The organism is Mesorhizobium sp. C372A (assembly GCF_030323245.1).
Taxonomy (GTDB): Bacteria; Pseudomonadota; Alphaproteobacteria; order Rhizobiales; family Rhizobiaceae; genus Mesorhizobium.
Map to the genome: position 1 here is coordinate 3,293,593 of NZ_CP100475.1, position 56,556 is coordinate 3,350,148.

The following is a 56,556-nucleotide window of genomic DNA, read 5'->3' on the forward strand; positions in this document are numbered from 1 at the left end:
GTCGAAAGGCAGATCGTTCGTCTGCTCCGACGGCGTGCGCGCATACGTTTCGGTGTCGGCCGTTTCAGGCGCATTGAACTCGGCCTTGGCATAGGCGGTGGCCTGTTTTGCCGGCTGAAGATTCATGGTCTTCAGCAACTGCCCGGTTGCCGCCAGCAGCCGGTACTGCGCGAAAAGCGACGCGTAGGATGCGGTGTCGGCAAGCGTAGCTGTGTTGAACCGCGTGTTCTGCGCGTCGAGCACGTCGAGCAGCGAGCGCTGTCCGACCTTGAACTGCTCGCGATAGGACGCCACCAGCCTTTCGTTGGCGGCAGCCTGAAGCTTCAATGTCTTTGCCAGATCGGCCTGCCGGAAGCGGCGATCCCATGACGTACGGACGGCTTCCTCGATCTCGCGCAGAACCTGGTGCAGCACAAGGCGCTGCTCGCTGGTGCGGCGGACCTGCTCTTGCTCGTTGGCTTTGTCGATGCCGCCGCGATAGAGGTTCCAGCGCAGCACCAGCCGCGCCTGCAGGTCGCTAGCGTCGCCATCGTCGCCGTCGATGTCATAGCCGCCGCGGGCGCGGCCTTCGGCGATGACGGAGGGCCCGAATTTCGCCCGCGCCGCATCCACCAGGGAGGCGGCGGCGTCGATATCGCTGTTGGCCATGTGGACGCGCGGATTGTTCTGTCGCGCCAGCCCTAGCGCGTCGTCGAGCGACCTTGGCAGCGCGCTCGAGACATCGCCTGGCCTTGACGCGTTGGTCAGCGGCTTACCGACCGTCTTGAAGAACCGTATCTTGGAAGCCTCCAGTTCTTCGGTCGCCTCCTGCATACGTGCCTTGGCAGCGAACAGCCGCTCCTCGGCCTGCTGGCGATCAGCCTCGTTCAACGCGCCGCCTGCAATACCTTGCCGGATGTCGCCGAGGATTGCCTGGTGAAAGCCCAGATTCTTCTTCGCTTCCGAAACGATCGAAGCCTGCAGCATGTATTCGAGATAGTCCTGGACGACAGACAGTCCAATGAATTCAGACCGTTCCAGCACCCGGAACGATGCGCCGTCGACCCGCGACGCCTGACGGTTCAGTTCCGCCCGCCTTGCGCCGCTGTCATAAAGCGTCTGCGTGACAACGACATCGGCTTCCGCCGGATAGAGCGCGTCATCCTCTATGGACAGCGAACGCCGGGAGGAATTGTCGAGACGACGAACCCCCGCCGACGCCTCGACATCGACGCTGGGAAGATAAAGTCCCTTCGCTTGGCGTAGCTCGAATTCGATTGCTTCGCGGTTTTCGATCGCTTGGCCAATTTCGGGGTTGGACTCCACCGCAACCGCCATCGCCTCCTGGAGAGTGAGCGCGTGAGCATTCCCACAACTCAATATGGCGACCGTCGTCAGCAGGCCGAGGCGCTTGCCTATCGCCGACATAGTTGTCGTATTCATTTCACCCCACCCCAACGTTCCCCTGCGCCATTATTGCCAGGCGTTACAACTCAACCGTGATTGTTCACAAATTTGCAAAATATGGGAGCACTTATTGATTTAGTGACCGCTAAAACGCTAAATTCAAGCAAAATTCTATAGAATGTCGCAAAAATGGCACATAAAATACCCACTGCGGTTTTTGAGTAACAGCCGTCCGAGTTTGAACAGGCAAGCGAAACCGCTCCGGGAAGGAGGACCGCAAGGCCACCTTACGACCTATTTGCTCCTGATAGCTTGACTATTTCTGGGTGTATTTTTCAGCGAGGTGACCGACAACATCTTGGTTGGCGGCTACAATCGGCAGGACAATCTTAGCCCGCTTGCCAGAGCCTGGAACCGACACCCCGGTCTTTCTTCGACCTGAAGCGTGGGCATAAATCCCTGAGCCGGCGAATAAAGGCCGACAACTGCTTCACTGGCCAGCGTGCCAGCATAGGGCTCATATGACGGCCGATCAACGACTCGGTCAACCGAAGAGGTGACGGTACTTTTTGAGGCGGTTCTGTAGGCCATCGAATGCCGCAAGGTCCAAAAATCGCTCCATTGAACCCGATAGCTGGTGAAACCTCAAAATAGTTCTTGCGGCGATTTTCCGTTAAAATCAAAAGCGCAATTTTTTTGACGGTTAGTGTCCGCCTTTTCGCAGCTCAGAAAAAAATCTGACTGGAATTGAGTCATACGCTGTTTAAACAATGCGGAACGAAGTGGTCGGTTGCGCCACCACTTTGCGGGACGACATACGAGAGTTGCAGGACGAGCGCGGTCAAACATCGAGGGCCGCCGGCTCGTTAGATACCACTACTCGTTCCTCCGCGCCATTCCAACAGGCTGAACTTCGAGGCAAGTGAGCCGGTCCTGGTCCGGCGCCTCGACTCGTAAATCCATTCCACCGATCACAACTGCCTGCAAGCTGCCGCTTGTTTGTTACTTCCCAAGTCTCATCGGCCACATCGAGGCGCTAGACCGTCAGCTGGTCGCGCGCTGTTGCCACAGCTGCCGATCTGCAACCGTCCCCATTTCCGCCGTTCTGGACCCTGTCTCCCAACGTTTGCAAAACGAGGTCAGCTATGGTCGGCAGTTTGGGGTCGCGGGAGCATACGGGATGATACGGGACCTTTCAGATTTTGGCCCACCAAAATCCAGCAAAATCAACAATTTCCGTTCGCCCTCCGGGCCCACCAATAACTCACGGCTTACGCCGAACTCTTTGTTTTGTGATCGCATCCGCGAAAAAGCACTCTACCGTCAAAGCTTTTCCCCACCTCTCGATAATTTCGCAAGCTGCCGCTGGCTATCGGCGGATCGTTGATGCGCAACTGTGACGGCGGTCGTTACCGTGGCTCGAGTGTCAGCAGATGTGGTAAGGCTGATTGTCGACGAGTAGCAGAGGGGTCCAGCAACAATGACTTTGAGACGAACCAGAGCTTACGGCGGATCCGGCTTGGTTCTGGCGGTTTGCACTGTATTGGCTTGGCAAAACGCCACCGCCGCTCAGGATTGCTACGCAGCCGCGACGCCTGGCGTCAATTGGCAGGAGTGTGACAAAAAGCTTCTCATCCTGGAAGGACAGGACCTGAGCGGGGCAAACCTGTTCGGTGTTGATTTCACTTCGACCGACCTCAGGAACAGCAATCTCCTTGCGGCAAATTTTGAGAAGGCAACGCTTGTGCGCGCTTCCCTGGCCGGCTCGACCGCCAAAGGCGCCCGGTTCGACAAAATCGAGGCGTACAGGACCGACTTCAGCCAGATGGACGCGCAGGGCGCTGTGTTTACGGGCGCGGAAGTGCAGCGCTCGAATTTCCAGAACGCCAATCTGGTCAATGTTGATTTCACAAAGGCGGAATTGGGGCGTGCACAGTTCCATGACGCCGATATCAGCGGCAGCCACTTTTCGTTTGCCAATCTCGCGCGGGCGGATTTCCGAGGAGCGAAGTTCACCGCACCGATAGACTTTGACGGCGCTTTTTTCTTTCTGACCCGTATCGAGGGCCTCGATCTATCCAATTCGGCGGGTCTGTCCCAGTGGCAGCTCAACATGGCTTGTGGAGACGCCCGGACCGAGTTGCCTTCTGGCATGACGAGGCCAGAAGATTGGCCCTGTCAATTCCAGCAGGAATAGCCCGCCCGTCCGCTTCCCGCCCAAAGGCTGCCGGGCGGCAAAGCGCCTCAATTCAGTCCTCGGCCGCGGGTCAAAGCACGACACTGCGGGACATTTCCGGCAATCTCATTTACCGGCGAACGACAACGACCAAATGGAGGACGGATGCCCAAGGTCAAAGGTGATACCGCTCTGGACAAGGAGCGCGCCAAAACAGAGAAGCTCCTCAAAAAGGTTGGATACACAGCCTTGAAGGAGGCCGGTGTGGTATCCAAGCGACCCGACCTCCCAAATCTAAAGATTGAAAAGCGAGGGAAGTAGCGCGGACACTCCCATGCTGACCTGACCGAAGGCACGCCCAAAATGTAGACGTCTGCTTTGCCTTCTCAAGCTAGGAGTGTGCAGGCGGCGCTTGCGACAACCACAAGGCGGACTGCTGGGGCCGGAAGAAGCTGTCGTATTTCCGCCCCGGTGCGATCCGATACTTCACAACTTTTTCACTTTCCAATTGGGGGGCCATAGCAAATGAACGAAGAGACCGGCGTTCAGAAGTTGGTGCGCACGCTGCGTGCTCGAGCACCTGATGACGCAGCTGAATTGCTCGCTAGAGAGTCTCCCGAGTTCATCCGCGACACACTAAAGCTGTTGCCGGACGGGCACGCCCGTAAGGTGGCCGAGCATTTGCCACTGCATATGCGGCCCATCAGCTCTCATGACGGTGAGATGGGTTTCGCGATCCCCGAGTCGCTCGTCGACGTGATGGACCCGATCCCCGCCAGCGTTCCTGTCGGGACGACGGTTGCTGCCGCGGTGGAAGCTGTCAGAGGCGCCCAGGTGCCGACCGAGCTCACTTATCTCTACGTCACGGACGAGGGCAATAGACTGGTTGGCCTAGCGGTCCTGCGCGATCTGATGCTGAGCGAACCCGACGCGATTGTCGATCACATCATGCTGCCCAGGCCGTTCGCTCTTGATGTCGGTCTCTCTTTGAGTAACGCATGCAAGGCGGCGGTACGGCGTCACTATCCTGTCTATCCGGTGGTGGATGCGGAGAACCGGCTGCTCGGGCAGGTTCGCGGCTGGCGATTGTTCGAGCAGCAAATCATCGAGATTTCCGCCCAGTCTGGCCAGATGGTAGGCCTCCAGAAGGAGGAGCGCTCTTTTACGCCGCTGTTTTCAGCCTTCCTGAAGCGTCATCCGTGGCTGCAGTTGAATCTCCTGACGGCCTTCATGGCCGCATTCGTGGTCAGTTCGTTCACAGGCACGATCGAGAAGATCGTCGCTCTGGCGGCGTTTCTCCCGGTCTTGGCCGGGCAGAGCGGAAACACCGGCTGCCAGGCACTGGCTATGACGCTGCGTGGCCTTGCCCTGGGGGATGTGGACAAACGACCGAAGCTGCACTTGGTGATGAGAGAGGGCGCGCTCGCGGCCGCCAACGGCGTGCTCGTCGGCGTTGTTGCGGCTGCGGCGATGTGGTTCTATGCCTCGAGGCAACCGGCGTCGGCGGCGCAGGCGCCGATGCTGGCACTTGTGATCCTGCTTGCCATGTCCGGATCGTGCCTCATGTCCGGCATCTCCGGCGTGCTGATCCCGTTGGGCCTGCGCCGGGTAGGCGCCGATCCGGCGGTCGCCTCGGCGATCTTCCTCACCACCGTGACCGATATTGTAGGCATGGGCCTGATGCTGGGGCTGGCCACCATGCTCGTGCTGTAGCAAGCTGCGTGCGGTGACGCGTCCCTGGGCGTTGAGGCAATGAGCTGACCTCGCGTTCAAAGAAATTGCAAGACCCGGGCCGAATCGCACACGCCTCGTGAGAAGCACCTCCGCCAGCTCTCCGTCCCTTGCGAAACGCGACGGAAGGCCTTTGGAGAAGCCGTGGGTGACCTTGAAGCCTGGTGACCAGATACGCAGGATCGCCCATCCAATATTAATCTTGTCGGCTGTGCGATCCACTACTGATGAGATTTGATTTTGTTAAGCCTTGGGCCAAATACTTCAATCACGTGCAGCAATGTTGAGAAGAGTTTTTGACAATCAGCGCAGCCGAAATAGGAATAAACCCGATATCTTGTTGCGCAGCTGCAACAGCTGCTGAGGACTCGCATAAGTCCGGCGACCGTTCAGTCGCCTTTTTCTTGCAGTCGTGCTAAATCCCTCGCACTAGTCGGGTTTGGGGTGGGTTCTCGGCATGCAATCTTCGTTTCGAACGATCTTCGGCTTCGCCGCAGCGCTGCTTTGTGCCGGCGTGTTGCCGGCCGGCGCACAAGGTCTTTTTGGGGCCTATGACGATGCGTTTGCGGCCCGCATCGCCAGTCCGGCCGACAATGGAACGCTCGCCCAATTCGTCACGGTTGCGGTCAACGCTGGGCAATACGATCAGGCGATCTCCTCGATCGAGCAGTATCTGATCCAGTACCCCCGCGATGCGCGCGCCCGGCTTGCGGCCAGCCGGTTGTATTACCATGTCGGGTCCTATGAATTGGCCCGGCGGCAGGTGCAGTACGGCATCGAAGTCGGGGGTCTGACCGCAAGTGAGCAACAGGAAGCTGTTCGCCTGCTCGCCCGCATCGAGCGCGCGTTGCGTGGCGTCACCTGGGAACTCGCCCTGACCGGCGGCGTATTCAGCGCATTCACCGATTTTGAGCCAGGCGGGGCGCAAGACGACGACAGCTTCGTCTCGCCTTACGGGCAGGCGGAAGGTTTTGTGCGGTGGGACCTCGGCACGCCAAGTGCCGACGCGCTCGTTCTTTCGGGGTCGTTGACCGCGACTGAGCGTCTTTTCACGGAAGACCTGTCGGTTCCGGGTGGCGAGAAGACTTTTATCCACGGCAACGCAGCGATTACCTGGGACAAGGGACTGCCCAACAGCGGGATCGATTCGCTGCGCCTGCTGCTTTCCGCGTTTACCGTTACGGATCGTTTCGACAGCGACATTTACGAAACCGGCATCGGCCTCAGTGGACGTTTCGTCGTTCGCCCGACGGTCGAGACGACGCTCTTCGCCGGTGGCGGCTACATCGATCTAAGCGCCTCGCAAGGCATTTTCGCGGATAGCAGGGTCTTCTATGAGGCAGGCGGCAGCTACCGCTTCCTCAATGGCCAGGCGCTCGGCTTGCGCTTTGTCGGCTCGAATGACTTCGCTTCCGGATCGGGCGAAATCAGCCGCAGCTATACGGGCGAGGTCCGCTATGGCGGCCTGTTGATGAACGTACCGGATTTTTTCGCATGGTCGCACCAGATCGCCTTATCGGCCGGCCACAGCGACACTCCCGATCTGTCCGTCGGCATCGGCACAAATATCAAGAGCGACTTCTGGCGCATTGCCTCGGAAAGCGATTTTCAGCTGACGGAAGCGCAGAAGATCAGCGTCGATCTCGCCTACCGCAAAACCAACTTCGCCCTCGCCAACCGCGACCGAAAATCGTTCGAAATGCTCATGAGCTATACGTTGACGCTCAATTGAAAGAGGCCGCGATGAGGTATCATCAGATCGTCGTTTTTATCGCCTGCCTCGCCTTCGCGGCACCATCCGCTGCTGAGACGGTCGGGTCGATGACGGCCTATCAGACCATCATCGTCCGCAATAACGGCGGGACGATGAACGTTGGCGCCGGCGTCGAACTCGGCGACCAGTTGCGCAGCAATCCCACCGGTCTCGGAATGCTGGTGTTCCGGGATGAATCGAGCGCCAAGATTGGTCCAAACACCAGCCTGACGATCGATGAGTTCGTCTACAATCCGGGCTCCGGGTCGGGAAAGATCGACATCGGGATGAACAGCGGCCTGGCCCGTTTTTATGGCGGCCAGGTTTCGAAAGGGGGCGTCATGCAGGTTGCGACGCCGCACATGGTGCTCGGAGCGAGAGGCGGCATCATCGAAGTGCTGGTGGCAGCCGGCCAGACCGTCGGCATATTGCGCGCCGGCCGTATGACCTGCACGATCAATGGCAAACGGCTGGTCATCACGAACCCGGGCTACGCCTGCACGTCGGACGATGGCAAGCTTCTGGCCGGCTACGGCGGCATCGACGCCTTCCCGATCTTGGACAGTATCGACCGGATAGCGGGAACTGGCCTGCCGGGCGCACCGGGTCCTGGGTTGGACGTAAGCGCAATTTGTGCGTCCGCTCTAGGCTCCTCGCTCAAAGTCTGCGGGTCCAGGGACGGCGCACTGCCAGGAGTGGTCATGGAATTCCCTGACAGCCCAACGCCACCTGCGGGCAGCGGGGGGCGGCGGGGCGAGTGTGAGGGTGAGGGTTGCTGCTACTACTACAACTGCGATTAGGCCTGGCTGCACGAGATGAGCCACTCGGTCGGTAGGCGCTGGGCTGATTGGCGGCAAGCCGGCAGGCGCAAAATATCCGGCCTTGTGGTCGTGCTCCTGCTGCTCGCTTGCCATTTGGCTTTTGACGGGCCGTTGTCGCGCCTGCGTGAGCGGACGTACGACTTCTATCAGTTTCTCGCCCCACGTCAGGCGACGAGCAATCCTGTCGTGATCGTCTCGATAGACGACGCCAGCCTCAAGGCACATGGGCGATGGCCCTGGAACCGTGGCCTCTTGGCCGATCTGGTCGATGGCATCACGCAATCCGGTGCGGCGGTGGTCGGGCTTGCGCTGGTACTCCCCGAGGCTGACACCTCGCCTGAGGGCATCGCCGGAGACAAGCGCCTGGCAGCGGCGCTGTCCAAAAGTCGAACGGCGCTTGCCGTCAGCCTGGGCAATGAAGCGACGGTATCAGAAGCAGAACCCAAAGCCGGCTGGTCGATCGTCGGGCAAGTGCCCGATACACTCCCCGGCTTCACCGGTCTTACCGGCTCGCTTGCCGAATTCTCGAACGCCGCCGCAGGCCTCGGCGTGATTCGCACCTTGCCCGATCCCGACGGCGTACTGCGCCATGTGCCGCTGCTCTGGCTTCGCAATACCCCTCAACGCGCGCAGCTGTGGCCGTCTTTCGCACTCGAGCTCCTGCGCCTTTACGCTGGACAGGACGGTTACACAGCCCGGATGAATGCAGCCGGGTTCGACGCACTCAGGATGGCAGGCGCCATTGTGCCGCTCGAGCCGGAGGGGAGCATCCGCCTCTGGGAAACCGCCACGGACACGCCTCGCCTGTCTGCCAGCACTATCCTTTCGGGCCATGGCGATCCGCGGCTGCGGGACGCCATCGCCATTGTCGACCTGTCGGCTGTGGGCCTGACGCAGTACCTGCCCACGCCGACGAGTCCAGCGCGACCAGGAGCGGAGATCCACGCCGATGCGATCGGCCAGATGCTTGCCGGGCGCTTCCTGGCAGAGCCAGCGCACGCGCGTATGCTCGAGCGGCTCTGGTTTCTCCTCAGTGCCGTCGTTTTCATCGGGCTTTCTGGAGTGCTCGCCGGGCGTGTCGTGCTTGGCGCCATCTCCCTGGCGCTGCTGGCCGTCACGCCGTTCGTGTTCGGCGCTCTCGAGTACAGCCTGCAGGGTGCACTCTATGACCCGCTGCAGCCGGCGCTTGCAACCATCATGGTTGCGGGCTTCGAAGGCTATGTCCTCTACAGGCGCAGCGAGCAGCGCCGGTCCACCCTGACGCGACAGTTCTCCCAATATCTGTCGCCCTCCGTGGTGCAGCGCCTCGCAAGCTCGGACACCGAGGCAATCCTGTCCGGCGAGAAGCGCGAGATCACAATTTTGATCAGCGACATACGTGGCTTCACGACCATGAGCGAACAGCTCGACACCCAAGAGATCGCCAAGGTGGTCAACCATTTCCTCGGCATTGCGACCGATGAGATCCTCAAGCGCGACGGCACCATCGACAAGTTCATGGGCGATGCGGTGCTGGCCTTCTGGAACGCACCGCTAGATCAACCCGATCATCGTGAGCGTGCGCTCGACGCGGGCCTGGCCCTTATCGAGCGGGTGAGGCGCGAAGACGCCGCCTTCACCGCGGATGGCCATCGCTCCATCGAAATCGGCGTCGCCATCGAGACCGGCATCTGCTCGGTAGGCAATTTCGGCTCCGAACGGCGCTTCGATTACACCGCGATCGGCTCCCCCGTGAACCGCGCGGCACGGCTCGAATCGACGACCAAGAAGCTGGGCATCCCCCTGGTGCTTGGACCCGGCTTTGCGGCAGGAGCATCGATGCCGGTCGTCCAGGCGGGCGCCTTTGAGCTCCAGGGTTTCAAGGGCGAGGTCCCGGTTTTCACCGTTCCGGAGATGCAAGCTGCTCAACAAGGTATGAGCCGCGAACTAGAGAGCCAACGTGGTGAGCAATCTGGCGCCCCCGCCATGGTGGTTGGTTCGCCGCCATCCGTGCAAATGGCGCCGCTTGATGTTGCACCCCGAACCCGAAGCACGCGCTGATCGGCCAACGGGTCGCAGGATGCGATTGTCACGGGCACCGACGGACATCTTGTTTCGGCGACATCGAGGGATGCGACGGCTTGCGTCACTCGTCCTTGAAAGTCACCTTCATATGTTTGTGCACCATTGAGGCGAGGTCCTCGGCATCCCAGTTCGTTAGCCTGATGCAGCCGTGAGAGAAGGTCTTCCCGATCTTGCCGGGTTCGGGCGTGCCGTGAATGCCGTAGCTTTCGATGGAGAGGTCGATCCAGATTGATCCCACGGGATTGTTAGGGCCGGCAGCAATGGTGAAGGGCCGCTTGGTTTTGACTCCCTTGAATGCAAAATCGGGATCGTAGTGATAGGTCGGGTTGTGCACCACCCTTTGGATCTCTGCCTGCCCACTTGGTGCCGGCTTCTCGTCGCTCCCGATCGAGGCAGGGTAGACGGCAAGCGCTTTATTGGAGGGGTCGAGCACGCGCACCTGATGAGCGCCTTTGTCGACTTCGACGCCGGCAATGGTGGCGGGAGGTTCACCCCGGCCAACATCTGGTACCAGCAGCGTGGTTCCAGCTTTCCTGAATCCGGTGCCTGGGTTTAGCCTCCTGAGCAATGGTTCGCTCACATGGAAGCGCTCCGCCAGCTTCTCGATCGAGTCGTGATAGCCAAGCCTTCTCAGGCGAGCCATCCTCACCATGCGCCCCGGAATGCGTTTGGTGAAGGGGCCGCGTACATCTTTGCGGGTCAGTTCATAGGTGATCAGAGCTGGGCTGGTGGAGGTTGCCATCAGCTTGTCCCAAGTCGCCTGGGTGAGCTTGCCATCTGGCGCCAGTCCGTTCGACGCCTGGAAGGCCTTGACCGCCTTGGCGAAGTTCTCTCCAAGGCGGCCGTCGATGAGCCCCGGTGAGAAGCGCGCACGATCCAAAAAAATTTGCGCCTTCAGCACGGCAGGATCGAGCCCTTTCGGATCGCCGGCGGAGAATTGCGCCTGATTTACCGCGGCTAGGTCCAGCTTGGCCGCCTCCGTCCCGCCGCATGCGAAGGCGAGTGCAATGGCGAGGAGGAGAAGGAGCCTGATCATCGATTTCACTCCTTACGTTAAATCGCACCTGATCTGCTTCTATGACGCGCTGTGGCAGATCTGGTTCCATTCGCCGGTAGGGGATCATAGGCAACCAGCCTTACGCTGCCGACCGGTCCGAGACGTTTGATGCCCATGCCTTGCCCCTCACGAGAGGCGTTGCTGGCCGCGCAGATCGGCAGTGTAAAAATGGTCTGGCCATGTTGACGTGAGCTTCTACCTTCAAACTGCCCACTACCTGGACCGGCAGTCAAATGGTCTCAGGGCAGCAAGTGAGGAGATGCGCTGGGAACCGGCTTATCGGGCGGGTATTCTATTGATCTTCGGTATCGATAGATCCATGTTCCGTCGTCACTGTGATCGCGTTGTCGCCCGCGATTGCTCTAGCGTATTCGAAGCGCTCCAACTTCTGTTCTGCCGATAGGCCTTTGAACATCGCGGTGGCCGAGTTCGTGATTTTGAAGTCGCCGCAACTCGGACAGCGAAACTCCCGGATGTCACCAACTGTCTCCGAATTAACGAGCGCCTGCTCATCTGTAATCGGGCAAATTGCGGCCATCCAAGCCATCGTGGTCCTCCGTCCTAAGGCCGTCCCCGATTACCCAAAAGGCATCGTCGAGTGCAAAATCCATTTCTGCCGACGCTCACCCCACCTGGAGTACTCCACCGAGTAGATTGCGCTCTCCACTCTCCAACCCGGAATGTGGATTAAAGCCAGTTCCTCGGCGAGCGATTTGCTGGTGAGCGGTAGGCGCTCTCGCTCTGGAGCCTCTCCCAAACGATCGGAGATGTTCATGTAGCGTCGGGCAGGACCGAAGGGCCGGAACGTGGCGTTTTCATCTCTTCGGCAATCACCAGTAGCGCCTCCAGAGCGACGGCGATCCCCGACATCACCGTACTTATGTCTGCGCTGCCGCCGAGCGTCGAAAGTTCGGCCGCTCGCGTTTGCATGCTTTGGCTCAGCTCTTGTAACTTCAGGCGCAGCTCGTCATCCATGGTATGTTCTCCAAGCTTGACGCTGGAGAAACGCGCCTGCTTACTACCCGTTCCGCCGGTGGCCGCAGAGAACCAGAGACACCGCAGATGCTACAACTTGCGCTGTGGCGGCGCTTAGGATGGGCGGTGGATTGAGCCTCAGCGAATGACCGTCGGCAAATAGCGGATGCTTCAGTCTCGAAAAGGTGCTGGACGGCTCGATATGCACCGCCCCTTGGCCCTGGGTGCTGGTCCCATGCACAGTAAGGCCGTGCAAGTGCGCGCGGCCTCTGGGCTCAACATTCCAGTCGTCATGGTCCAAAGTTGTCCCAAGGTGGGTTCTCACCAAAGTGGGCGGCGAGAAGCGTCACGAAGCTTTGAACTTTGGCGGAAAGATGCCTTCTTGACGGGTACATCGCGTAGATCGACCGGCTTACCGGCTTGAACTGGGGCATCACTGTCTCCAGTTGGCTCGAACGAATGGCATCTCCAACAAGGAAAGTGGGGCAAAGTACTATGCCTGCTCCACCCAGCGCCGCATCGCGCAGGAGCTGCCCGTTCGTTGCCGTCATCCGTGCAGTGATTTTTACCGCCACTTCCCCCTTTGGTCCGTCGAACCGCCATTTTCCGCGGCTGGCGCGCAACGCGTAGTCCAGACAATCATGGTCGTGGAGATCCGACGGCTTTGTGGGACGCCCGCGTCTGTCCAGATAATCGCGCGAAGCGCAGACCACCTCGCGTGAAGGCGCGATTCGGCGAGCAACCAGATTGGAAACCGTGAGTGGAGCGATGCGTACCGCGACATCCAGGCCCTCTTCCACGATGTCAACCACACGGTCGTCCAACACCAACTCAACCGACACCTCCGGGTAGACCGCGAGATATTCTGCAACGACTCTCCCAAGGTGCATCGCGCCGAAGGAGATCGGCGCGCTGACACGCAGTGAGCCGGTGGGACGTGTCTTGCTCTCGGCCGCGCTCGTACGAACTTCCTCGACATCCTCGATTATGCGCAGACTGCGCTCGTAGACGGAGGCGCCGAGCTCTGTCAGGCTTATGCGCCGGGTCGTCCGGTTGAGAAGGCGTGCGCCAAGCCACTCTTCCAGCATCTGGACATGTTTGCTCACGGCCGCTGGCGATAGTCGCATCCGCGTGGCCGCTCCAGCGAAGCTGCCTTCACCGACGACGTTGGCAAACACGGTCATGCTGGTCAGCCGGTCCAACTGCAATCACCTCTTTCATTCACGTTTCGTGAATTCACCATCCATATCTCCCTCGATTATCAATCCGCAGTGGACAGATTATCTGAAACCAGGCCGGGATCAATTGCCCGATCCGTCTCTCTAACGTTTGCCCGAAACGTTGGCGTCGAGTGCCTTCTCGCGGGCTGGAGGTGATCATGTCTCTGACCAAAGCAGCCCTTCGGGAGAAACAGGGAGCCACTTTTCGCATGTGGCTCTCCGTGCTCACTATATCGCTGGGTATTTTTTCGATGATCACTGCGGAGCAACTCCCTGTGGGGCTGATTCCGGCAATTTCTTCCGAGTTGAATGTCTCTATTGGGAGTGGCGGTCTCACGGTGACGATACCCGGCGTAATTGCGGCGTTCGCTTCTATCGGTTTGCCGTTGGCAGTGGGGAGGCTCGACCGGCGTATTCTGATGGCGGGCCTGCTCGCGGTAATGGCTGCGGCGAGCGTGATTTCAGCGCTCGCAACGAACTTTCCCGTTCTGCTCGCGTCCAGGCTGCTCGTTGGGATCACCATCGGTGGCTTTTGGGCGATAGCCGGAAGCATCGCAGTACGCCTTGTTCCTGGACCGTCCGTGCCGCGCGCCATGACTACTGTCTTCGGCGGTGTAAGTGCCGCTGCGGTGCTGGGCGTGCCGGCCGGCACGATCATCGGTGATCTAGTCGGCTGGCGCGGCGCCTTCTGGTCTCTCGCCGGCCTGAGCTTTGCCATACTGCTCGCCGCCCTGCTTGTGCTTCCGAAGCTCGAGGCGGCGCAGCCTGTGGAGGTGAAAGCCCTGCGTGCGCAATTGCGCAATCCCGCCCTCCTGTCGGGCGTGGTTGCGACCGCACTGCTGGTGGCTGCCCACTACGGTGCCTACACCTTCGTGAGCCCGGTGTTGCTGGAGGTCTCGGGCGTCACTGCAGGGAGCATAGGCTGGCTACTGTTGGGGTATGGCATTCTCGGAATGATTGGCAACGCCGTCGCAGGCGTCTGGGCCGCAAAATCCGTCGGTCGCACATTGGCCTGCGTCGTCATTGGGCTCGGCGCCACGCTGGCTCTTTTCCCGTTGCTCGGGGTCACGCCGCTCACAGGAACCATCCTGCTGCTGGTGTGGGGCTTCGCGTATGGCGCGGCGCCCATTACGCTGCAGACGTGGGTGCTGAGTGCAGCATCAGAAAGCGCGGAGACCGCGACGGCCATCTACTGCTTCACTTTCAATCTTGCCATCTCCGTGGGTACCCTAGCGACCAGTCAGATCGTGGACACGATGGGCGTGAACAGGGTCCTCTGGGCCGACTCCGCCATCATCCTGCTGGTGCTGCTGCCGGTGTGCCGCGCACCCATGCTTAACCGGAACATCGGAAACTCGTAGACAGCAAGCCATCCTGTGCCGCCCATCTGGCAATGATGTGATAGGTTGAAGTAGATCTTCGTTTCCTCTGTCTTGAAAGTCACGCGCGTCACATCAAACGCGGGTTCCGCCGCACCGTGCGGGTGCCGATGCTTTGCGCCCCCGGAGGACAACTGGCTACTTGAAAAAGGACTTGATCCCCTCGTCGATATGTGTGCTGATATGAGATCGATCTCATGCCGCGCTCTCAATTACTGTTTCTCTACGGGAGCGCGCTCTGGGAAGCATATGTCTGAATGACGATGAAGAGGGAGGTTCAAGTGAGGAAATTGATCGCGTGGCTGGCCTTGGCCACTACCACGCTCGCGTTCGCGTCTGCGGCGTCGGCGGGTGAAACCATCGACCGGGTTACCTCGAAGAAGGCAATGGTGGTCGCCACAAACAGCGGTTGGCCGCCGCAGAGTTTCCTCGACGACAGCAATCAGTTGGTCGGCTTCGATATCGACGTCTCGAAGGAGATCGCAAGGCGCCTCGGTGTGGAGGTCAGTTTCGACACGCCGGACTGGGCGACGATGACGGGCGGCCATTGGCAGGGACGCTACGATCTGGGTGTCGGCTCGGTGACGCCGACCAAAGCGCGGGCCAAGGTGATCGATTTCGAAGGCATCTATTATTATAGCCCCTACGTTTACGTGGTTCACAAGGACAGCCCGGCCAAATCGGTCGCCGACCTGAACGGTAAGATCATCGGCGTCGAGACCGCCACCACGTCGGAGGATTTCATCCGTAGACAACTCGAGATCGATGCTCCCGGCCTGCCGCCCATCGAATACAAGCTGGAGCCCGGTGAGATCAGGACTTTCGCTGACTCAATGCTGCCGTTCGACGATTTGAGGCTCGGCGACGGCGTGCGCCTCAACGCGGTCATCGCACCAGAACAGACGGCTCAGAACGCGATAAAGAACGGCTACCCGTTGCGTGTCCTGGAAGGCGGCTATGCCTTCCGTGAGCCACTGGTGGTGATCGCGGAAAAAGGTGATGCCGAGTGGAATGCCAAGATCGGCGGCATTCTCGACGAGATGAAGAAGGACGGTACCCTCGCGAAACTGACCACCAAGTGGTACGGCAAGGATTACAGCTCTGACTGAGAGGCATCGTGGATAAAGCTTGAGCGGGGTGCATTCAATTGAACATCCCGCTCCATCTGTTTTGTTTCAGCCGCATTTCCACGACACCGGGCGGCTCCGCCTGCCTGCAAAATGCTCTAGTGCCGCCACCTCATCATATTGATCATGACATGTCCTGACACATATTACCGACGCACGCTTGCCGACAACACCATCAGACCGCCGCTGAGCGGCGTTTCCGAGTGCGAGACAGTCGTTGTCGGCGGCGGACTGGCCGGCCTGACGACGGCGTTGCAGCTGGCTCGCGCCGGCCAGCAGGTCGTCGTGCTTGAGGCGCAGCGGATAGGATTCGGCGCTTCCGGTCGCAATGGCGGCTTCGTTAATCCCGGTTTCGCCACCGGCACCGACAACATCGCCGCGATGGCCGGCGTCGACGCGGCACAAAAACTGCACCGCCTGTCCATCGAAGGCGTCGACTTCGTGCGGCAGACGATCCGCGATCTCGACGTCAAGGCGGCAGAGCCGCGCTCCGGTATATTGAGCGTGCTTCGCCACGATGGCGGCGCCGTGCTCAAGGCATATGCCGAGCAACTGGCGCGGGATTTCGACTACCGGCTCGACTATCTCGATCGCGACCAGGTGCGAGCGGTGCTGCATTCGGATCGCTACCACCAAGGCCTGCGCGATCCCAGCGCCTTCCACATGCATCCGCTTAACTATCTGCGCGCCGTTGCTGGCGAGATCGAGCGGCTGGGCGGCAGGATATACGAGAGAACGGCTGCCGTTGAAGCCAACCTTGACGGCGCCGAAAAGATCTTGCGTACCGACAGCGGCGAAGTGCGCGCCCGCCAGGCCGTAGTTGCCACCGGCGGATATACGGGCCCACTGGTCGGCCGGCTGCAGCGGGCATTCCTGCCTATCGCCACTTACGTTATGGTGAGCGAGGAGGCGCCTGACCTCATCGCCAAGGCGATTACGACGACCGACGCCGTCGGCGATAACCGTCGCGCAGGCGATTATTACCGTGTTGTCGAAGGCGGCAGGCGGCTGCTCTGGGGAGGGCGCATCACCACCCGGGCAGCCTCATCGGGCGTGTTGGCGAGGCAATTGCGCCGTGAGATGGTCACCACTTATCCGCAGCTCGAACACCTCAAGACCGAACTCGCCTGGTCCGGGCTCATGTCTTATGCCCGGCACATGATGCCCCAGATAGGCCCGTTGCAGCCGGGCGTCTGGTACCTCACGGCTTTTGGTGGCCATGGCATCAACACCACGGCGATCGCCGGCAAGTTGATCGCCGAAGCCATACTGGGACAATCGGACCGTTACCGGCTGTTTGCACCATTCGGCCTTGCCTGGGCGGGCGGCCCGGCTGGACTTGCGGTTGCGCAACTCACCTACTGGAAGCTGCAGGCGCAGGATTGGTGGCGCGAGCGGGCCCGCTGACCGCAGGGAGATCGAAGACGTGATCGGCCGACTATTGCTCAACCACCCGGACGCGGCGCGCCGCGTTGGCGTGTTCTTCGTGCTCGCCGCCATCGCCGCCGGCCTGTATGGGCTCGGCATCAAAGCCAGTTGGCTCGGCAAGCTCGTTCCGGGGTCGGTCGAGTGGCTCGCCGCCAACCCGGACGTCGGGCGGGCGGTCTCGGCGGTGCTGATCGCATTGATCTTGGTGGCGAACTGGAACGCGCTGCGGTATCTCAGCCGCAAACAGCAGATTGTGGCAGTTTGGATAGAGCTGTTCGTGTTGCTAATGTTGTTTTTCTATTCCTTCGACCTGTCCTTCGCGTTCATCGCCAAGAAGATCGGCTTCCTCGTCTCGAAGGGTGTGGTGACGACCCTCTACATTTCGGCCATTTCGATCGCCATCGCCACCCTCATCGCCTTCGTTGGCGCCATCGCCAAACTTTCCCGCAACGGCGTGGTCTATGGCTTGGCGACCTTCTATACCTCTCTGTTTCGTGGCTTGCCGTTGCTGATGCAGATCTACATCATCTATCTCGGCCTGCCGCAGATTGGCTACGTGATCGGCGCCGTGCCGGCTGGCATCATGGCGCTGTCGCTCTGCTACGGCGCGTACATGACCGAGATCTTCCGGGCCGGCATCGAAAGCATCTCGCGCGGCCAGACCGAGGGTGCTACGGCACTCGGCCTTAGCGCTAACCAGACGATGTTCCTGGTCATCCTGCCGCAGGCGATGCGCGTCATCGTGCCGCCGACCGGCAACCAGTTCATTGCGATGCTGAAGGATTCTTCGCTGGTCTCGGTGGTCGGGGTCTGGGAGATCATGTATCTCGCACGCACGCAGGGCCAGACCGAGTTCCGCCACATCGAGATGCTCATCACCGCCTCGATGATCTATTGGCTGCTCTCGATGGGGCTCGAGTTCCTTCAGTCGCGGATCGAGGACCGGTTCGGGCGCTCACTCAAGCGCTGATCGTCATCCGTGATCTTCGCCAAAGCGAGTTGCACAGCACCGCAACAGCCAGCTTCGGAGAGCAGCTGCAGATTGTACGCGACAGCATGCCGTTCGGCGACGTCGTGAGGGGTGAATCAACCCGGTATTTCATCGGCTTAGCCCGATCGGAGGGCAGAATAGAGCAAGTGCTGGACGAGCATGTTCGTTGGCCGACCGCCCGGCAACTACGACCGATTGCTGGATTTCACCCGCGCCAATAAGTTAACAAAATTAATGACTCTAACATGTCTCCGGCCAACCATTATCGCTATGTATCGATGGTAGCCGAGTTCGCCACGTGGTTCGCCAATAGGTTTGTCAGCAGTGGTTTGCGCGTTACCAGCCGCACGCCTCGGTCCATGCCCTGCACAGCCAAACGCACCGGCGAGACTTCCCGGGAATGAAGCTCGGCATGGTGTTTCGTTCCTTTGAAGTGGGCGTGGTTGGGGGAAGACCGTAGTCGGCGTGTTCGCGCCCGGTGGAATTTTCGAAGAGTTGTTTCCAACGGCGGGAACGAACCAAACTTCCATGCATTTAGCTCTGGCTTCGTTCATTCACTCTTTCTTCTGGGAGCTGGACCATTGTCATCCGGAGGCTATCTCTTGGCCGACCAACAAACCAATGACGTTTCCATCGTTGATCTGATACCTGCCCTGCGGGCTTTCGCGCGCACCTTCTGCCGCGTTCCAGACGATGCCGACGATCTGGTGCAGGAAACGTTGACCAAAGGGCTCGCCAACATCGACAAGTTCGAACCTGGTACACGCATGAAGTCGTGGCTCTTCACCATCATGCGCAACACCTACTACACCCGGATCAAGATCGCTGCACGGGAAGCGCCAGGCCTTCTCGACTGCGCGTCTTCGAGACCGATTTCGGAAGCTACCCAGGAATGGACCGTTCAGAGCAAGGAAGTTCACGGCGCCATCCAAAAGCTGCCCGAACATCAGCGCGAGGTGCTGATGCTGATCGGCGTTTTAGGAGTGGGCTACGAGGAAACCGCCGAAATCTGCGGCTGCGCGGTAGGGACGGTCAAGAGCCGGCTGAACCGTGCCCGCGCCAACATCCTTGAGCTACTCGGGGAGAGCTCGTTGCAGACATTGATAGAAAGGCGAAATCAGCTGTCGGATGGTCAGCTCGATATAGAGGTCGACAGCCGCAGATAATCAGCTCTTCACGTCTCGCCGACGCTTCTCGACGAGAGCGTTTTGCAATTCGATCGCCAGCTTGGACAGGCGGTCTGGTATCTTTTCCTGCTCTATGGCGGCCAGCAGGGAAGCAATCTCCTGATCCACTGCCATCTCGACAAGCAGATCCGTGGTATCGTCGCTCGAATGAGACATCACGTTCTCTTGATAGCATCCCTAGATCCAAGTCTGATGATGAGCGCTCGGCACTACAGGGCGTTGTCGACCGCCGAGAGGCTCACCGGCGGCCCTTGCACAGTTTTCCCTCCGTGCCGCGGCAAGACGCGGCGCGGTGGCGTCAGTCCTTCAGCAACCGGTTTGCGGCGTGATCCTGAAATTGATCGGACTTGATTCGATTGCCGTCCAGCCCGCGCTCTCGGCCATGTTGCTTCCTGTCGCGGTTGGACAAAACCGCGTTTTCCTCGATCTTGTCCTTGTCCAAGGTGGTCATTGCGCCGGCGCCGGCACCTTTGCCTTGGCTGCCTTGTCCGAAATGCTTTTTGCTGCCGGATGCCATGATCTCCTCCTTCGAATCCAGGACACCGATCGGTGCCGACGCCCGAACCGGCATCGCGCTGTAATGTTCCGTCTCACCCAGCAAGCAGGAAGGCGTCGCCATCCCATGACCGAAACGGCTTCTCGCCGTCGATGACGACCCGCAATTGGTGAGCTTGCGCAAGACGGCCGATGTCGGCCCGGTCCAAAGAAAGCGACCCGCGATAAGAATAGTTCAGCAATGCGAGCCGGCCCGGCCGTTTGAGAACGCGCGCAATTTCATCGAAAAGCCGCTCAGCCATGCCGGCCAGGACCAGGTAGGGAAAGCTGTCGACCGCCAACACGCAATCGAAACTGTCGTCGTCGAAGTCGGCCAGATCGAGACCGGAGGTTTGGCGCAGTTCGACATTGCCGAGCGCTGCGCATTGCTCGGAGGCGATAGAGATCATCCGCGATGATATGTCGATGCCGACCATCCGCTTGAAGGAATTGGACAGCGCGCGCTCGAAACGTCCGATGCCGCAACCGATGTCGAGAATGTCTCGTTCAATTCCGGTGAATTCTCGCGCCTCGAGCCATTCAACGATTTCGTCGGTCATGGCTGTCAGCCGCTCGTCATCGCCAAGGGATCCTAACTGGACACTTGCGGCTGTCGAAATTGCTGCCGCGGCATCAAAACTCGAGGCCAGCCGCGTGACGACGGCAATATCCGTCTCGCCGTTACCGCGTTCATGCCGAACGGCGCCGCCTGTCGCTCGCAAAGTGGCAAGGACGCCCGGTCTGTGGCGCAGCAGTCCAGCGACCTTTCGCAGTCTTTCAGCATCGCCGGTATCCGCCGGACGGACTTTCAGCACGACCTTCGCCAATTCCGCCGCTTCAATTGTGGGTGGCAGGTGAAGCGCCAGCCTGACGAGAACAGCTTCGGCGCAGGCACCATCGGCCATACAATCTTCGACCGCCCGTCTGACCGATGTCCGGCGCTGCGCGTGCACACTCATGACATCAACTCCGCGTCCAGATCCTCCGCATCGTCCACCTGTCGACGGCGCCCCAGCCGTATTTGTAGGCCTCCTGGCCGCGCAGGAAGTCGAACTCGCGCGCATCTTCGCGGATCGACTCCGCGATCGCGTGGCCGATCAGGATCGCACCTGGGCTCTCCTCGGCATAAGCAGGATCGAGGCCGCCGAGATAGGCATAGGCGCGGCCGCGGTGGTGAAATCCGTAATAGGCGGCGACAGTCGTGCCATCGATCGCGAGCAACCAGCATCGGACCAGGCCGTGAGCATCGAGCAAGGGAAGTGAAAGCCCATGGAAGTGCTGCACGGCGGGGTCGGCCAATACACCACCTCCATGTCCAACCCAGCGTGCATGGTGCAGGCGGATCAATTGGTTCAGGAAGTTCTGATCGCCCCGGGCTGACGCCAACGCGAGCCGGCCGCGTCTGGACGCCGCTTGGCGCGCCCGGCGCAACTGGCGCCTGCGCCGAGCGGGAACGCAGCCGGCCAACGTGTGGTCGCCGGCAACAGCAAGCACGGGACAGGCTGCATGAATTACCGGCCTCTCGACCGTTAAACCGGGATGCGCGATCGTAAGACCGGCACTGTTTTGCGGCAGATCAGACAAGATCCATTGTGACCACCCGACCGAGCAGATCGTTTCGGCAATGGTGGCGACAACCGCCGCCTCGATATCCCGGACAGCCAGGATGTCCAGATAATCACTGAGCGAAATACCGACCGGAAGCAGCTTCGAACCGGCCGTTCCATGCTCGAGATAGAGTGGCGCCAGCCCGACCAGATCGCCGCCACGCCAGACCGCGACTGTCGCCAGTTCACCGGGTGCGAATGCGCGCCACCATGGCACCAGCCAGGCGGGGGATTGGAACGGCGTCGCAGAGGAACTCTGCTCCCACAGTTTCCACCAGTGCGGCGTCAAGGCATCGAATTTTACGGGGTCATCAATGATTTCGCTGCGCAACACTGCTTTTCTCACGGTGCCGCAGCGAAGCGCCGGCAATCTGTGCCAAGTTGTGCCAGCGCCTGATAGGCAGCCATATACGACGAGATCATCCGTTCCAGCGAAAACCGCCGTCGCGCCTCCACCCGGCACGCCTCGGCGTCCAGGCTGGGCGCCGCAAGAATGGCTTGGGCCATCTCGTCGACTGTGTTGACGAGAAAGCCCGTCCTGCCGTGCTCGATGACATCCGCAAGCGCACCATTCGGGAATGCGACCACCGGGGTACCGCAGGCGAGGGCCTCCATGGCGACAAGCGAGCTTGTCTCGGCGGCGAGGCTTGGAATGACCAGACAGCGGGCTGCGTTGAGAAAGCGCCTCTTGGCGTTAAAACCGAGCGGGCCCAGGAAGCGGCGGCGAGCATCAAGACGGGATTGGACCTCGTCGCGAAAGTAGCGCGTATGTGTTTCGTAGGGGTAGACCTTGCCGCCGATGACCAGGGGCACGCCCGCCTGTTTGGCCGCGTCCAGGGCCAGGTGAATGCCCTTTTCCGGGCAGACTCGGCTGAGAACCAGGGCAAAGTCTCGCTTCGGCTGCACCAGGCTCAGTGCTTCGATGTCAACGCCGTTGGGAATCGGCGCCACCAGTCTGGCCCCTGGTGGCGCCGTTTGCTGCTGGGTGGGCGAGACCGCATGGAGCCACAGGTCGTCGCGCGTCGGTCGCAGAGCCTCGGCCGGATACCAGTCCAAGGGCAGGTGGAGGCTCACCAGGGTCGGACCATCGTCGGGCAAATAGGCATGAAAATCGATACCGTGCAGATGAGCCACATCGATCGGCCATCGGGCGCGGGCAGCGGCGATCGCTTTGCGATGAGCCTGCTGCGCGCGGCTCTTCGCCGCCTCGTCGAGCACGCCGTTTTCAGCCGGTATTTCCACAAGGGTACCGCTCGCGCTGGAGCCGCGGCAGCCAATGACGATAGAGCGGTGGCCGGCGCGAACCAGCTCCCGATCGAGCATCGACAGAACCTGTTCGGCACCGCCGACAGCATCGGGTCCGACGGGTGCGAGAGGGTAGGCGACATTGAGGACAGTGAGCGCCGCGGCTGGTTGCGCCTCGGTCCCGTATGCCGCACCACCTGTCGATGATGCCGCTAATTCGTCCAATGTGTCAGGCGTCTGATGCATTGGCAGCATGACACTTTCACGCTGCCGAGGCCCGCCGCGTCGGGAGCGAAGCGGACGTCATGCCGGGCGCATAGCGGCGGATCATGGTTGCGCAGAATTCCGCGAACTCCTCCGGCACCAGAGGTGGGCTGGTGTGGTGGGGCATCATTCCGCGATGCTGCGGTGTAAAGCAAAAGGTGACCGTCACGTCGAAATCGGCGAGTGCCTCCATCTGCCGGTCAAACCAGTCCAGCGCGTTCGGCCGGAAGCTGTCTGCCCAGGAAAGCCCCGTGCGCATATTGGTGACGCCCAGCCGCTTCATCCAGGCGACGGCATCGTCCAGCCGGGCGTCCTCGAAATGAAACCACTGCACCAGCCCCATTGCGGGCGTGTAGCGCAGGAACTCCTCCAGCGCAGGTTTTGGCGTACCGTCCTGGCGTAGCAGCCCCATGTGGAAATGTCGATAGTAAGAAGAGCCCTCTGCCTCGCGATGCCGCGTCGTTGCTTCCCATTCGCGCGGAAGATCGTAGAGGCTGTACCACTGGATGCGTGGTGCGTTGCCGATCAGCAACTCGGCGGTGCGCTTGAGCCCCCAGACCTGGATTTCTTCCGCGCCGAAGGTCGATACGCCGACTTCGCTGACCCAGATGGGAAGGTTGGTGACGGTCGCGATCTCGCCGATCTTCTGTGGCCATTCGTGGATCTGCCACAGGTTCCAGTCGAGCGGAAAGCCGTGCACGGCGACGGCATCGACATGGTCCAGCACGCCGAATTCCTTCATGCGGGTGATAAAGCCCGGATCTATCGGCGAGATGCCACCGAGTACTTTCGTCAAAGACGGGTTCTCCGACGCGATTGCGTCAGCCGACAAGATCGCCATCCTGGCAAAGCGGCTCCAATCGGGATCGAGCTCTGGGTCCCAATGCGATTTGTTGTTGGGCTCGTTCCAGATCATGGCGGCTTCAATCATGGAGCTGTCCTTTCGAGGGGTAGATGGCGCCGCCGCCGGCCGGGTCCCCGGCTGCGCGGCAGAAATAGACCTCCTGCTCGGGGTGCAGAACGATCTCGAAACCGGCGCTGCGCAGCATCGCTTCGGTGCAGGCGCGGTTTGGAATCCACCAGTTGGTGGGATCGTCGGCATAGCGGTGCTCGATAAAATGCAGCTTGGGAAACTGCGGCTGGTCGAACAGGTCATGCGTCCAGAAATGATAGTTTTCTTCCAACTCGGGCAGATCCGCGCTGCCGCGCTGCATGGACTGGAAGATCATCAGGTCACGGGCGACATGTTCGCGGATCAGGTCGAGCGCGAGCAAGGGGTGGCGCAAATGGTAAAGCACCCCCATGAACAGCACGACATCGAACGTCTCGCGCAGCGAGCCGACGTCGTAGACCGAAAGCTTCTGGAATTCGATCTCGCAATCGGCAACCTCGGCGGCAAAGCGAGCCTGCGCCAGGTAGGCGTCATCGAAATCGATGCCGAGGACACGGTCAGCACCTCGCCGTTTCATCTCGATGGAGTAAAATCCTGCATTGCAGCCGATATCGAGTACGGCCTTGCCCCTCAGATCAGCGGGAATGGCATTGGCAAATTTGCGCCATTTGATCAGCGGGTAGTTGCCCAGAAAATGGTTGGGAGCGGTTTGGACGCCGGCAAGTTCCATGTTGTGGAACCATGGGCCGAGCGCATCGATGCGGCGGCGGATTTCGGCATGGGAATGCAGCATGGCTCAGGCTCCTTCGCCAGGAACGACGGGTACATGCGACTGCGCGCCGGGCATGATCATGGTGGGCCGGCGCTGCGCGGATGAGGCGTCGTTTTCAAGCAACCGCAGAGCTGTTCGATAGCCGTTGAAAGTGCCGACATCGACATAGTCCGACCCAGCCCTGACACCAAAAGCTGTACCGCCGGCCGCAATATAGGCGTTGACCAAAGTGCCGATATATTCGTCACTGCGCTCGCGCTCACGCCAGAGTGCCGCAAGCTGATGCAGGATATGGCCCGGCATCTTGAACGCACCCCAGACCCAGTTCGTGGCGGCATCCTGTCGTTTGACCTGGATTTCGATCACGCGCTCGTGGACGTCGGTGACGACGGCGTCGAAGAATTCCGGCTGATCCACCGGGAAAAGCAGAAATGAGAGCTGATCGTCGGGCAAATGGCGGAAACCGTCCTCGGGAAACCAGATCGTATCGGGAAGGCCGACCAGGACGACCTCGTCGGGCGCGACGAGGGGCGCCGCCCGGAAGATCGCATCGCACAGACCGACGGGGTTCGGCTGCACCACGAAGAGAGCCGCCGCGTCACCGTAGCCGGCGGCGTAGTATTCAAGGATGTCGGATTTGCCCGATCCGATGATGAAGCAAATCTTGTCGACGCCGGCCTGCACCATGCGCCGTACCAGATACTCGCTCACGGCGCATGGACGCTCGGTCTGTCCATCGATCCGGCTACCGACCGGCAGCAGCTCTTTCGAGAAGCCGAGCGGCTGAATGCGGCTGCCGCGCCCGGCAGCGGGTACGATGCCCAACATCAGACCGCTTCCCTCATCGGTTCGCCGGGAGATCTTTGAAAGGCCTCGTTCAGGATGCGATCCAGTTCCGCCGCGCGCCGTGCCGAAGTGTGTTCGCCCAAGACCCGGTCGCGGGCACGCCTTCGAATGCCGTCGAGCTCGCGCTCCGGCAATCGCAATGCGGCGACCACATCATCGGTGTCATGCGCCAACAAGATTTCGCGGCCGGGTTCGAAAAATTCGGTCAGGCCCGGCCATGCATCGGTGACGATGGCAGCCCCACACGCGGCCGCTTCGAAGAGCCGTCCCGACGGGCACCAGCCCTTTTGCGCCATCGCCTCCCGGGTGACGTTCAGTGTCAGGCGAGATGATGAGAAGAAAGCCGGATGGTCGGCTGGCGGAAGATGCCTGACAAAGAAGATGTTGTCGCTCCATGGGAATTCCTGCGGATATTGCGCGCCGCCAATGATGAAACGGTGGTCAGGCAAGCGCGCGGCCGGGCGGACCAGCAGCTTTTCGACGCCGGCCTGGCGATCCGCCGCGTAAGTTCCGAGATAGGACAGATCACCGGCGAATTCGGCCCGCTTCTCTGCCGGCCGGTGTTGGTCGGGATCGACATGCCCATAGAGCGGCACCACGTGACGCGCGCCCAAAACCGACTTAAGCGCCTCGATCGCAGAGCCGCCGGTGTAACTCAAAACGAGGTCGAAATCGGCGAGACCCTCAGGTCCGAAATAGGGCGGACGCTCGCCTTGCTCGATGCGGGCAAGCGTGACCGGAGTGTCGAGATCGTAGAAGACACGCAATCCGCGACCTGTCTGCTGCGCCAGCCGCGAGGCCTCCACGGCGTCGGCACAGTAGGAGGTGACGACGACGACATCCGCTTGCTTCATTGCCCGCTCCGCAACGCGACGGATGTCCTCCCAGTCCGGATAAATGACGACGTTGCCGCCATCGAGCCGATCGAGATCACGCGTCCCGGCATAGTAGGGGGTATCGCGTTCGAAGAAGGTGATGGACCATCCCAGCCGACCCAGGGCGCGGATCAGACCGCGCCAGAGCGTGGCATGGCCGTTGCCCCATGATGATGTAACGGTGAGACCGAAAATGACCATCTGCATCCGGAAAGTCCTCGTCAGGCAGCTTCGTTCATTCGCAGGAGCTTGGAGCCCCAGTCACCCGACACGATCGTCGTGATCGAGGCTGGATCGATGTCGAAGCGGAAGCAGTCGCCGACCGGCAAGCCAAGCACCTTGCAGACGGCGGCCTTGATGACGTCGGCGTGGCTGACCAGGGCGACACACTGGTTCGGATGCCGCTCGCGCACTGCGTTCATCAGTGCGACGATCCGCTCCTGCACATCCAGCATGGTCTCGCCGCTCGGTGTCCTGGCCTCCTGCCGCTGGTCGTTCCACGCCCGCCAACCGGCATCGCCATTCAACTCGTCGAAGGTCTTTCCCGACCAATCGCCGAAATCGATCTCGTCGAGTTCGGCGCAGATCGCGATTTCACCGACGCCGCAGGCAAGCGCGATCGGCACGGCCGTCTCTTGCGTACGCTCACGCGGGCTGCACAAGATGGCTTCAATCGGCTCCCGGGCCATGCGGCCACCAAGATGCGCGGCCTGCGCCTTCCCAGCCTCGCCAAGGCAAACGCCATCCATCCGTCCTGCAAGATAGGAGCCGACATTGTCGTGCGCTGCATGACGGATCAAAAAGAACGTTGTCGTCATTCCGCGGCATCCAGCAAAGGCTCGTCCTTGCCGGCGATGAAGGCGAGCGTGCGCTGCCGCGCTTCGGCGTCGGTGAACTGTTCGGGAGGCGACTTCATGAAATAGCTGCAGGGACCGGTCAGTGCTCCCGCTATGCCGCGATCGAGCGCAAGCTTGGCGCAGCGTATCGCATCGATCACCACGCCGGCTGAATTTGGAGAATCCCAGACTTCCAGCTTGAGCTCGGCGTTGAGCGGCACGCCGCCGAAGGTCGTCCCTTCCACTCGGATATAGGCCCATTTGCGATCAGTCAGCCACGGTACGTGGTCGCTGGGTCCGACATGAATATTGCCCGGCTCCAGGGGAACATCGAACTGGCTGGCCACGGACTGGGTCTTGGAAATTTTCTTTGATTCCAGCCGCTCGCGTTCCAGCATGTTGAGGAAGTCGGTGTTGCCGCCGAAATTCAGCTGATAAGTGCGATCGATGCGCACGCCGCGCTCGCGGAAGAGATTGGCCAGCAGGCGGTGAACGATGGTCGCCCCGACCTGGCTCTTGATATCATCGCCGACCAGCGGCAGCCCTCGCTGCTCGAAGCGCCGGCGCCATTCCGGACGTGAGGCGATGAAAACGGGTATGCAGTTGACGAAGGCGCAGCCGGCCTCAAGCGCGCATTCGGCGTAGAAGCGCGTCGCCTCCTCGGAGCCCACCGGCAGGTAAGAGACCAGCACGTCGGCGCCGCTGTTGCGCAGGATTTCGCTGACGTCGGCAACCGGCTCCGGCGCCTCCTCGATTTCGTCGCGCAAGTATTTTCCGATGCCGTCAAGTGTCGGTCCGCGCTCGACGCGAACGCCGTTTGCCGCCGCATCGGCAAAGCGGAACGTGTTGTTCGGGGCGGCGTAGATTGCTTCAGCGACGTCGAGGCCAACCTTGCTCCTGGCGACGTCGAATGCGCAGACAATCTCGATGTCGTCGACATGGTAACCGCCGAGGTCGGCATGCATCAGCCCTGGGATTGGTTCGTTGCTTTTTGCGTGACGATAATAGGAGAGGCCCTGCACCAGGGAGGATGCGCAATTGCCGACCCCGACGATACCGACACGAACCTTTTTCGATCCCACGAAACTGCCGCCCTATGCTGTTCAAAGGTAAGTTCCTGCAGCCGAACCACCAGCGTGCCGGAATGTTCCTTGGCCTGCCGAAAAATTGCGCAAGACAGCATGGATCGAAGCAGCGCTCGCTGCGTTGCCGCAAGGCGAAGCATTGGAAAACCGATCGATGATTGTTTACGGCGACCAGAAGCGGAGGCAGAGCGCAGAACGGCTTCGCGATGCTGCGAGCGAAATTGCTCAAAGTCTGGACCGCATGGCTCATGGCGTCCGACGCCATGCCGCGTTGGTCGGCCTATTCATCAGCGTATCGGAACTGGTTCGCGCGCTTGCCGATGTCGATTTCGAGAACAGGGGCATCGACATCTTTTCGCCGCGGCAACAGCAAGGCGCCAGATTGCTGGTTGGTCTTGCGGCAGAGGTGGCGAAGTCGTGGCGAAGCGGTTTCGCCGTGGGCGGTGGCATCGAGCCGGGACTTCTCCAACTGCTGGACGGGTTGGATTGCGAGGCTGAGGTTCTGACCGGTTCTGCCGAGGGTTACGCGCATTACGCGCTTTATCCCGAAAGCTATTTGGGAGCGGCGCAGGAGTCAGGTCTCGATGCGAACACATGCGTGATCGGCATCCGCAGCATCGGCCTGGGGCTTGCCGCCATAGTGGCTGCCGCGATTGGCGCGCCGGCGCCGTTCAGCGTTCGTCCGGTCGGCCATCCTTTCCGCAGGCACATCAATGCCGATCCGCGCTCGATCGCTTCCTGGAAGAACAATCCATCGGCACGCTTCGCCGTTGTAGACGAAGGTCCCGGTCTGTCCGGCAGTTCGATGCACGCCGTCGTCGCGTGGCTGCGGGAACTGGGTATTGGTATGGACCGCATTCACCTGTTTCCCAGCCATCCTGGCGACCCGGGCATCGAAGCGTCACGGGAGGCCAGGGAGACATGGTCGCGCTGTCCGAAACATGTGGCGACGGCGCTCGAATGCACCTTCCCCGAAAGCTCGAACATTCCCACGCTTAGCGAATGGGTGGCCGAGGCGGTCGGCAGCCCCGAATTACGCCTGACCGAACTGTCTGGTGGCGAATGGAGGAGCGTCCACTACGTCGACGAAAAGCATTGGCCGCCGAGCCCGCGCGGCATCGAGCGGCGTAAATTCCTGGCGTCCGCGGGGTGTGGTCGCTGGCTCGTCAAATTCGCCGGCCTCGGCGAAACCGGACGGCGTAAGAGACGAGCCGCGGAAATGTTGGGGAAAGCCGGGTTCGGATCGCAAGTGGTCGGGCTTTGCCACGGCTTTCTGGTCGAACGGTGGATTGACGGCACCACGATGGACCAGGCGCCGCTGCCAAGAGGAAGGCTGGTCGCGGAGTTGGCGCGCTATCTAACCTGGCGGGCGCTCAATCTCCGAACCTGCGAACCGGGTGCATCATTGCTCGCACTCACGGAAATGGCTGTTTCCAATACATCTGAAGCCCTGGGCGAGAACCGAGCGGCGACGTTGCGCGGCTGGCTCTCGAAAAAAACCCCTGCGCATGTTCTGCAGCCGGTGGAAATCGACGGAAAGCTTCACGCGTGGGAGTTTCTCGTTTGTGCCGACGGCTCGGTGGTCAAGACAGATGCCGTCGACCATTGCCGGGCACACGATTTGATTGGCTGCCAGCCGATAGAGTGGGACATTGCCGGCGCCCGTGTCGAATATGGACTGTCCGACAGCGATGTGACGACATTGGTCGAGGGGATGGGGCTCGATATTGACAATGGCCACATCGATTTTTTCGAACCCTGCTATTTGGCGTTCCAAATCGGGCTCTGGAGCACGGCTGCGCAATCCGAAAATGGCCAGGAAAAAGCAAGGCTGGCCGCGACCGCAGACCGATACAGGGCGGGGCTGATACGGTTCCTGGACGACTCTCAGGTGTAGCGTTTCGATCAATCCAGCCTTCGTAGCATGTCTGCTTCCTGCTCGAGAATAGCGGCCACTTCCTCGCGCTGCAGATGCGTCATCATCAGGCTGACGCAGCACTCGAGATAGGTGATCGAGGAGCGCCGCAGATAGGCAGCCGCCTCGCGTTCGGCAATCTTGTCGACATCCTTCGCGGGTCGCTTGGGTTGCATGAGGATGATCCTCCGTATCGGGTCCCTCCCGCCAAACTACAAGGTTGGATGGATGTTCCGCACGATCTCCGGGCAGGTCCGGCCGCGGCCCACGTCATGCAGGAAGGTTCTGCAGCCCGCCTGCGGGTCTCCTTTTGGCAAGGCCTGTCATCTGATCGCCGATGCCGGTGCCTTCGAGCGCCGCGAAATAATCGATCGTCAGCTTGAGCCCTTCGTTGAGCGGCACTCTCGGCGACCAGCCGAGCAGCGTTTTCGCACGCGAAATATCAGGCTGCCTGCGCCGAGGATCGTCTTGCGGCAGGGGCAGAAATTTCAGATCCGACTTGGTGCCGGTCATCGCCTTCACCAATGCCGCCAGTCGCACGATGGTGAATTCTCCGGGATTGCCCAGATTGACCGGCTTGCCCGGATTGGGGTCGATGTTCATCAGGCGCATCAATCCATCAATCAAGTCGGAGACATAGCAGAAGGATCGCGTTTGCTGGCCGTCGCCGAATATCGTCAGCGGACGCTTCTCGAGCGCCTGCATGATCAAATTCGAGACGATGCGACCGTCGGCCGGATCCATTCTCGGACCGTAGGTGTTGAAGATGCGCGCGACGCGGACGTCGGCCTTGCCGGCCCTTAGATAGTCGAAGCAAAGCGTTTCGGCGGTGCGCTTGCCCTCGTCGTAGCAGGCGCGTGGGCCGGTGCAGTTCACATGACCGACGTAATCCTCCCTTTGCGGGTGTTGTTCCGGATCGCCATACACTTCGCTCGTCGAGGCCTGCAGCAGTCGCGCGTCATTGCGGACAGCGAGTTCGAGCAGGTTGAGGGTTCCGATCACGCAGGTACGCGTGGTGTGTATCGGGTCGGCCTGATAACGCGGCGGTGAGGCGGCGCAGGCCAGGTTGAAGATGTGATCCACGGGCTCGCCGAGATCCAGTGGCCGGCAGATGTCCTGCTCGATCAACCGGAAACCCGGCCGGTCCATGATCGAGATGATGTTTTCCATGCGCCCGGTCAGAAAATTGTCGACGCAGATCACGCGCCAGCCGTTGCGGAGCAATACTTCGCAAAGATGCGAACCGAGGAAACCCGCGCCGCCGGCAACAAGCACCGTCTTTGCCCTGTGCGCCTTTCTTGTCTGTCGCATCGCTGTTTTCTCCTGTCTGCCGTTCATGCTGCACTTCCAATGTCGAGATCGAGGGCCGTCGCCCTTGGTTGGGTCAGCGCCGCCACGAATTCGCGAGCCCTGGCCGCGCCGGTGTGGGAAGCGAGGACGAGTTTGCGAGCCCGGCCGGCCATGGCCAGGCGTGCGCGCTCGGACTCGCCAACGAGGATATCGATGACATCGTCCGTCTCCGCGGCGGTGTGGATCGCCGACGCGGGAAAGAAGCTGTCGAGCCCTGGCCAGCGGTCGCTGACGATGGGCGTGCCGCAAGCCGCCGCTTCGAACAGGCGCACGCTGGGCGACCATCCTGCGGTGATCATGGAACTGCGTGTGACATTCAGCGTGTAGCGCTGACGGCTATAGAACGCGGCGTGATCGGCTGGCGGCAAATGTTCGATGCGTTCGACATTGTCCGGCCAGATGATGTCGGATGGATATTGGGAGCCGGCCACGACGAAACGGAGGTTCGGCATATGCCGTGCGGGCTCGAGCAGCAGAGCGTTCAGCGTTGTCTGCCGGTCCATGCTGTAGGTGCCGAGATAGCCGAGATCCCAGCGGATCGGATCTCCTGTCGGGTGATGCCGTTCCGGATCGACCGAACAATAGAGAGGTTCGGCATGGCGCGCGCCGAAGTCTTGCGCCAGATGGTTGAGCGTTGGTCCGCCGGTGAAGGAGAAATAGACATCGAAATACGGAATTTGCCGCGAACTCAGATAATCGCAATCGTCGGCTGAAAGCTTGGCCAGGGTCACCGGGGTGTCGATGTCGTAAAAGCAGAGCTGCCCCTTGCAAAGCGAGGCGACGATGTCGATGACCTGGCGTCCTTCTGGAACAAAGGATCCGATGACAATGATGTCGGCCTGCTCCAGGCACTGTGCGTAGTCGCGTTGCAGCTCCGCAGTGGTTTCGTAGTAGCGCAAGGCGCAGAACTCCGGTTCGCGCAGATCGCGGTGATTGGCGTACCATGGCACGTTGCGCTCCAGAAAAGTCACGTGGTGACCGAGTCCGTGCAAGCCTTTCAAAAGACCTCGAAAAGTGGTGGCGTGACCGTTTCCCCACGATGAGGACAGCGACAGGCCGAGAAAGACGATGTCCAGTTTCTTGGTCATTCCGCTGCCTCCACGGCCCCGTGCTCGAAATGACGTTTGAAGACGGCATCCGCCACATCCGCCCTCAGCGCGTAGGTATGGTCCGCCAGCACGCGGTGAAGTGCGGCTTGGCCGATTGCCTTGGCCCGACCGGGGGTCAGCGAGCGCATTATTTCGGCGACATCGCCGCCGTCACGCGCGACCAGGATCTCCTCGCCTGGTTTCAGGAACAGTTCCACGCCCAGCCATGCATCTGTGATGAGACAGGCGCCGGCGCCAGCCGCCTCGAACACTCGCGTGGCCGGTGAAAAACCGTTGGCGGCCATGCTATCGCGGCTGATGTTCAACACGGCTTTTGGGGTGACATTGAAGGCGTTGTGATCGCGGGTGCCGACATGGCCGAGCCAGCCTACATTGGTGGGGAGCGGCTTGTCGCCCCAACCCGAGCCTCCGAGCAGGAAACGCTGTTTCGGCAGCTGGCTGGCGGGATCGAGGAAAAACGATTCGACACGCGCTTCACGGTCCGGCAGCCGGTTTCCGAGGAACGCCAGGTCGCAGGCAAAACGCGCTTTGCTGGCGACCGGATGGTGCGTTTCGGGATCGAGCGCATTGTAGATGGGCACGCACTCCTTGGCGCCCATGGCACGATAGGCCCAGACAACGGGATCGCCGCCACCATAGGTCAGCACGAGGTCGATCTCCTGCAGTGCACGATGGAGCGGGTGGTCCGGCTCGTCGCGCAACTGGGCAAGCGTGGCTGGCGCATCCACGTCCCAGAATACGACAAGCGCGTCGCTGCGGGCGTGGTCGAGAACGGCGCGAAGCAGCGCCTCGTCTTCGAAACCGACGCCACTCGCCTTGACGACGATGTCGGCGCCGGCGGCACGTGCCGCGACCTGCATCAGCGCATGCTGGGTCGCCTCATAAACGACGACAGTGCACCAGTCGGGAGCTTCGATGTCGCGGTTCTTCTGCCGGTCGTAGACATCGGGTTCGTAGAACGTGATCTCGTAACCCAATTGCGAAAGTGCCTTGAGCAAACCGCGATAGTACGTCGCGGCACCGTTCCAGTAGGACGACAAAAGGCTCGATCCATAGAATGCGATCTTCATGCGACGGCTTCCTTTGCGGCTGTCGGGACGGCGGTGTGTCGGTTCGCGCATTGCGTGAGCACGCCGAGCAACTCGTCGACGCGGTGGCGGCAGGTGTGCCGCGAGCGGATGGTCTCGAGACCCGAGGTCACCAGGGAGGCCGCAAAGTCCTCGTCGGACAACACCGTCCGAAGCTGTTGCCGCATTTGCGAGCCATTCTCGGCAAACAGGAAGTCGACACCGGGCCTGAAAAGCTGCTCGACATCGGACCATGGCGCTGAAATCAGCGGAATGCCGCAGGCGAGTGCCTCGAACATGCGGATCGTCGGGATTCCGGGCAACCCCTCGCGATAGGGGCGCCGTGGGATGTGAACGGTGACACGATGCGCGGCGAAAGCCTTCGGCACGTCGGCATTGGCAATCCACCCCTCATAGCGCAGTCCTGCGGTGGCCAGATCCGCAAGTGCGGTCTTGGGGTAGCGTACGCCGTGAACAGCGGCATCAAGGCCAAGATCGTGCACCGGCTCGATCAGAAACTCCTTGAGTTCGGCGGTCCGCTCATCATCGCCCCAGTTGCCGATCCAGACCAGATCGGAGGTGGGGTGGATCTCCGGGTGCGGCTTGAACAGGCGATCGTCGGCGGCTTCATGCCAGGTGAAGACGCGCTTGCCCCAGCCGGCGCGCAGATAGCTCTCGCGCAAGGTTTCGCCAAAGGCGAGAACGCCGTCATAGTGCTCCAGCCGGAGCGCCGAGAGTGCCTCGGTCGCCGACACGGCCCGGTGGTGAGTGTCGTGAAAAAGAAGGATGAAGTTGCCGCCGGCGGCCCGGGCACGGCCAACACGTGCGACAAGCTCCGGATCCGTCCACTCATGAACGATCACAACGTCGGCCTCAGCGATCCAGGCTTCATGATCAAATCCGGCATCGTAGGTCACCGGCATCAGTTCGGGGAAATCCTTGCGGAAGCGTTCGATGGCGAACGACCCCTTCTCAGCCAGCAGATTCGACCGGCTCCAGCCATCCGCCGGCTCCAGCGCAATCGCCTGATGCCGGCGCTGGACCAGCTCTCGCATGACGCCGCGCAGGAAATGGGCATTGCCATGATTCCAGTCGGAAACGACCGAATGGGTGTAGAACACAAAGCGCATGATCAGCGCTCCGCCATCGCTAAGGCCGCTTTGTCGTAGACGCCGCGCATGGCCGCTGTCTGCTTTGTCAGCGTAAACCTGCGGCTGCGTCGGACGGCTGCCTGGCCAAGCTCTCGCCGGAGCTCGGCATCGCAGGAGAGACGGTTGAGGCAGGCAGCGAGATCGTGCGGATCGCGCGCGTCAAAGAATATCGCGGCCCCGTCCCATAGTTCGCGATAGGTGGCGATATCGGAAAGCACCAGGGGCGTAGCCGACATGGCGGCTTCCAGCGCGGCCAGGCCGAATGGCTCGTAGAGCGATGGCGACACGAAAACGCCGGCGCGAGCCATCAACGAACGCACCTCGTCGGACGGCACTGCTCCCAGAGGAACAGCATGGCTGAAGCTGACATGCTCGCCGTTTGGGCCGTTCGTCGACCCGGCGGCAAACAGAGGCCATCGCGTCAGGGACGCCGCCTGGTCGACCACCGCGGCATTTTTGCCCTCGTCCCACCAGCGGGCAGCAGCGAACACGAGCGGTTGGTGCTTTTCGGCATTCGGCAGAGGACGGGCACCATTTCTGACCACACTCAAGCGCGCGATCGGGCCGTAGCAGGTCTCTAGCATGTCGGCGTGGCTGCGGCTCGGCGCGATGACCGCGTCGGCCCGATCCATGCCGCGTCTGTTGCGCTCCTTCTGCCAGGCCCATGCCCCATCCGCCGCCTGTCCTCTGACCGCATGGAACCAAGTCGTCACGCAGGAATGGGAGACCACCACGACCGGGCACGGCGCGTCGAATCCCGCCGCCTGCGAAGGCGCGTTGAAATGGACAAGGTCGATGGCGTGGTCGCGCATGGGCGCATGCAACTCCCGCGGCAGCGCGTCGAGATCACCGCCGTTGCGGGTCATCCAATCCGGCGGCGTGTTCAGCCAGATCAGCTTCGCGAAAGCCTCCGCCTCGTCGGCCTGCTGCCTGGACGGTGGCGGACCGAGGCCGGCAAGCACCACGCTATCGCCGCCGTTGACAAGTTCCCTGGCCAGGTCGAGCGCATAGCGCCACACGCCGCCCACGGCGTCGACCGTCATCAGGATGCGCCGCGAGCGCGGCGTCAGTGTCCGCAACATGTCGCCTCCAGTTCCGCCAGCGGACGCGGGCGCCTTTCCTGGATGTCGCTGAACTTCTGGAATGATGCGAGATAGTGATCATGGGCGCGCTCCCAGGCGAGGTCGTCGGGTTCGCCCCAAAGCTCGCGATAGCTTGGCGAACTCGGATATGGATAAAGCGGTACGGGTTCATTGGCCCACACGCCGTTGTCGATGAGGTGCGTTCGCCAGTAGTCCACAAGGGCAGGGTCATCCTCGACGACGCCGATCAGATTGGCCTGTACGAACGGAACGTGACGCCTCGCATTGACGAGCAGCGCGGCAAGTTCCTCGGTACCCAGACGGCAGCGTTTCGCCAGCATCGCACGACCTTCCACGGTCAGGCTTTCGAGACCGGCCTCGATGGAGACGCAGCCAGCCGCACCAAGCAGTTCCAGCAGCTCGGGTTTCCAAAGGTCGATGCGGGTCTGCACACCGAACTTCACGTCGCGATGGATCAACGCTTCCAACAGCGCTTTTTGCGGCAGGAAGATTTCATCGATGAAATAAATGTAGCCGACGCCTTGGGCAATCAGCCGATCGATTTCCGCTATGACCGCCTCGTGGTTTCGGCGGCGATAGGCATCGCGGAAATCGATCTTGGCGCAGAAGCTGCAATTGTAGGGACAGCCGCGCGATGCTTCGACCTCCGCGCCGAACCCAACCTGATTGTCATCGAACCTGTGATGGTGATGCGAATGGGCAGCGATCCAGTCTGATGGCCATTGGAGTGGCGGATGATCGACAAACGAGCTGGCGTGGACGCCGCCGTTCAAAACCACCTTGGTATCCCGCAAATAAGCGGTCGAGGGCACCGCGCTCCAGGCGTCGCGCCGGGCAAGTTCCGCGACGATTTCCTCGCATTCGCCGCGCACAACAATGTCGACCCCAAGCTTGCGCAAGGTTGGCGCGGGCGTAGCCGAGCCATGCGGCCCGACCGCGACTGTGCGTCCACCGCGCCCGGCGAGACGGTTGAGGAAATCGGCCGGCACGCGCAACTCGGGTGGTGCGCAGCGCCAGAACAGATAAGTCGGGGCGGTACTGACGACCGTCATTGCAGGCGCGAAATCAGCCACACGCTCGGAGAGGTCCGAGTTGTCGAGCTTCTGCAATTGCCCATCCAGCATCAACACCTCATGGCCAGCTGTTTCGAGCAGGGATTTCGAATAGCCGAGTTCCAGCGGGAGATGTGGTTGGCGGCAGCCGAAATAAATGCTGTCGTCATAGGTCCAGAACGGGTTTACCAGGGCGACTTTCATGCGACGTACCTCACGACTTCGGGGCGAGGCTGGAGCCGGTGTTGTTGCAGCCAGTCTGCGAGATCGCGAATGCCTTCGCGCCATGAAACACGAGCTTTCCAGCCAAGCATCGCTTTGATCTTGCGGGTGTCGGCGACGAAGAAGGGCTGATCGCCGGTGCGTTCGCCATCATGGCGGATCGAAAGCTCACGGCCGGTCAAGCTACGGATCTCGCTCAACAGCATGCGCAGGCTGATCGCATTATCGGGGCCGCCGCCAAGATTGAATGCCTGGCCTTTGGTCGTCTCGATACGATCGAGCGTGGCCCTGTAGGCGGCGACCGCATCGGAGACATGCAGTATGTCGCGCACTTGTCTGCCGTCGCCGTAAATGGTGATTGGACGTCCCGTCAGCGCACTCAGCAGGAAGTGCGCGACCCAGCCTTGATCCTCGGTTCCGAACTGGCGCGGCCCGTAAATGCAGCTCATCCGCAGCACCGCCGTTGGCATGCCGTAGGATTTGGCATAGTCGAGCACATATTGGTCCGCCGCGCCTTTGGAGCAGCCATAGGGCGTGCAGAAATCCAGGCCGTGGGTCTCGTCGATGCCATTCGCTTGGATGATGCCGTCGCAAGGCAGGTAACGATCGCCGTCCTCGCGCACCGCGACGTCGGGCAGGCTGCCATAGACCTTGTTGGTGCTGGCGAAGACCACCGGAACAAACTCACTGCTCAGCCGCGCCGCCTCGAGGACATTGAACGTTCCTCGAAGGTTGATGTCGAAATCCTCGTCCGGTTGGACCAGGCTCGTTGTGACGGCGGTTTGCGCGGCCAGGTGGAAGATCGCCTTGGAACTCTTCAGAACGGGCGCAAGCGCGTTGGCGTCGCGCACGTCAATCGTTTCGACCATGAGGCGGCTTCCGTGTTTCTGCGCCAGCCATTCAAGGTTCTGTTCGACGCCGGGGCGGCTGAGATTGTCGATCACCAGCACCGGCTCGCCATCCGACAACAGGCTGTCGGCCAGGTTCGATCCTATGAAGCCGCTGCCGCCGACAATGGCGACGGGCGCGTCGCGTCGATTGCGCGTATTCATGACACCAGCCCACGTTCTTCAAGCTCGCGTTTCATGTCGGCGCCGCGGTCGATGGCGGACGAGTTGCGCACCCAGGAAACGAAATCGGCGAGCGAATTCTCCAGTTGTTGCCTCGGCTCGAAACCGAGCAGCTCACGGGCCTTGGAAATATCGGCGAAGCAGTTGCGGATATCCCCGGAGCGCGCCTTGCCGAGCAACTCTGGCGAGCGGTCCGGCGTTCCCATGGCCTCGGCAAGTACCCGCGCGACGTCGCTGATAGCATAGGCTCGGCCGCTGCCGATGTTGATGACGTGACCCCTTGCCTGGCGTTGCTGCAGCGCAAGACGAAAGGCGCGGGCGACGTCATCCACATGGACGAAATCGCGCTTCTGTTCGCCATCCTCGAAGATCATTGGACGTTGGCCGTTGGCGAGACGCGAAGCAAAATTGGCCAACACGCCGGTATAGGGGTTCGATAACGCCTGGCCGGCGCCGAAGACGTTGAACAGGCGCAGCGCGACCGCATCGATGCCATAGGCTTCGCCGAAGATCAGCACGGCGCGTTCCTGGGCGTATTTCGTCAGTGCATAGATAGAGGCGAGATCGACCGGCTTTTCCTCGTCCGTCGGCAGGGGGGAGAGGGGTTCGCCTTCCGGCGACAGCGGATTCCACTGTCCGTTTTTGATGTCGCTCGCCTTGCGCCGGGCATTGTCGATGCGCCGGCCGTCCGATGTAGCATAGAGGCCCTCGCCATAGACACTCATCGATGAGGCGACGACAATGCGCTCGACCGGGTGTTTGATCAGCGCCTCAAGCAGCGTCGCGGTGCCGAGATCGTTGGTGCCGACATAGCGCGCGATCTCGTACATCGACTGTCCGACGCCGACTTCCGCGGCTAGATGAATGACCGCGTCAACGCCTTCCAGCGCCTTGGCGACCGCCTCCCGGTCCCGAATGTCGCCCTTGATCAGCTCGGCCCCGGCGGGAAGGGCGACTGTTTCGCCTGCGTGCACCTGCTCCAGCAGCACATCCAAAATGCGAACCGAATAATCCTGCTCGATGAGTTCCTTGGCGACATGCCGGCCGATGAAGCCGCAGCCCCCTGTAACCAATATCCGTTTCACGACCACTCCTCAGACAGGTAATCTTGGCGACCCGAACTTTTCGGCAAAAGGTTTGTTCCCTTGGCTTCAACAAAGTTCCTTTGGCCGGCTTCGTTCGGAAGCAGCCACATCGCGCTCGTCGCGCCGTGCCGGAACATTGCCGCCCTTGTGCTGTTAGGACGCCGGCAGCCCCGACGATGCCCGATGTTGGCAACGCCGATGATCAAAGGAGATTTCAATGTCCCAGTCGCAAACGACCACCAATCACGACGAAATCCGCAAATGGGCGGAGGAGCGGGATGGACGGCCGGCAGTGGTTCGCACCAAAGGGGCGGGCGGCATCCTGCGGATCGACTTCGGCAAACCCGAGGAAGCATTCGAGCCGGTCGAATGGGACGAGTTCTTCCGCATATTCGACGAGAACGATCTGGCCTTTCTTTACCAGTCCAAGACTGGTGACGGACAAACCAGCCGTTTCAACAAGTTCGTCGAGCGCAACCAGAAAGGCGAATGACGCACTTCGAGCCGGCCGATTTGCCTGACCTGGTTCTCGGGCAAATTTTTCTGGATGCAGTGGAACAATAGAGGGCTCCGATCCTTCGGTCGCTGAACCACAGCCGCAGCAAGGATCGAAGGCTTGGGCCTGAGCGCAGGAGGCGGCGGGGCTGGATAGGCGTCAAAAGCTGGAAACCCGCTACTCGTCCTGCCGTGAAACCAAAACGCCGCTCATCAGTCGTCCTGCTGCTTGCGGTGGCGGTGTTTTTCGATTTCCTCGGGCTCTTCATCGTCGATCCACGTGATGTTCGAGGCATTGTGGTCTGATCGCAGGATCTCATCCAGTTTGGCGTGAATGGCCTGAGTGTCGCGGTGCTCGGCACGCTGGATGAACAGCGTCATGGCCCACGTAAACAAGGTAGCCGCTCCATGCCAGTCCAGGGTTTGTCGCTCGAAGATCATCCAAAGGATTGCGTAGACCAACAGGATCAGGAATGCCGCGGGGCGGGAGGTTAATGTGCCGATTGAAGTAAGCACGCCGGTGACGGGATGATTGGCCATGCGAAAGAACTCGCGGCAGTGACCGTGGTTCCCGACCGCAGTGCATCGCGCCGGCACGAACCAGCTAGGCGCGACGGATGAATTCACGGCGCAGTGCTTGCCGATCGCAGCTACAACGATGACCACTCGATTGCCGGGCGCGCAATCATCAGCCAGAAAATGGCGAGCACGGCGCCGAAAGCTGGGAAGCCGAAGACAAACCAGCGTCTGAACAGCTGATGGTAGCGCTCGGGAGGAGGTTGGTTGGAGAGTGCGGCCTGTGTGGCTAGATTTCGCATCTCGATCTGCATCCACACGACAGGCAGCCAGAACAGGCCCGTTAAGATGTAGAGCAGGATCGAGAGAACGATCCATCCTTCGGACAGCGAATACCCCGCAACCCTAGCGAGGCCCAGTCCGGTCAGAGGTTGTGCGACAACGGCCGTAGCCGTGAACAGGAAATCCGCCAGCACGACAATGCGGGCGACGGCTGCGATCGTCGCGGCATTCCCGGTCCGGTGTGCCAAAAGCATGAAAAAAGCAATGCCGGCACCAGTTCCGAGCAGCACAGCAGCGCCGATCACGTGCAGGTATTTAAGCACGAAGTACATCATCAGCGTTCCTCCAGAATGGCCAGCGCTGCAAAATGCAGAACGAGGATCGGGAGGATTTTGATCAACGGACCGAGTGGCTCAAGCCAAAGATCCGGCCGCAGAATGCTCCCAGCGATCGCATAGAAAAGCGATACCGCGATTGCGCCGAAAAGACCAAGCCGGCTGGTTGGGCGCCAGGCGATAAGCGCCCCGACGGCGATGTCAGCCAGCGCGCCGGCGACTACCGCCGGTTCGGCCAAGGGGCCGGCAGCAGTGCCAATCAGCAAATCAACTCCGCTGCGCCAGCCGGCAGTGAGGGAAATGATGCCCGTCATGATCCAGAAGAGCGGCAAGATGACAAAGAGCGCCGGCTTGACGAAGTAAAGACCGGCGAACCATCGCTCCTGCACCGTCGCAGGATTTAAACGCAGTGCAGATGTAAGACTTGATGGTTGAATGCCGGTCGCCGTCATCCAGGGTTGGGGATCGCCGACAGCGCCACGGGCAATCTCTTTTGCTGCATTGCTGCGCATCGGCGGGCGCCAGCCCAGCTGAGCCGCGGCATCCCCGAACCTGTACAAGATAGCTGCGGCCCAATTGGGCAAGATGAACTCCCGAGCACTGCTCCATCCGAACCAGCGGCGATAGCGACCCACGACCTCGCTCATCGAAAGTGCCTCGGGCCCAGCCAGGTCCAGCGTGAGGTGCGATGGGCTGCCGGGTTTGAGGAAGAACAGGACGGTGGAGATCACGTCATCGAGCTGGACGACTTGGAGACGGCCCGTGTCGGGCATCAACGGCAAGAGCGGCAACGCCGCGAGGCCGCGAAAAAGTGCACTTGCGCCGAAGGCCGGCCTTCCCAGTACTACGGAGGGGCGCAGGATGACCCAGTCAAGGCTACGTGCCATCAGTGCCTCATCGCCGGCGAGCTTGCTGGCGGAAAAGGCGGACGGCTGCTGGCGATCGACCCCGATGGCAGAAAAGTGGATCACCTTATTCATACCTGCGTGCTCACACGCGGTGAAGAGAGCCGAGGCGCCGGTAGAATGGACATGCCGGGTGTTTTCCCGGGCACTATCCTGCAGGACGCCGGCACAGTTTACGACGGCGTCCACACCGGCGAGATAGGGGGTCCAGTCCTGAGGTCGCAAGGCCCGCGCCATATCCAGGGAAACGGTTTGGATCTCCGGGTGGACGCCAGTGTCTGCGTGGTGAAGCACGCGGACCACTTCATGACTCTCGCCGGCCAGGCGCGCGCAAAGCGCGGCTCCAATCAGACCTGACGCGCCGGTGACGAGAATTTTCATTCCTTCCTCCAGCCGTTCGCCAGCGCGTGCCCGTCCATCAACCCAGCGGCTGCGCCTGGGAGAACTCTAGCAAAGCCGAAGCCGGTGGTCTCACGCCGGGTGGAACAGGTTCCGGGCATCAACGCAGCCAAAGGTGAGCCGGTACGGTGAGTTCGCATCTGCAGGTCAACTTCGCCGGAAGTTCGTCGCCGGCTCGGCGCAATCGCGGAGGTCGTTATGAATGTGAGTTGCAGCCTTGGCGGCGTCTCCGAACGCAACAGCAATTTGATTGAGCCCCTCGGCCACGTCGCCAATGGCATAGAGTCCTGGCGTTGAAGTCTCAAGGTGTCGGTTGACCAGGACATAGCCTTCTGCGTCACAGTTAGCCCCCAGAGCAACCGCGAGTTCGGAGCGTACGTCGCTGCCCATCGAAGGGTACACCACATCGATGTTGCGCATCGGGGCGCCCTCGGCCATGACGACATCGAACCCGGTTCGTCGAGGGATCAGGTCATCGACAGCGTCCCAGATTTCAACTCCGCCTGCCAAGGCGGCGCCGCGGGCAGCTTCGGAAACATCATCCTGGTTATTGGCGAGCAAGGCGACCTGACTGCCATATCCCTTCAGGAACAGAGCCTCCCTGACGGCGAGATGCTCCGGACCAACAACGCCGATGCGGCTACCCCGGGCCTCATATGCATCGCAAACCGGGCACAGTCTGACAATGCCGGTTGCGATCGCCTCCTCCAGTCTTTCAATGGGAGGTGCCTTGTCCACAATGCCCGTTGCCAGAATCACGCGCCTTGCTTGGACAATCCCGCAGGTGGTCGTCAGGACAAAAAAACCCTCGCGTTTTTCGGCGTGGCCTACGCAACCATGGACAAGGCTCGCGCCGTATAGCTGTGCCTGGGCTCGTAGGCGGCCGAGCAGTTCTTCCCCGCTGATGCCGTCGGGGAAGCCGGGACAGTTGCGGGATTTTGGGATGAGCTTGGCACGCGCATGCCCCGCGTCGAGCGAGATCACCGAACGCAGAAACCTGGCTAAATACATGGCTGCAGCGAGCCCCGCGGGGCCGCCGCCGACGATGGCAACGTCAAAAACTTGTTCGCCCGAAAAACTTGGTTCGCCCGAAAAGCTTGGCATAGGGCCTAACTTCAACTCAACAAGCTTGTTCCACAGGGTCGAAATGGACGCAATCAGGATGCACACTGCGCGATAAGAGTGAACTCCAATCGAGTCGTGAAGAGAAACGCCACTGCCTCATCAAGCCTGCAAAAACCTCGTGGCTCCCAACGCTGTGAGTACAGCGCCACTGGGAAAGTGAACGCATCATGGAACTTCGGCTCATCGTCGCGCTTAGTTTGGCGAAAGGGTGGTCTGAGATGAGCGCGACCAGAGAGTTTTTTCAAAACTGGCTACAGGAGAATGTCGGCACACTTCCTGGTCGAGAGGAAGTCAGCGTCGCGGTGCTCGCTCAGCAATTCGAGCAAGATGCCGAGGTGGCTGGTTATGGGCGTGAAGTAAGGGAGGACGAACTCGGAAACATCGAAGATGCTATCGTGCAAGCGATCGAGAACGCCGGGTCCGGGGTGCAGAGCCCGAGCTCCGAAAAGAGCGATCCGGCACCTGTAATGGACGCGTTGGAGGTCGATGATGCCAAGAGCGGACCGTAGCCCCTGACACCTTCTTCTGTTCGCCTGAACAAGCCCCCCGGGCTGCTATACGAGCTGAAAAACGGACCTTAGGTGCTTTCCCGTTAGTTCCATGCACCATCGAGGAACATTCCTGCCGCCACCGCGTTAGGAAAGTTCCTTCACACCCGGTGCGCCCGTGCTGACTGCTACCCTTCCAGGCGAATGGCTGACCCGGCATGATCAGGGTCACATCTCGCGGCGGGCCGCTCTTGCGGGTATTTGTTGCTGGCTATTGGGTGCTTCCGCTGAAGCCGCGCCACAGCCATCGCCGCTCGTGCGATTTGGCGTGCTGGGATTTGGCACCGCCGCCTGGGAAGTTGACGTCATGCGGCGACATGCGTTGGACACTGTGCACGGCGTATCAATCGAGGCTCAGCGGCTTGCCGGTACCGAAGCCGGTAAGACCGCATTGCTGGCGGGCAGCGTCGACGTCATCGTTTCGGACTGGGTGTGGGTCATGCGCCAGCGCAGCGAAGGCGCTGATCTGGTCTTCTATCCCTATTCTCGTGCCGTCGGCGCGCTGGAACTGCCGCAAGGCTCGCCCATTCGAACTCTTGCGGACCTCAAGGGCAAAAGGCTGGGGATCGCAGGTGGTCCGCTGGACAAAAGCTGGATCCTGTTGCGCGCGCTCGGCCTCCGTCAGGTGAAGCGCGATCTTGCTGAAGAGGTGGAGCCAGTGTTCGGCGCGCCGCCTTTGTTGGAGCAGGAATTTCTGGCGGGGCGACTGGATGCACTGCTGACGTTCTGGAATTTCGCCGCCCGTCTCGAGTCAGAGGGGGCAAGGCCTCTGCTCAGTGTCGCGCAAATCCTGCAGGGGCTTGGCCTATCCGTGGACTTGCCGATGCTCGGCTACGTCTTCCATGAAAGCTGGGCGCGGGCCAACCCGATAGCCCTCGCGCGATTCACGAGCGCGACCGCGGCAGCGAAGTCGCTGCTCGAGTCTTCGGACGACGAATGGCGGGTGCTCGCGCCCCAATTGGGCACGGACGATCCTCACCTACAGGCGGCGTTACGCGCCGCCTATCGAGCCGGAATCCCTCGTCGGTTCGGCAAAGCCGAACGTGATGGCGCGGCCCGGTTGTTTGCAATCCTGGCCGAATTGGGCGGCGAGGATCTAGTCGGCAAGGCGACGAGCCTCGATCCTGGTGTCTTCCGGGCCATACCGGCTTGAGCTCGCGCCAATGACCGATGTCCCAGCGTTCCCCATCATAATGCAGCGTTGGCAATCGGCTGCGGCATTGCTGACCATGGTGCTCGTCTGGCAGATTGCATCATCGATCGCCGCCGATCGCCTGTTTCCTGGTCCGGTCCAGGTTGTTTCGGTTCTCCTGCACGAAGTGGTTCGGGGCGAGCTGCCATACCATTTGGGCATCTCGCTTGCGCGCGTCGTGGCAAGCCTCGGGTCGGCAATCGTCATCGGCGCGGCCCTTGGCTACGCGGCAGGCCGCTCGCACAGAGCCGACATATGGATGAGGCCTTGGATCGTGTTACTCCTCAACATGCCGGCGCTGATCACGGTCATTCTAATTTATATCTGGCTTGGTCTTGCCGAGACCGCGCTTGTCCTTGCGGTCGCGCTCAACAAGATCCCCAATGTCGTGGTGACTATTCGTGAAGGCGCCAGCCGGCTGGACAAGGACTTTGCCGAAATGGCTGAGCTCTATCGCTTCGGGCGTGCTGCAAAGCTGCAGCATGTCTTGCTGCCGCAATTGGCGCCGTTCTTTCTCGTCACCCTGCGCAGCGGGCTGGCACTAACGTGGAAGATCGTGTTGCTCGCCGAACTGCTCGGCCGCTCCAACGGCGTCGGGTTCCAGCTACAGGTCTATTTTCAGAACTTCGACGTCACCCACATCCTTGCCTATGCGATCAGCTTCGGCGTTGTGATGCTTGCCATAGAGTATGGACTGCTTGTGCCGTTGGAACGTCGTCTGTTCGCCTGGCGACGCTGATGCTGAGGATCAGGATCGAGGACAAGACTTTCCCCGGTGACGACGGACAGCGCCGGACGATCTTTCGCGCGCTGTCGCTTGATATAGCCGACGGACAGGTCTGCGTCCTGACCGGCCCTTCCGGTGTCGGCAAGTCGACGCTGCTGTCGATTGTTTCGGGCGTCGACCGCGAATTTCGCGGCAGCGTGAGCGGACGACCGCTTCCGATAGGCATGCTGTTCCAGACACCGAGGCTGCTGCCCTGGCTCACCGCCTTGCGCAATGTAGAGATGGCCATCCCGGATCGCGCGCCCGATGCGGCCCGGTGGCTTGCCGCTGTCGGCCTGAAAGGCAATGAGAAGAGCTATCCGCAGCGACTCTCGGGCGGCATGGCGCGGCGCGTAGCGCTTGCCCGGGCGCTCGCCGTAGAGCCTGCGCTCCTGCTCCTCGACGAGCCATTCGCTTCACTCGACGAGGCGACCGCGCAAGCCATGCGCCGCCTGCTGCAGGATTGTTTCGCCAGTCGGCGGACTACCACGCTGCTGGTTACGCATGATCTCGCCTATGCCTCGTCGCTGGGTGATCGGGTTATTGTTCTGGAGGGACCGCCGGCGCGCATCGTGCGCGATGTCGCAATCTCTGGTGGCCATGAAGCGGGATCGTCGCGCTTTGGGCTGGGGGCGACACAATGAGACTGTTGCTTGGCCTTCTCTTTCTTTTGCTGATCACCGGCCCTGGCGCCACCGAGCAACAGACGATGGTGATCGGGTATATCGGCCAGGAGCGCAAAACGGCTCTGCCCCTGGGACCCCTTGATGAAACCGTCACTGACGGCGGCCTGCAAGGCGCTCGGCTGGGCATTGCCGACGACGAAAGCACCGGCCGGTTTCTTGGGCAGAAATTTCGGCTGGAGGAAAGAATATTGAAACCAACCGAAACGCCGGACGACGCGGTAAGACAATTCGCCGATGCCGGCATCGCCTTTGTCGTCGCCGATCTCGACGCCAGTCAGCTTCTACAGGCCAGTGCCGCGCCCGGTGCCGAGCAGATGACGTTGCTCAACAGCCGGGCGCCGGACGACGTGCTTCGCCAACAGGACTGCCGTCGGAACGTCCTGCACACGATCCCGAGCCGCGCCATGCTCGCCGACGGGCTGGCGCAATATCTCGCCTGGAAGCGCTGGCAGCGTTGGTTCCTGCTTGTGGGGCCGCATTCGCAGGATCAGGCGATGGCTGCGGCCTTTCGACGGGCGGCGGCTCGCTTCGGAGCCGAGATCACGATCGACCAGCCGTGGACATTCAGGCCCGCCAACGGACGTGCCGATACAGGGCATGTCACGCTGCAGACCGAAATACCGGCAGTCACGCAGGTCAGCGACTATGATGTGCTCGTGGTCGCCGACGAGGCGGATGAATTCGGCGCCTATCTGGAGGGCCGCACTGCGCTGCCGAGAATCGTCGCCGGCACGCAAGGGCTTGTCGCCATAGGCTGGAGCGCTGTCAGCGAGGAATGGGGCGCCACGCAACTGCAGGACCGTTTCCACAGGCAGGCAGGGCGCTGGATGTTGCCCAGCGACTACGCGGCCTGGCTCGCTGTGCGCAGTATCGGCGAAGCGGCGACGCGCCTGCACAGTCTCGATCCCGCGGCAATCGGCAGATATATACGCGGCGACGCGTTTCTTCTCGCTGGCTTCAAGGGGCAGGGGCTTAGTTTCCGTCCCTGGGACGGACAGATGCGCCAGCCCATTTTGATCGCCGGGCCTCGCCTCTTGATTTCCAGCTCACCGCAACCGGGTTTCCTGCATCAGCGCACGCCGCTCGACACGCTGGGCATCGACCTGGAGGAGAGCACATGCAAGTTCGGATGACGCTGTTGTTGGCGGCGTTCGCTCTTGCTGCTCCCGCCGCCGCCGAGACCATCTACGTTTCCAATGAGCAGGATAATACGGTCGCGGTCGTCGACGGCGTGACGATGACTTTGCTGGCGACGATCGATGTCGGCCGCCGCCCGCGCGGGCTGGCGCTGTCGACCGACAACAAGATGCTTTTCGTCGCGGAAGGCGACGACAACCGCATCGACGTGGTCGACGTCGCGAAGCGGCGGGTCGTCGGCGAATTGCCTTCGGGAGCCGATCCGGAATTCTTCGCAGTCCATCCCGATGGCAAGCGGCTGTTCGTCGCCAACGAGAATGACAATCTGGTGTCGGTGGTGGACATCGCCGCGGCCAAGGTCATCGGCACCGTGGATGTCGGCGTCGAACCGGAAGGAATGGCGGCCAGCGCCGACGGCCGCTATGTCGCCTGCACTTCGGAGACCACCAGCATGGTGCATCTGATCGACGCAGGCACGCTTGAACTCGTCGACAATCTGCTGGTCGATACCCGGCCGCGCGCGGCTTTATTCTCGCCGGACGGTAAGCAATTCTGGGTGTCCTCGGAGATCCGGGGCACTGTCACCGTCTTCGACACGGCAACGCGCGCGCAGACCGGCAAAGTCGAGTTCGAGGTGCCGGGTATACGACGCGAGGGTGTGCAGGCGGTCGGCATGGCGACGTCTCGCGATGGCACGACCGTCTATGTGGCGCTCGGCCCCGCCAACAGGATTGCGGAAGTCGATGTGAAAACGCTGGCGGTCCGTCGGCTCTACCTTGTTGGTCAACGACCCTGGCACGTTGCGCTCTCCGGCGACGAGAAGCGCCTGGTCAGCGCAAACGGGAATTCCGGCGATATTTCGCTTATCGATCTGGAAAACCAGGAGGTGGTGAAATCGCTGCCGGTAGGGCGGGGGCCGTGGGGCGTCGTGATCGGGCCATGAACGCCTTATCGGTCGAGAATCTGGGCCATAGTTTCGGAAGCCGGCGGGTTCTCGACGGCGTCTCCTTCTCTGTGGCCCAAGGCAGGATGTGCATCTTGCTAGGCCGCAACGGCGCCGGCAAGACGACGCTGTTCTCGCTGATCACCGGTCTTTATCACGCCCGCTCCGGCTCGGTGCATGTCTTCGACCAGGCGATGGATGTCAACCCGTCCGCCGCGTTGGCGCAGATGGGCGTCGTCTTCCAGTTGCCGACCCTCGATCTCGATCTGACAGCCCGCGAGAACCTGCGTTACCACGCGGCCTTGCATGGCCTTAGCCAGGCCTTGAGCAAGGAGCGCTCCATCCACGAACTCGGCCGGCTGGATGTGCTGGACAGGATCGACGATCCTGCCCGAGCGCTTTCCGGGGGGCAGCGTCGCCGTGTCGAGATAGCACGCGCTCTGATGCATAGCCCACGCCTTTTGCTGCTGGACGAGCCGACCACCGGGCTCGACGTGCCGGGCCGCCACGCGCTCGAGCGGCACGTGCGGGAGCTTTGCCGCCAGCGCGGCATTGCCGTCCTGTGGGCAACACATTTTCTGGAGGAACTAACGGCGGATGACGATGTGGTGGTGCTGCATCGAGGCACAATCCGGTGGGCCGGCCGCGCCGATCGGCTGGCTGCCGATCTCGGTGTGGCGAGCACGGGCGAGGCCTTCGCGTCGCTGACGGAGTCCGAATGAAAACGTCTCACGCAGTGCGCGCGCTCAACGGCATCCTGCGCAGGGAGATGCTGCGCACGTTGCGGCAACGCGGCCGGCTGCTCTCGGCGATGGTGCGGCCGCTGGTCTGGCTGGCAATCTTTGCCGCTGGCTTCCGCTCCGTTCTCGGTCTGTCGATCACGCCACCCTACCAGACCTATGTTCTCTATGACGTATATGTGGTGCCTGGGCTAGCGGCCATGATGCTGCTCTTCCATGCCATGGCGAGTTCGCTGGCCATGGTTTACGATCGCGAGATGGGCAGCATGCGCCTGTTGTTGACCGCACCATTGCCGCGCTGGTACCTGCTTGCGGCGCGCCTGCTGGCCAGCGTGATCGTCGGCGTGCCGCTGGTCTATTTGTTTCTGTTGATCGCGCGTTTCTGGGATGTGCGGCCGCCCGTTCTCGGCTACGTCGCGGTATTTCCGGCGCTCGTGCTGGCGGGCCTCATGCTTGGCGCGTTCGGACTGCTTGTCTCCTCGGTTTCGACACAGATGGAGAACTTTGCCGGTGTCATGAATTTCGTCATCTTTCCGGTGTTCTTTGCCTCGACGGCGCTCTATCCGCTGTGGCGGCTTGCCGAGGCGGGACCGGTGCTGGCAACAATCGCCGCCTGGAACCCGTTCAGCTCGGCGGTCGAGCTGATACGCTTCGCGCTCTATCTGCGGTTCGATCCTGTCGCGGCGGTTGTGGTCCTTGGCTGCCTCATCGCCTTCTTCCTCGCGGCGGTCATCGGCTATGACCCCGGCCGCGGCTTGTGGTCCCGGCGCGGCGGCGAGGGATGAATTACTTCAACGCGTAGAGATAAGCGGCGATGTCCCGCGCCTGTTGCTCGGTGATCCTCGTCGACGGCATGGCCGTGTGCCGATTGACTTCCCTCGCCGAGCGTATCCAGCGGACCATGTTCTCCGGATTGTTTGCCAGCAGGCCACCGATAAAGACCCTGTCGGCAAGGCCACCGTCCAGGCGGGGTCCGACCTGGCCTTGCGCACCCGGCACGCCGGGTATCGTATGGCAGCCGGAGCAGCCATTCGCCGTCATGATTGGAATGGCGCGAGCGCCTACGCCCCCGGTCGCTGCATCCGACTCGTGCCGGACGCGCTCGCGCCGGTCGGACCACAAAGTCGCGGCTGCGACAGCCGCGGTCAGCAGCAGGATTGCGGCAAGGGCGCCCCCGATCAGCCTAACCAGGTCGGAACGCATGTGTTGCCTCCCTGGTTGCGCTGCTGCTTATCCAGAGGCCGGCGAGCAGCAAGGCGGCGCCGCCATAGATCAAGCCGGCCGGAACCCACATTACCAATCCGGCGAGCTGCTGGTCCTCGATCGCGGTCAGTCCCCACAATGCCGCGCCGGCGCCATTCTCCGGATACCAGAGTTTGGGCGACATCAGCAGCAGGACACCGAGCAGGCCGGTATGAAGCGAGGTGAAGAAAAGATGCATGACGGAGTTGCCATAGGTCTGCTGCCGACCGGGGCGCGGTAGGAGCGCCCACCAGAACAGCAAGGCTGTGCCGAGGAAGCTCGCATGCTGGGCATAATGAAGAAAGCCCTGCTGGAGCGCTGCCTGGAACAACGCCGGAATGTGCCAGATCCAGATGGCGACGCCGTGAATGATCGTCGCGTTGAGGGGGCGGATCACCAGGGCCCAAACCGATTGCAGCGTCTTTGCGCGCGTGAGCTTGCCCGTTCCGCGGCGAAGTGCGGCCGGCAAGGACCAGAGCAGGACTGCGCCTGGGCAAGCGGCGACAAGGAGGGGCGCCGCCACCGCCATCAGCAGTTCATGCTCGATCATATGGGCGGCAAACACCCGCTCGCCGAGCGCATGGATGGGGCTGACCAGTGCTGCCGTCAGCACGCCCCAACCGGCGGCGAAAAACAACGCCTGCCGCATCCGCTCGGGACGGCCTCGGCTGCTGCGGCGCCACAACCGAGTCGCTCCGATGGTATAAAGGAAGGCAATCGCGGCCAGCGGAAACGTGATGGGAAATGCGAGCGTCCATCCGGCCTCGGGCGCGCCGGCGCCGTAGCAGATCGAGGTCGAGAAGAACGCGTCGAAGCTCATCGCAGGCACTCGTCGAGAATGAGAGCCGCGCTGCCTTGCATGATGATGACGAGGGCAAACAGCAATGCCGCAAGCATGCCGAGATCGGCGACGAACTGCTCGGTGCTGCGCGTGCGCTCAGGCTTGAAGGCGGCGCCGCCCTGCCGCTTCGCCCGCCATGACAAGGCACCGCCGAGCAGCGAAAGCACGGCGAGCACCAGTGCCACGGGAAGCACCACCGGCACCTGGCGGTTGCACTGCCATGGTACGAGTGCGTAGTTCAGCTGCGTCGAGATTGCCCAAGCCATCGGCCCCGACAGAAGACCACCCCAGGACGTTCCCATTTTCAACGCACGCATCAGCCTAGCCTCGGCATCCAGTAGATGAGCAGATAGATCGGGATCCAGGTCAGCACCACGAAATCCCAATAGAAGACATTATCGCCGACATCGCCGAAGCGCCGGCCGCTGTAGCCATGGCGTGTGAACATCAGCACCGTCAAAACGATGGTGTCGCCGACATCGGTGATCAGGTGTGTGGTGTGCAGCCCGAGCAGCACCCAGAGCATCGAGCCATAGGCGTTCGTGTCCCAGTAGATGTTCAGCGCAGGGAATTCGAACCAGCGCACGACAAGCGGGGCCAGACCGAGCAGCGACATCACCACCAGCCCGATCCGGACCGGTACGATCGCGCATTGCTTGGCATGGCCGTGGAGGATGTGATTCGGCACCACGCTGATAATGAACAGGATGGTGACGATCGTTCCGGGCCAATGGTTGGGGTGCGGGGCGCTTAGACGCCAGTTGGGCCACAAAGTGGCGAGATAGAGATAAGCGCCGGCGGCCAACGCAAAGCCCATGCCTTCCAGCGCCATGAAGCCGAGCGTTCCCCACCAAGTCGGGCTGCGCGGACCATGTCCAAAGGTTGGGAGGTCCGAAAGATCCAAGCTGGGACGCTCACTCATCCCTCATCCTCCGGGTCGTCCTTGGGCCAGAACCAGCCGATCAAGGTGATGGCGATCGGCGCGGCGCCCCAGACGATCGCCCAGGGCGTGAAGATCGAATAGACAAACGTACCGCCGACGGCGATTGCCGCCAGCAGCGGCCAGATCGACGGTGTCGCCGATTTCTCGCGAATGTCGGGGTGGGCTTCCGCCACGGTTGAGATCAATAGCTCACGGACATCGACGCGGAGTCCGGTCGCCACAGGCATCGCCTCCCGTTCGGCCCAGAGCGGCTCGACATGTGTGACAATCGGTATCCGCGCGAAATTATAGCTTGGCGGCGGCGAAGACGTCGCCCATTCGAGCGTACCGGCATCCCAGGGATTGTTTCCGGCCAGCGCGCCCTTCAACGCGCCGTGTACAAGATTGAAAGTGAACAGTACGAAGCTGAGGAAAAAGAGCACCGCGCCAGCGCTGATGAACAGGTTGATGTTGCCCCAGCCAAGCTCGGCCGGATAGGTGTAGACCCTTCGTGGCATGCCCCAGAGCCCGACGAGATGCATTGGAAAAAAAGCCGCGTTGAAGCCGATGAAAGCCAGCCAGAAATGCCAGCGCCCGAGACGCTCGCTCATCATGCGGCCGCTGATCTTGGGGAACCAGAAATAGGCCGCGCCCAGCAGCGGGAAGACCGAACCGCCGATCAGCACGTAATGGAAATGGGCGACGACGAAATAAGTGTCGTGCACCTGGAGGTCCAGCGGCACCGAAGCGAGCATGACGCCGGTGAGGCCGCCGATGACGAAGATGAAAAAGAAGCCGAACACGAACAGCAGCGGCGTGCGGATCACCGGCCTGCCGTCCCACAAGGTCGCCAGCCAGCAGAAGATCTGAACGCCATTGGGGATGGCGATCAGCATGCTCGACGCGGTGAAGAAGCTGGCGCCGAGCTTGGGTAGCCCCGTCGCGAACATGTGATGGACCCAGAGGCCGAACGAAAGGAAACCGACGGCGATCAGCGACAAGACCAGCCCGAGATGCCCGAACACGGGACGCCGGGCGAAGACCGGGATGATCGCGGAGACCATGCCCGTCGCCGGCAGGAAGATGATGTAGACCTCGGGATGGCCAAAGAACCAGAACAGATGCTGGAAGAGCAGTGCGTCGCCGCCCTCGGCGGGGTTGAAGATATGTGTGCCGACCAGCCGGTCGAGGATCAGGAAGGTCGAGGTGATCATCACCGCGGGCATGGCGAAGACGACGACGAAGGAGGTAACCAGCATTGCCCAGACGTAGAGCGGAATCCTGTCCAGCGACATGCCGGGGGCTCGCTGCTTGAACACGGTGACGATGGTTGCCACCGCGACCGCCAGCGAGGATACTTCTGTATAAGTGATCATCTGGGCCCAGACGTCGGCCCGCTTGCCCGGCGCGAATTCGGGGCCTGACAGCGGCACATAAGCAAACCAGCCGACGTCGGGCGCCATGTTGAGCGCGAAAGACACCCAGGCAAATATACCGCCCGAAACATAGATCCAGTAGCTGAACGCGTTCAGGCGGGGAAAGGCGATGTTGCGGCTGCCGACCATCAGCGGGACGAGATAGATGCCTGTCGCCTGCACGATGGGCACGGCGAACAGGAACATCATGGTCACACCATGCATCGTGAACAGCTGGTTGTAGAGGTCCGGGCCGATCAGACCGCGCTGCGGCCCTGAGAGCTGGATGCGCATGGCGACAGCGTTGAGCCCGCCCAGGCACAGAAACACGAAGGCGGTGATCAGATAGCGCCGTGCGACGACCTTGTGGTCGACGCTCGACAGCGCGCCGATGATGCCGGGGGGCGTGCGCCATGTCCGCGCCAGCCAGCGATCCAGGCTGGCATCGTCCATGCCGGTGTCGCGCGGTCCGTCATGCTCGGGTGCGACGTCGCCTGTGGCGGGCGTTTCGCGCGGCAGGTCGCGTTCGCTTGTGAGGTCCGCGCTGCTCATTTAAGCGCCTCGAGGTAGGCGACCATGGCGTTGAGTTCGTCGCCGCTGAGCTCCACCACCGGCATGTGGGATCCGGGCTTGATGCCCTGTGGGTCGGCTATCCAGGCGGCGAGATTGCCGCGGCTCATCGTCAATGTCCCGGCGGCAAGCGTCTGCCGGCTGGCTATATGGGTGAGGTCAGGGGCGACCGTTCCTCCGGCAGGCGTGCCGCCTATTCTGTGACACATCACGCAAGGGCGCTTCAGAAACAGATCCTGGCCGGCCTTGGCCTCGTCCCCCGTCGGAGTAGCTGCCGGCTGCAACTGGTCGTTCCACCAGGCGTCGAACTTCGCACGCGGCTCGGCGATGATGAAGGTGCCCATGTTTGCGTGCTGCGCCCCGCAGAACTCGGCGCATTGACCTCGGTAAACACCAGGCTTGTCTGCCTTGAGGTCGAGCACGTTCATGTGGCCGGGAATGAGGTCGAGCTTGCCCGAAAGGCTCGGAATCCAGAAGGAATGGATGACGTCGGTCGAGGTCAGAAGAAGCTTCACCGGCTCCCCGGCGGGGATATGGATCTCGTTCGCCGTGGTCAGGATCCGGCTTGGCGTGGCATCCTCATAGCGCACCTCCCACCACCATTGATGGCCGGTGACCCGAATGGTCAGTGCGGCATCCGAGCCGATCGCGGCGAGCGTCCTGTTGGCGAAGAAGCTCAGCAAGGTCAGTCCGATCAGGACAATGGCGGTCAACCCGACGGCGGTCATCACCGCGCGCAGCTTCCGGTCGTCGGCGCCGGCCTCGATCGCGAGCGGCTCCGCCTGCGCGCGCGACCGCATCATCAAGGGTACGACGAGGGCGATCATCACCAGCACCCACACCACGGCGCAGAGCGCGGTGAAGAACCAGATCAGCCATGCCAGTTCGCTCGCCGCGGGACCTTTCGGGTCGAGGGCGGATTGCCAGCCCGCGCATCCCTGGAGCAACAGAGCGCCGGTGGTGGCGAACGCCATCGAGACGAGACGTTTCACGGCGACTTCCCCAGCGTGGCCGCGTCGGGCATGCGGTTTTCCGACGGATGCGCCATCATGTCGTCATTGCGTTGCGGCGCGGCGGAAGACGGCGCGTTGCCGCTCAGCGAGCGCACGAAAGCCGCAAGCTCCCAGATCTGGTCGTCGGGAATCTTGTCGCGGAAGCTCGGCATGCCGTTTGGCCGACCGTCGCGGATCGTGGCATGGATGCTTTCGATCGAGCTGCCATAGAGCCACTTCTGGTCCATCAGGGCCGGCCCCATGCCGCCGCCGCCATTGGCGTGGCATCCCGAACAGTTGAACCAGCCGAAAAGCCGTTTCCCTTCGCTCATATGGAAGGCGTTGGCCTCGAAGCTCGCCGCCTTGTTATCGCTGGCGGGGGGGCGCTGTCCGCCGGGCTCCAGCGTGGTCACAGGCGTCGGCTGCTCGCCCGATCCGAGCGCCGATTGCGGGCGCGTGTCACGGTCCTCGCGCTGGCAGGCAGCGAGCGCCAGGACTGGAAACAGGAGCATGGCCACAACGGCTCTCATCGCACCGGGCTCCCCGAGGCATCGAGGCGCGGCACGCCGTACTGTGACAGCAAGGCATCTATCTCGACCTTGTGCCTGGAGAGGGCGCCATTGACATCGCCGCGCAGCGCATCGTCTTCGCGGCGGACGCCCATCGAGATGTCGTAGATCATCGGCAGTTGCGGTCCGTCGATGCGGGGCGCAACCGGCGTGATGCGGAGCGGCACCTTCTGCCTGGCGGCGAAGTAGCCGGCGAGGGGGCCCCAGACCACGGCAAGGTCGATCTCGCCACTCGCCACCGCTTCGACGATGCGCGCCGGCGGGTTGGGGGCGGAATAGTCGCCATAGACCGGATAGCCAACGAGGTGCCCGACGATACCGCGGCGGCCAAGCGCCTGGACCGGAGGCGAATTGGCGCCATCGTCGCCGATGAGCTGAACACCGATCCGCATGTCGCGCAGCCGCGGATCATTGAACGATGCTACGTCGGGGCCGTCCCTGCGGGTGACGAAGACATAGGACGATCGGTAGTAGGGCGTGGTGGTGCGCAGCATTTCGAGGTTGCTCGGCGTGCCCGGCACGAGATCGCACAGGCCCGCCTTCAGCGTATTGCGGATGAAG

At 61.5% G+C, this 56,556-nt stretch carries 57 protein-coding genes (2 of these 57 cut by a window edge); 20 read left to right on the forward strand and 37 right to left on the reverse strand.

What is annotated here, in order from left to right; genetic code table 11:
* A protein-coding gene (locus NLY42_RS15655; protein ID WP_023754495.1) for a TolC family protein crosses the window boundary here: on the reverse strand, window positions 1-1,422 show its 5' portion. The gene continues 27 nt to the left of window position 1, outside the view; only the first 1,422 of its 1,449 coding nucleotides appear in the window; the start codon lies at window positions 1,420-1,422; the stop codon falls past the left edge of the window.
* A gap of 1,444 nt (window positions 1,423-2,866) precedes the next feature.
* Here NLY42_RS15655 and NLY42_RS15660 point away from each other — a divergent pair.
* The 5 genes from NLY42_RS15660 to NLY42_RS15680 all read left to right on the forward strand — a co-directional run bounded on the left by NLY42_RS15660 (window position 2,867) and on the right by NLY42_RS15680 (window position 9,907).
* On the forward strand, window positions 2,867-3,583 hold the full coding sequence (locus NLY42_RS15660; protein WP_023687777.1) for a pentapeptide repeat-containing protein: 717 nt from the start codon (window positions 2,867-2,869) through the stop codon (window positions 3,581-3,583).
* A gap of 504 nt (window positions 3,584-4,087) precedes the next feature.
* Window positions 4,088-5,275: a magnesium transporter gene (locus tag NLY42_RS15665; protein ID WP_023736095.1), complete on the forward strand. Its 1,188-nt coding sequence runs from the start codon at window positions 4,088-4,090 to the stop codon at window positions 5,273-5,275.
* A 535-nt stretch (window positions 5,276-5,810) separates the two neighbouring features.
* A complete protein-coding gene (locus NLY42_RS15670) occupies window positions 5,811-7,025 on the forward strand; it encodes a tetratricopeptide repeat protein (protein ID WP_198024614.1) in 1,215 nt (404 codons plus the stop codon).
* A complete protein-coding gene (locus tag NLY42_RS15675; protein WP_031251132.1) occupies window positions 7,022-7,846 on the forward strand; it encodes a FecR family protein in 825 nt (274 codons plus the stop codon). The genes NLY42_RS15670 and NLY42_RS15675 overlap by 4 nt, the downstream gene beginning before the upstream one ends.
* 15 nt (window positions 7,847-7,861) lie before the next feature.
* Window positions 7,862-9,907 carry a CHASE2 domain-containing protein gene (locus NLY42_RS15680; protein ID WP_081731580.1) on the forward strand — a complete coding sequence of 682 codons (2,046 nt, stop codon included), beginning with the start codon at window positions 7,862-7,864 and terminating at the stop codon, window positions 9,905-9,907.
* 85 nt (window positions 9,908-9,992) lie between these two features.
* Here NLY42_RS15680 and NLY42_RS15685 read toward each other — a convergent pair whose 3' ends face one another.
* The 4 genes from NLY42_RS15685 to NLY42_RS15700 form a co-directional block, all read right to left on the reverse strand.
* Window positions 9,993-10,967, reverse strand: coding sequence for a L,D-transpeptidase family protein (locus NLY42_RS15685; RefSeq protein WP_023754492.1), 975 nt, complete (start codon window positions 10,965-10,967; stop codon window positions 9,993-9,995).
* 313 nt (window positions 10,968-11,280) lie between these two features.
* A complete protein-coding gene (locus NLY42_RS15690; protein ID WP_023699977.1) occupies window positions 11,281-11,535 on the reverse strand; it encodes a hypothetical protein in 255 nt (84 codons plus the stop codon).
* 224 nt (window positions 11,536-11,759) lie between these two features.
* Window positions 11,760-11,963, reverse strand: a complete 204-nt coding sequence (locus NLY42_RS15695) for a hypothetical protein (RefSeq protein WP_023667962.1) — start codon at window positions 11,961-11,963, stop codon at window positions 11,760-11,762.
* Window positions 11,964-12,253: 290 nt separating this feature from the next.
* A complete protein-coding gene (locus tag NLY42_RS15700) occupies window positions 12,254-13,165 on the reverse strand; it encodes a LysR family transcriptional regulator (RefSeq protein ID WP_023754491.1) in 912 nt (303 codons plus the stop codon).
* A gap of 176 nt (window positions 13,166-13,341) precedes the next feature.
* Here NLY42_RS15700 and NLY42_RS15705 point away from each other — a divergent pair, with 176 nt between their 5' ends.
* The 5 genes from NLY42_RS15705 to NLY42_RS15730 all read left to right on the forward strand — a co-directional run bounded on the left by NLY42_RS15705 (window position 13,342) and on the right by NLY42_RS15730 (window position 19,274).
* On the forward strand, window positions 13,342-14,544 hold the full coding sequence (locus tag NLY42_RS15705; RefSeq protein WP_023754490.1) for an MFS transporter: 1,203 nt from the start codon (window positions 13,342-13,344) through the stop codon (window positions 14,542-14,544).
* A gap of 299 nt (window positions 14,545-14,843) precedes the next feature.
* On the forward strand, window positions 14,844-15,671 hold the full coding sequence (locus NLY42_RS15710; RefSeq protein WP_023687783.1) for a transporter substrate-binding domain-containing protein: 828 nt from the start codon (window positions 14,844-14,846) through the stop codon (window positions 15,669-15,671).
* Window positions 15,672-15,815: 144 nt separating this feature from the next.
* Window positions 15,816-17,096 carry an NAD(P)/FAD-dependent oxidoreductase gene (locus tag NLY42_RS15715; RefSeq protein WP_023687784.1) on the forward strand — a complete coding sequence of 427 codons (1,281 nt, stop codon included), beginning with the start codon at window positions 15,816-15,818 and terminating at the stop codon, window positions 17,094-17,096.
* A 19-nt stretch (window positions 17,097-17,115) separates the two neighbouring features.
* Entirely contained in the window at window positions 17,116-18,087 is a 972-nt protein-coding gene (locus NLY42_RS15720; RefSeq protein ID WP_023687785.1) for an amino acid ABC transporter permease, read from the forward strand.
* A 623-nt stretch (window positions 18,088-18,710) separates the two neighbouring features.
* A complete protein-coding gene (locus tag NLY42_RS15730) occupies window positions 18,711-19,274 on the forward strand; it encodes a sigma-70 family RNA polymerase sigma factor (RefSeq protein ID WP_023667968.1) in 564 nt (187 codons plus the stop codon).
* Here the strand turns inward: NLY42_RS15730 and NLY42_RS15735 are convergent, their stop codons facing one another.
* From NLY42_RS15735 to NLY42_RS15785, 11 genes are all read right to left on the reverse strand, one after another.
* Entirely contained in the window at window positions 19,275-19,451 is a 177-nt protein-coding gene (locus NLY42_RS15735; RefSeq protein ID WP_023725538.1) for a hypothetical protein, read from the reverse strand.
* Window positions 19,452-19,593: 142 nt separating this feature from the next.
* Entirely contained in the window at window positions 19,594-19,812 is a 219-nt protein-coding gene (locus NLY42_RS15740) for a hypothetical protein (protein ID WP_023754489.1), read from the reverse strand.
* Between the two features lie 73 nt (window positions 19,813-19,885).
* Window positions 19,886-20,788, reverse strand: a complete 903-nt coding sequence (locus NLY42_RS15745; protein WP_023754488.1) for a class I SAM-dependent methyltransferase — start codon at window positions 20,786-20,788, stop codon at window positions 19,886-19,888.
* A 4-nt stretch (window positions 20,789-20,792) separates the two neighbouring features.
* A complete protein-coding gene (locus NLY42_RS15750) occupies window positions 20,793-21,770 on the reverse strand; it encodes a GNAT family N-acetyltransferase (protein WP_245263535.1) in 978 nt (325 codons plus the stop codon).
* Between the two features lie 8 nt (window positions 21,771-21,778).
* Window positions 21,779-22,936 carry a glycosyltransferase gene (locus NLY42_RS15755; protein ID WP_023667973.1) on the reverse strand — a complete coding sequence of 386 codons (1,158 nt, stop codon included), beginning with the start codon at window positions 22,934-22,936 and terminating at the stop codon, window positions 21,779-21,781.
* Window positions 22,937-22,943: 7 nt separating this feature from the next.
* A complete protein-coding gene (locus tag NLY42_RS15760) occupies window positions 22,944-23,876 on the reverse strand; it encodes a glycoside hydrolase 5 family protein (RefSeq protein ID WP_023691448.1) in 933 nt (310 codons plus the stop codon).
* Window positions 23,869-24,630 carry a TIGR04290 family methyltransferase gene (locus tag NLY42_RS15765; RefSeq protein WP_023667975.1) on the reverse strand — a complete coding sequence of 254 codons (762 nt, stop codon included), beginning with the start codon at window positions 24,628-24,630 and terminating at the stop codon, window positions 23,869-23,871. The genes NLY42_RS15760 and NLY42_RS15765 overlap by 8 nt, the downstream gene beginning before the upstream one ends.
* A 3-nt stretch (window positions 24,631-24,633) precedes the next feature.
* Window positions 24,634-25,437, reverse strand: a complete 804-nt coding sequence (locus NLY42_RS15770) for a sugar phosphate nucleotidyltransferase (RefSeq protein ID WP_023667976.1) — start codon at window positions 25,435-25,437, stop codon at window positions 24,634-24,636.
* Complete coding sequence (locus NLY42_RS15775) at window positions 25,437-26,537, reverse strand: CgeB family protein (RefSeq protein WP_023667977.1); 1,101 nt, start codon at window positions 26,535-26,537, stop codon at window positions 25,437-25,439. The genes NLY42_RS15770 and NLY42_RS15775 overlap by 1 nt, the downstream gene beginning before the upstream one ends.
* A gap of 14 nt (window positions 26,538-26,551) precedes the next feature.
* On the reverse strand, window positions 26,552-27,148 hold the full coding sequence (locus tag NLY42_RS15780) for a histidine phosphatase family protein (RefSeq protein WP_023667978.1): 597 nt from the start codon (window positions 27,146-27,148) through the stop codon (window positions 26,552-26,554).
* Window positions 27,145-28,248, reverse strand: a complete 1,104-nt coding sequence (locus NLY42_RS15785; protein ID WP_023681094.1) for an inositol-3-phosphate synthase — start codon at window positions 28,246-28,248, stop codon at window positions 27,145-27,147. Before NLY42_RS15785 ends, NLY42_RS15780 begins: the two co-directional genes overlap by 4 nt.
* Window positions 28,249-28,333: 85 nt before the next feature.
* Between NLY42_RS15785 and NLY42_RS15790 the strand changes: the two genes are divergently transcribed.
* On the forward strand, window positions 28,334-30,148 hold the full coding sequence (locus tag NLY42_RS15790; RefSeq protein WP_245263534.1) for a hypothetical protein: 1,815 nt from the start codon (window positions 28,334-28,336) through the stop codon (window positions 30,146-30,148).
* A gap of 8 nt (window positions 30,149-30,156) precedes the next feature.
* Here NLY42_RS15790 and NLY42_RS15795 read toward each other — a convergent pair whose 3' ends face one another.
* The 9 genes from NLY42_RS15795 to NLY42_RS15835 form a co-directional block, all read right to left on the reverse strand.
* Window positions 30,157-30,342, reverse strand: a complete 186-nt coding sequence (locus NLY42_RS15795) for a hypothetical protein (protein WP_023667982.1) — start codon at window positions 30,340-30,342, stop codon at window positions 30,157-30,159.
* A gap of 94 nt (window positions 30,343-30,436) precedes the next feature.
* Entirely contained in the window at window positions 30,437-31,477 is a 1,041-nt protein-coding gene (locus tag NLY42_RS15800; protein WP_023681096.1) for a UDP-glucuronic acid decarboxylase family protein, read from the reverse strand.
* 23 nt (window positions 31,478-31,500) lie between these two features.
* Window positions 31,501-32,604 carry a CgeB family protein gene (locus NLY42_RS15805; RefSeq protein ID WP_023754484.1) on the reverse strand — a complete coding sequence of 368 codons (1,104 nt, stop codon included), beginning with the start codon at window positions 32,602-32,604 and terminating at the stop codon, window positions 31,501-31,503.
* A complete protein-coding gene (locus NLY42_RS15810; protein ID WP_023667985.1) occupies window positions 32,601-33,695 on the reverse strand; it encodes a CgeB family protein in 1,095 nt (364 codons plus the stop codon). The genes NLY42_RS15805 and NLY42_RS15810 overlap by 4 nt, the downstream gene beginning before the upstream one ends.
* Complete coding sequence (locus NLY42_RS15815; RefSeq protein WP_023754483.1) at window positions 33,692-34,822, reverse strand: CgeB family protein; 1,131 nt, start codon at window positions 34,820-34,822, stop codon at window positions 33,692-33,694. Before NLY42_RS15815 ends, NLY42_RS15810 begins: the two co-directional genes overlap by 4 nt.
* A gap of 2 nt (window positions 34,823-34,824) precedes the next feature.
* Entirely contained in the window at window positions 34,825-35,925 is a 1,101-nt protein-coding gene (locus tag NLY42_RS15820; RefSeq protein ID WP_023754482.1) for a glycosyltransferase family 4 protein, read from the reverse strand.
* A complete protein-coding gene (locus tag NLY42_RS15825; protein WP_023754481.1) occupies window positions 35,910-37,202 on the reverse strand; it encodes a TIGR04295 family B12-binding domain-containing radical SAM protein in 1,293 nt (430 codons plus the stop codon). Before NLY42_RS15825 ends, NLY42_RS15820 begins: the two co-directional genes overlap by 16 nt.
* The gene (locus tag NLY42_RS15830; RefSeq protein WP_023691444.1) at window positions 37,199-38,272 is read right to left on the reverse strand and encodes a GDP-mannose 4,6-dehydratase; all 1,074 of its coding nucleotides are present in this window, start codon (window positions 38,270-38,272) and stop codon (window positions 37,199-37,201) included. The genes NLY42_RS15825 and NLY42_RS15830 overlap by 4 nt, the downstream gene beginning before the upstream one ends.
* A complete protein-coding gene (locus tag NLY42_RS15835) occupies window positions 38,269-39,375 on the reverse strand; it encodes an NAD-dependent epimerase/dehydratase family protein (protein WP_023754480.1) in 1,107 nt (368 codons plus the stop codon). Before NLY42_RS15835 ends, NLY42_RS15830 begins: the two co-directional genes overlap by 4 nt.
* Before the next feature lie 217 nt (window positions 39,376-39,592).
* On the opposite strand from NLY42_RS15835, the gene NLY42_RS15840 reads away from it, so the two are divergent.
* Entirely contained in the window at window positions 39,593-39,868 is a 276-nt protein-coding gene (locus tag NLY42_RS15840; protein ID WP_023667991.1) for a hypothetical protein, read from the forward strand.
* 215 nt (window positions 39,869-40,083) lie between these two features.
* Here NLY42_RS15840 and NLY42_RS15845 read toward each other — a convergent pair whose 3' ends face one another.
* The 4 genes from NLY42_RS15845 to NLY42_RS15860 all read right to left on the reverse strand — a co-directional run bounded on the left by NLY42_RS15845 (window position 40,084) and on the right by NLY42_RS15860 (window position 43,411).
* Window positions 40,084-40,410, reverse strand: coding sequence for a low affinity iron permease family protein (locus tag NLY42_RS15845; RefSeq protein ID WP_023754479.1), 327 nt, complete (start codon window positions 40,408-40,410; stop codon window positions 40,084-40,086).
* A 110-nt stretch (window positions 40,411-40,520) separates the two neighbouring features.
* Window positions 40,521-41,003, reverse strand: a complete 483-nt coding sequence (locus NLY42_RS15850) for a DUF2269 family protein (RefSeq protein ID WP_023681104.1) — start codon at window positions 41,001-41,003, stop codon at window positions 40,521-40,523.
* Window positions 41,003-42,289: an SDR family oxidoreductase gene (locus NLY42_RS15855; protein WP_023754478.1), complete on the reverse strand. Its 1,287-nt coding sequence runs from the start codon at window positions 42,287-42,289 to the stop codon at window positions 41,003-41,005. The genes NLY42_RS15850 and NLY42_RS15855 overlap by 1 nt, the downstream gene beginning before the upstream one ends.
* Window positions 42,290-42,454: 165 nt before the next feature.
* Window positions 42,455-43,411, reverse strand: coding sequence for an NAD(P)/FAD-dependent oxidoreductase (locus NLY42_RS15860; protein ID WP_031214590.1), 957 nt, complete (start codon window positions 43,409-43,411; stop codon window positions 42,455-42,457).
* A 188-nt stretch (window positions 43,412-43,599) separates the two neighbouring features.
* Between NLY42_RS15860 and NLY42_RS15865 the strand changes: the two genes are divergently transcribed.
* The 8 genes from NLY42_RS15865 to NLY42_RS15900 all read left to right on the forward strand — a co-directional run bounded on the left by NLY42_RS15865 (window position 43,600) and on the right by NLY42_RS15900 (window position 50,229).
* The gene (locus tag NLY42_RS15865) at window positions 43,600-43,941 is read left to right on the forward strand and encodes a DUF768 domain-containing protein (protein WP_023667997.1); all 342 of its coding nucleotides are present in this window, start codon (window positions 43,600-43,602) and stop codon (window positions 43,939-43,941) included.
* A gap of 157 nt (window positions 43,942-44,098) precedes the next feature.
* Window positions 44,099-45,133, forward strand: a complete 1,035-nt coding sequence (locus NLY42_RS15870; protein ID WP_031244374.1) for an ABC transporter substrate-binding protein — start codon at window positions 44,099-44,101, stop codon at window positions 45,131-45,133.
* Window positions 45,134-45,143: 10 nt separating this feature from the next.
* A complete protein-coding gene (locus tag NLY42_RS15875; protein WP_023754476.1) occupies window positions 45,144-45,911 on the forward strand; it encodes an ABC transporter permease in 768 nt (255 codons plus the stop codon).
* Window positions 45,911-46,582 carry an ABC transporter ATP-binding protein gene (locus NLY42_RS15880; RefSeq protein ID WP_050591104.1) on the forward strand — a complete coding sequence of 224 codons (672 nt, stop codon included), beginning with the start codon at window positions 45,911-45,913 and terminating at the stop codon, window positions 46,580-46,582. The genes NLY42_RS15875 and NLY42_RS15880 overlap by 1 nt, the downstream gene beginning before the upstream one ends.
* Window positions 46,579-47,757 carry a lanthanide ABC transporter ABC transporter substrate-binding protein PedA1 gene (locus NLY42_RS15885; protein ID WP_023754474.1) on the forward strand — a complete coding sequence of 393 codons (1,179 nt, stop codon included), beginning with the start codon at window positions 46,579-46,581 and terminating at the stop codon, window positions 47,755-47,757. The genes NLY42_RS15880 and NLY42_RS15885 overlap by 4 nt, the downstream gene beginning before the upstream one ends.
* Complete coding sequence (locus NLY42_RS15890) at window positions 47,742-48,704, forward strand: PQQ-dependent catabolism-associated beta-propeller protein (protein ID WP_023754473.1); 963 nt, start codon at window positions 47,742-47,744, stop codon at window positions 48,702-48,704. The genes NLY42_RS15885 and NLY42_RS15890 overlap by 16 nt, the downstream gene beginning before the upstream one ends.
* Window positions 48,701-49,426: a lanthanide ABC transporter ATP-binding protein PedB/LutE gene (locus NLY42_RS15895; protein WP_023754472.1), complete on the forward strand. Its 726-nt coding sequence runs from the start codon at window positions 48,701-48,703 to the stop codon at window positions 49,424-49,426. The genes NLY42_RS15890 and NLY42_RS15895 overlap by 4 nt, the downstream gene beginning before the upstream one ends.
* Window positions 49,423-50,229 (forward strand): lanthanide ABC transporter permease protein PedC, encoded by an 807-nt coding sequence (locus NLY42_RS15900; RefSeq protein WP_023713344.1) that lies wholly within the window; start codon window positions 49,423-49,425, stop codon window positions 50,227-50,229. The genes NLY42_RS15895 and NLY42_RS15900 overlap by 4 nt, the downstream gene beginning before the upstream one ends.
* A 1-nt stretch (window position 50,230) precedes the next feature.
* Here NLY42_RS15900 and NLY42_RS15905 read toward each other — a convergent pair whose 3' ends face one another.
* The 8 genes in view from NLY42_RS15905 to NLY42_RS15940 are tightly spaced (each overlapping or abutting the next) and all read right to left on the reverse strand, a layout consistent with a single transcriptional unit that may run on beyond the window.
* Complete coding sequence (locus NLY42_RS15905; RefSeq protein ID WP_023668005.1) at window positions 50,231-50,647, reverse strand: c-type cytochrome; 417 nt, start codon at window positions 50,645-50,647, stop codon at window positions 50,231-50,233.
* A complete protein-coding gene (locus tag NLY42_RS15910; RefSeq protein WP_023668006.1) occupies window positions 50,628-51,506 on the reverse strand; it encodes a cytochrome c oxidase assembly protein in 879 nt (292 codons plus the stop codon). Before NLY42_RS15910 ends, NLY42_RS15905 begins: the two co-directional genes overlap by 20 nt.
* Window positions 51,503-51,844: a hypothetical protein gene (locus NLY42_RS15915; protein ID WP_023681115.1), complete on the reverse strand. Its 342-nt coding sequence runs from the start codon at window positions 51,842-51,844 to the stop codon at window positions 51,503-51,505. Before NLY42_RS15915 ends, NLY42_RS15910 begins: the two co-directional genes overlap by 4 nt.
* Window positions 51,844-52,449, reverse strand: a complete 606-nt coding sequence (locus NLY42_RS15920) for a cytochrome c oxidase subunit 3 (RefSeq protein ID WP_023681116.1) — start codon at window positions 52,447-52,449, stop codon at window positions 51,844-51,846. The genes NLY42_RS15915 and NLY42_RS15920 overlap by 1 nt, the downstream gene beginning before the upstream one ends.
* Window positions 52,446-54,416: a cytochrome c oxidase subunit I gene (gene ctaD / locus NLY42_RS15925; protein WP_023725519.1), complete on the reverse strand. Its 1,971-nt coding sequence runs from the start codon at window positions 54,414-54,416 to the stop codon at window positions 52,446-52,448. The genes NLY42_RS15920 and ctaD overlap by 4 nt, the downstream gene beginning before the upstream one ends.
* Complete coding sequence (gene coxB / locus NLY42_RS15930; RefSeq protein ID WP_023754471.1) at window positions 54,413-55,426, reverse strand: cytochrome c oxidase subunit II; 1,014 nt, start codon at window positions 55,424-55,426, stop codon at window positions 54,413-54,415. Before coxB ends, ctaD begins: the two co-directional genes overlap by 4 nt.
* Window positions 55,423-55,956, reverse strand: a complete 534-nt coding sequence (locus NLY42_RS15935) for a c-type cytochrome (RefSeq protein WP_023756323.1) — start codon at window positions 55,954-55,956, stop codon at window positions 55,423-55,425. The genes coxB and NLY42_RS15935 overlap by 4 nt, the downstream gene beginning before the upstream one ends.
* Window positions 55,953-56,556, reverse strand: the 3' portion of a protein-coding gene (locus NLY42_RS15940; RefSeq protein ID WP_023754469.1) for a substrate-binding domain-containing protein. It continues 266 nt past the right edge of the window; 604 of the gene's 870 nt are visible here — the last part of the coding sequence; the start codon falls outside the window, past its right edge — the gene reads right to left on this strand; the stop codon is at window positions 55,953-55,955. The genes NLY42_RS15935 and NLY42_RS15940 overlap by 4 nt, the downstream gene beginning before the upstream one ends.

Bases quoted from the DNA above. Each gene is read 5' to 3' on its own strand.
- NLY42_RS15890 (WP_023754473.1), top strand. From the start codon at position 47,742: ATGCAAGTTCGGATGACGCTGTTGTTGGCGGCGTTCGCTCTTGCTGCT.
- NLY42_RS15690 (WP_023699977.1), bottom strand. From the start codon at position 11,535: ATGGCTTGGATGGCCGCAATTTGCCCGATTACAGATGAGCAGGCGCTC.
- NLY42_RS15745 (WP_023754488.1), bottom strand. From the start codon at position 20,788: ATGAGTGTGCACGCGCAGCGCCGGACATCGGTCAGACGGGCGGTCGAA.
- NLY42_RS15755 (WP_023667973.1), bottom strand. From the start codon at position 22,936: ATGCTGCCAATGCATCAGACGCCTGACACATTGGACGAATTAGCGGCA.
- NLY42_RS15820 (WP_023754482.1), bottom strand. From the start codon at position 35,925: ATGTTGCGGACACTGACGCCGCGCTCGCGGCGCATCCTGATGACGGTC.
- NLY42_RS15900 (WP_023713344.1), top strand. From the start codon at position 49,423: ATGAAAACGTCTCACGCAGTGCGCGCGCTCAACGGCATCCTGCGCAGG.
- NLY42_RS15705 (WP_023754490.1), top strand. From the start codon at position 13,342: ATGTCTCTGACCAAAGCAGCCCTTCGGGAGAAACAGGGAGCCACTTTT.
- NLY42_RS15660 (WP_023687777.1), top strand. From the start codon at position 2,867: ATGACTTTGAGACGAACCAGAGCTTACGGCGGATCCGGCTTGGTTCTG.
- NLY42_RS15800 (WP_023681096.1), bottom strand. From the start codon at position 31,477: ATGCGACAGACAAGAAAGGCGCACAGGGCAAAGACGGTGCTTGTTGCC.
- NLY42_RS15910 (WP_023668006.1), bottom strand. From the start codon at position 51,506: ATGAGCTTCGACGCGTTCTTCTCGACCTCGATCTGCTACGGCGCCGGC.
- NLY42_RS15695 (WP_023667962.1), bottom strand. From the start codon at position 11,963: ATGGATGACGAGCTGCGCCTGAAGTTACAAGAGCTGAGCCAAAGCATG.
- NLY42_RS15860 (WP_031214590.1), bottom strand. From the start codon at position 43,411: ATGCCAAGCTTTTCGGGCGAACCAAGTTTTTCGGGCGAACAAGTTTTT.
- NLY42_RS15895 (WP_023754472.1), top strand. From the start codon at position 48,701: ATGAACGCCTTATCGGTCGAGAATCTGGGCCATAGTTTCGGAAGCCGG.
- NLY42_RS15735 (WP_023725538.1), bottom strand. From the start codon at position 19,451: ATGTCTCATTCGAGCGACGATACCACGGATCTGCTTGTCGAGATGGCA.
- ctaD (WP_023725519.1), bottom strand. From the start codon at position 54,416: ATGAGCAGCGCGGACCTCACAAGCGAACGCGACCTGCCGCGCGAAACG.
- NLY42_RS15880 (WP_050591104.1), top strand. From the start codon at position 45,911: ATGCTGAGGATCAGGATCGAGGACAAGACTTTCCCCGGTGACGACGGA.
- NLY42_RS15840 (WP_023667991.1), top strand. From the start codon at position 39,593: ATGTCCCAGTCGCAAACGACCACCAATCACGACGAAATCCGCAAATGG.
- NLY42_RS15905 (WP_023668005.1), bottom strand. From the start codon at position 50,647: ATGCGTTCCGACCTGGTTAGGCTGATCGGGGGCGCCCTTGCCGCAATC.
- NLY42_RS15775 (WP_023667977.1), bottom strand. From the start codon at position 26,537: ATGCAGATGGTCATTTTCGGTCTCACCGTTACATCATCATGGGGCAAC.
- NLY42_RS15875 (WP_023754476.1), top strand. From the start codon at position 45,144: ATGACCGATGTCCCAGCGTTCCCCATCATAATGCAGCGTTGGCAATCG.
- NLY42_RS15810 (WP_023667985.1), bottom strand. From the start codon at position 33,695: ATGAAGATCGCATTCTATGGATCGAGCCTTTTGTCGTCCTACTGGAAC.
- NLY42_RS15795 (WP_023667982.1), bottom strand. From the start codon at position 30,342: ATGCAACCCAAGCGACCCGCGAAGGATGTCGACAAGATTGCCGAACGC.
- NLY42_RS15915 (WP_023681115.1), bottom strand. From the start codon at position 51,844: ATGCGTGCGTTGAAAATGGGAACGTCCTGGGGTGGTCTTCTGTCGGGG.
- NLY42_RS15885 (WP_023754474.1), top strand. From the start codon at position 46,579: ATGAGACTGTTGCTTGGCCTTCTCTTTCTTTTGCTGATCACCGGCCCT.
- NLY42_RS15740 (WP_023754489.1), bottom strand. From the start codon at position 19,812: ATGGCATCCGGCAGCAAAAAGCATTTCGGACAAGGCAGCCAAGGCAAA.
- NLY42_RS15760 (WP_023691448.1), bottom strand. From the start codon at position 23,876: ATGATTGAAGCCGCCATGATCTGGAACGAGCCCAACAACAAATCGCAT.
- NLY42_RS15850 (WP_023681104.1), bottom strand. From the start codon at position 41,003: ATGATGTACTTCGTGCTTAAATACCTGCACGTGATCGGCGCTGCTGTG.
- NLY42_RS15665 (WP_023736095.1), top strand. From the start codon at position 4,088: ATGAACGAAGAGACCGGCGTTCAGAAGTTGGTGCGCACGCTGCGTGCT.
- NLY42_RS15845 (WP_023754479.1), bottom strand. From the start codon at position 40,410: ATGGCCAATCATCCCGTCACCGGCGTGCTTACTTCAATCGGCACATTA.
- NLY42_RS15935 (WP_023756323.1), bottom strand. From the start codon at position 55,956: ATGAGAGCCGTTGTGGCCATGCTCCTGTTTCCAGTCCTGGCGCTCGCT.
- NLY42_RS15830 (WP_023691444.1), bottom strand. From the start codon at position 38,272: ATGAATACGCGCAATCGACGCGACGCGCCCGTCGCCATTGTCGGCGGC.
- NLY42_RS15855 (WP_023754478.1), bottom strand. From the start codon at position 42,289: ATGAAAATTCTCGTCACCGGCGCGTCAGGTCTGATTGGAGCCGCGCTT.
- NLY42_RS15685 (WP_023754492.1), bottom strand. From the start codon at position 10,967: ATGATCAGGCTCCTTCTCCTCCTCGCCATTGCACTCGCCTTCGCATGC.
- NLY42_RS15865 (WP_023667997.1), top strand. From the start codon at position 43,600: ATGGAACTTCGGCTCATCGTCGCGCTTAGTTTGGCGAAAGGGTGGTCT.
- NLY42_RS15715 (WP_023687784.1), top strand. From the start codon at position 15,816: ATGACATGTCCTGACACATATTACCGACGCACGCTTGCCGACAACACC.
- NLY42_RS15770 (WP_023667976.1), bottom strand. From the start codon at position 25,437: ATGTTGGGCATCGTACCCGCTGCCGGGCGCGGCAGCCGCATTCAGCCG.
- NLY42_RS15680 (WP_081731580.1), top strand. From the start codon at position 7,862: ATGAGCCACTCGGTCGGTAGGCGCTGGGCTGATTGGCGGCAAGCCGGC.
- NLY42_RS15780 (WP_023667978.1), bottom strand. From the start codon at position 27,148: ATGACGACAACGTTCTTTTTGATCCGTCATGCAGCGCACGACAATGTC.
- NLY42_RS15815 (WP_023754483.1), bottom strand. From the start codon at position 34,822: ATGCGCTTTGTGTTCTACACCCATTCGGTCGTTTCCGACTGGAATCAT.
- NLY42_RS15805 (WP_023754484.1), bottom strand. From the start codon at position 32,604: ATGACCAAGAAACTGGACATCGTCTTTCTCGGCCTGTCGCTGTCCTCA.
- NLY42_RS15825 (WP_023754481.1), bottom strand. From the start codon at position 37,202: ATGAAAGTCGCCCTGGTAAACCCGTTCTGGACCTATGACGACAGCATT.
- NLY42_RS15920 (WP_023681116.1), bottom strand. From the start codon at position 52,449: ATGAGTGAGCGTCCCAGCTTGGATCTTTCGGACCTCCCAACCTTTGGA.
- NLY42_RS15765 (WP_023667975.1), bottom strand. From the start codon at position 24,630: ATGCTGCATTCCCATGCCGAAATCCGCCGCCGCATCGATGCGCTCGGC.